This window comes from Streptomyces sp. NPDC012827 (assembly GCF_042900905.1).
In the GTDB taxonomy this organism is placed as follows: domain Bacteria; phylum Actinomycetota; class Actinomycetes; order Streptomycetales; family Streptomycetaceae; genus Streptomyces; species Streptomyces gulbargensis.
On record NZ_JBIBBY010000005.1, the window covers coordinates 1 to 47,490 of the forward strand.

45 protein-coding genes and 2 pseudogenes are annotated in these 47,490 nt (G+C 71.7%); 14 read left to right on the plus strand and 33 right to left on the minus strand.

Annotation, left to right across the window (positions count from 1 at the left end):
- A pseudogene (locus tag ACFY60_RS12325) lies at positions 1–1,551 on the plus strand (AfsR family transcriptional regulator); the annotation flags it as partial.
- Between the two features lie 18 nt (positions 1,552–1,569).
- Here ACFY60_RS12325 and ACFY60_RS12330 read toward each other — a convergent pair.
- The 3 genes from ACFY60_RS12330 to panB form a co-directional block, all read right to left on the minus strand.
- Positions 1,570–2,424: an ABC transporter permease gene (locus tag ACFY60_RS12330; RefSeq protein WP_388611058.1), complete on the minus strand. Its 855-nt coding sequence runs from the start codon at positions 2,422–2,424 to the stop codon at positions 1,570–1,572.
- The gene (locus ACFY60_RS12335; RefSeq protein ID WP_388611060.1) at positions 2,421–3,422 is read right to left on the minus strand and encodes an ATP-binding cassette domain-containing protein; all 1,002 of its coding nucleotides are present in this window, start codon (positions 3,420–3,422) and stop codon (positions 2,421–2,423) included. Before ACFY60_RS12335 ends, ACFY60_RS12330 begins: the two co-directional genes overlap by 4 nt.
- 132 nt (positions 3,423–3,554) lie before the next feature.
- Positions 3,555–4,418 carry a 3-methyl-2-oxobutanoate hydroxymethyltransferase gene (gene panB, locus ACFY60_RS12340; protein WP_388611062.1) on the minus strand — a complete coding sequence of 288 codons (864 nt, stop codon included), beginning with the start codon at positions 4,416–4,418 and terminating at the stop codon, positions 3,555–3,557.
- A 371-nt stretch (positions 4,419–4,789) separates the two neighbouring features.
- On the opposite strand from panB, the gene ACFY60_RS12345 reads away from it, so the two are divergent.
- Positions 4,790–5,830, plus strand: a complete 1,041-nt coding sequence (locus ACFY60_RS12345; RefSeq protein ID WP_388611063.1) for an endonuclease/exonuclease/phosphatase family protein — start codon at positions 4,790–4,792, stop codon at positions 5,828–5,830.
- A 164-nt stretch (positions 5,831–5,994) separates the two neighbouring features.
- Positions 5,995–7,242 (plus strand): MFS transporter, encoded by a 1,248-nt coding sequence (locus ACFY60_RS12350; protein WP_388611065.1) that lies wholly within the window; start codon positions 5,995–5,997, stop codon positions 7,240–7,242.
- Positions 7,243–7,299: 57 nt separating this feature from the next.
- On the opposite strand, the gene ACFY60_RS12355 is transcribed toward ACFY60_RS12350, so the two are convergent.
- On the minus strand, positions 7,300–9,135 hold the full coding sequence (locus ACFY60_RS12355; RefSeq protein WP_388611067.1) for an NAD+ synthase: 1,836 nt from the start codon (positions 9,133–9,135) through the stop codon (positions 7,300–7,302).
- Between the two features lie 559 nt (positions 9,136–9,694).
- On the opposite strand from ACFY60_RS12355, the gene ACFY60_RS12360 reads away from it, so the two are divergent.
- Both ACFY60_RS12360 and ACFY60_RS12365 read left to right on the plus strand, forming a co-directional pair.
- Entirely contained in the window at positions 9,695–10,435 is a 741-nt protein-coding gene (locus ACFY60_RS12360; protein WP_388611069.1) for a DUF998 domain-containing protein, read from the plus strand.
- Positions 10,432–11,241 (plus strand): alpha/beta fold hydrolase, encoded by an 810-nt coding sequence (locus ACFY60_RS12365; protein ID WP_388611071.1) that lies wholly within the window; start codon positions 10,432–10,434, stop codon positions 11,239–11,241. Before ACFY60_RS12360 ends, ACFY60_RS12365 begins: the two co-directional genes overlap by 4 nt.
- A 15-nt stretch (positions 11,242–11,256) precedes the next feature.
- Here ACFY60_RS12365 and ACFY60_RS12370 read toward each other — a convergent pair whose 3' ends face one another.
- The 4 genes from ACFY60_RS12370 to ACFY60_RS12385 all read right to left on the minus strand — a co-directional run bounded on the left by ACFY60_RS12370 (position 11,257) and on the right by ACFY60_RS12385 (position 13,596).
- Complete coding sequence (locus ACFY60_RS12370; protein ID WP_309051394.1) at positions 11,257–11,679, minus strand: CBS domain-containing protein; 423 nt, start codon at positions 11,677–11,679, stop codon at positions 11,257–11,259.
- Positions 11,680–11,804: 125 nt separating this feature from the next.
- A complete protein-coding gene (locus tag ACFY60_RS12375) occupies positions 11,805–12,434 on the minus strand; it encodes a DUF305 domain-containing protein (protein ID WP_388611073.1) in 630 nt (209 codons plus the stop codon).
- Positions 12,431–13,105 (minus strand): DUF3105 domain-containing protein, encoded by a 675-nt coding sequence (locus tag ACFY60_RS12380; RefSeq protein ID WP_388611074.1) that lies wholly within the window; start codon positions 13,103–13,105, stop codon positions 12,431–12,433. Before ACFY60_RS12380 ends, ACFY60_RS12375 begins: the two co-directional genes overlap by 4 nt.
- A 116-nt stretch (positions 13,106–13,221) precedes the next feature.
- Complete coding sequence (locus tag ACFY60_RS12385; RefSeq protein WP_309055225.1) at positions 13,222–13,596, minus strand: hypothetical protein; 375 nt, start codon at positions 13,594–13,596, stop codon at positions 13,222–13,224.
- Between the two features lie 247 nt (positions 13,597–13,843).
- On the opposite strand from ACFY60_RS12385, the gene ACFY60_RS12390 reads away from it, so the two are divergent.
- Positions 13,844–15,205, plus strand: a complete 1,362-nt coding sequence (locus tag ACFY60_RS12390) for a glutamine synthetase family protein (RefSeq protein WP_388611075.1) — start codon at positions 13,844–13,846, stop codon at positions 15,203–15,205.
- A 75-nt stretch (positions 15,206–15,280) separates the two neighbouring features.
- On the opposite strand, the gene ACFY60_RS12395 is transcribed toward ACFY60_RS12390, so the two are convergent.
- The 18 genes from ACFY60_RS12395 to ACFY60_RS12480 all read right to left on the minus strand — a co-directional run bounded on the left by ACFY60_RS12395 (position 15,281) and on the right by ACFY60_RS12480 (position 27,735).
- Positions 15,281–16,546: a tyrosine-type recombinase/integrase gene (locus tag ACFY60_RS12395; RefSeq protein WP_388611076.1), complete on the minus strand. Its 1,266-nt coding sequence runs from the start codon at positions 16,544–16,546 to the stop codon at positions 15,281–15,283.
- Positions 16,547–16,628: 82 nt separating this feature from the next.
- On the minus strand, positions 16,629–16,853 hold the full coding sequence (locus ACFY60_RS12400) for a helix-turn-helix domain-containing protein (RefSeq protein ID WP_388611078.1): 225 nt from the start codon (positions 16,851–16,853) through the stop codon (positions 16,629–16,631).
- A gap of 310 nt (positions 16,854–17,163) precedes the next feature.
- The gene (locus tag ACFY60_RS12405; RefSeq protein WP_388611080.1) at positions 17,164–18,705 is read right to left on the minus strand and encodes a YfjI family protein; all 1,542 of its coding nucleotides are present in this window, start codon (positions 18,703–18,705) and stop codon (positions 17,164–17,166) included.
- The gene (locus ACFY60_RS12410) at positions 18,702–18,914 is read right to left on the minus strand and encodes a hypothetical protein (protein WP_388611082.1); all 213 of its coding nucleotides are present in this window, start codon (positions 18,912–18,914) and stop codon (positions 18,702–18,704) included. Before ACFY60_RS12410 ends, ACFY60_RS12405 begins: the two co-directional genes overlap by 4 nt.
- 125 nt (positions 18,915–19,039) lie before the next feature.
- Entirely contained in the window at positions 19,040–19,942 is a 903-nt protein-coding gene (locus ACFY60_RS12415; protein ID WP_388611084.1) for a bifunctional DNA primase/polymerase, read from the minus strand.
- A gap of 120 nt (positions 19,943–20,062) precedes the next feature.
- Positions 20,063–20,389 carry a hypothetical protein gene (locus tag ACFY60_RS12420; protein ID WP_388611086.1) on the minus strand — a complete coding sequence of 109 codons (327 nt, stop codon included), beginning with the start codon at positions 20,387–20,389 and terminating at the stop codon, positions 20,063–20,065.
- Between the two features lie 10 nt (positions 20,390–20,399).
- On the minus strand, positions 20,400–20,588 hold the full coding sequence (locus ACFY60_RS12425) for a hypothetical protein (RefSeq protein WP_388611088.1): 189 nt from the start codon (positions 20,586–20,588) through the stop codon (positions 20,400–20,402).
- A 33-nt stretch (positions 20,589–20,621) separates the two neighbouring features.
- Positions 20,622–20,978, minus strand: coding sequence for a hypothetical protein (locus ACFY60_RS12430; protein ID WP_388611089.1), 357 nt, complete (start codon positions 20,976–20,978; stop codon positions 20,622–20,624).
- Positions 20,975–21,970, minus strand: coding sequence for a DNA cytosine methyltransferase (locus ACFY60_RS12435; protein ID WP_389458133.1), 996 nt, complete (start codon positions 21,968–21,970; stop codon positions 20,975–20,977). The genes ACFY60_RS12430 and ACFY60_RS12435 overlap by 4 nt, the downstream gene beginning before the upstream one ends.
- A 90-nt stretch (positions 21,971–22,060) precedes the next feature.
- Positions 22,061–22,252 carry a hypothetical protein gene (locus ACFY60_RS12440; RefSeq protein WP_388611091.1) on the minus strand — a complete coding sequence of 64 codons (192 nt, stop codon included), beginning with the start codon at positions 22,250–22,252 and terminating at the stop codon, positions 22,061–22,063.
- A 15-nt stretch (positions 22,253–22,267) separates the two neighbouring features.
- The gene (locus ACFY60_RS12445) at positions 22,268–22,411 is read right to left on the minus strand and encodes a hypothetical protein (RefSeq protein ID WP_388611093.1); all 144 of its coding nucleotides are present in this window, start codon (positions 22,409–22,411) and stop codon (positions 22,268–22,270) included.
- A gap of 12 nt (positions 22,412–22,423) precedes the next feature.
- Complete coding sequence (locus ACFY60_RS12450; protein WP_388611095.1) at positions 22,424–23,023, minus strand: hypothetical protein; 600 nt, start codon at positions 23,021–23,023, stop codon at positions 22,424–22,426.
- Between the two features lie 228 nt (positions 23,024–23,251).
- On the minus strand, positions 23,252–25,516 hold the full coding sequence (locus ACFY60_RS12455) for an FtsK/SpoIIIE domain-containing protein (RefSeq protein WP_388611097.1): 2,265 nt from the start codon (positions 25,514–25,516) through the stop codon (positions 23,252–23,254).
- 100 nt (positions 25,517–25,616) lie between these two features.
- Complete coding sequence (locus ACFY60_RS12460; protein WP_388611098.1) at positions 25,617–25,823, minus strand: hypothetical protein; 207 nt, start codon at positions 25,821–25,823, stop codon at positions 25,617–25,619.
- 40 nt (positions 25,824–25,863) lie between these two features.
- A complete protein-coding gene (locus tag ACFY60_RS12465) occupies positions 25,864–27,060 on the minus strand; it encodes a hypothetical protein (RefSeq protein WP_388611100.1) in 1,197 nt (398 codons plus the stop codon).
- Positions 27,057–27,296, minus strand: a complete 240-nt coding sequence (locus ACFY60_RS12470) for a hypothetical protein (protein ID WP_062756227.1) — start codon at positions 27,294–27,296, stop codon at positions 27,057–27,059. The genes ACFY60_RS12465 and ACFY60_RS12470 overlap by 4 nt, the downstream gene beginning before the upstream one ends.
- The gene (locus tag ACFY60_RS12475) at positions 27,293–27,469 is read right to left on the minus strand and encodes a hypothetical protein (RefSeq protein WP_388611102.1); all 177 of its coding nucleotides are present in this window, start codon (positions 27,467–27,469) and stop codon (positions 27,293–27,295) included. The genes ACFY60_RS12470 and ACFY60_RS12475 overlap by 4 nt, the downstream gene beginning before the upstream one ends.
- On the minus strand, positions 27,466–27,735 hold the full coding sequence (locus tag ACFY60_RS12480) for a hypothetical protein (RefSeq protein WP_388611103.1): 270 nt from the start codon (positions 27,733–27,735) through the stop codon (positions 27,466–27,468). Before ACFY60_RS12480 ends, ACFY60_RS12475 begins: the two co-directional genes overlap by 4 nt.
- Before the next feature lie 679 nt (positions 27,736–28,414).
- On the opposite strand from ACFY60_RS12480, the gene ACFY60_RS12485 reads away from it, so the two are divergent.
- On the plus strand, positions 28,415–29,485 hold the full coding sequence (locus ACFY60_RS12485; RefSeq protein WP_388611104.1) for an XRE family transcriptional regulator: 1,071 nt from the start codon (positions 28,415–28,417) through the stop codon (positions 29,483–29,485).
- Here ACFY60_RS12485 and ACFY60_RS12490 read toward each other — a convergent pair.
- Positions 29,469–30,245 (minus strand): NUDIX domain-containing protein, encoded by a 777-nt coding sequence (locus ACFY60_RS12490; protein ID WP_388611106.1) that lies wholly within the window; start codon positions 30,243–30,245, stop codon positions 29,469–29,471. The two genes, ACFY60_RS12485 and ACFY60_RS12490, sit on opposite strands and share 17 nt — an antisense overlap.
- A 133-nt stretch (positions 30,246–30,378) precedes the next feature.
- Positions 30,379–31,665: a hypothetical protein gene (locus ACFY60_RS12495; RefSeq protein ID WP_388611108.1), complete on the minus strand. Its 1,287-nt coding sequence runs from the start codon at positions 31,663–31,665 to the stop codon at positions 30,379–30,381.
- Between the two features lie 581 nt (positions 31,666–32,246).
- Here ACFY60_RS12495 and ACFY60_RS12500 point away from each other — a divergent pair.
- Positions 32,247–32,333 (plus strand): annotated as a pseudogene (locus ACFY60_RS12500) (glutamine synthetase); the annotation flags it as partial.
- 240 nt (positions 32,334–32,573) lie between these two features.
- Positions 32,574–33,068 (plus strand): GNAT family N-acetyltransferase, encoded by a 495-nt coding sequence (locus ACFY60_RS12505; RefSeq protein ID WP_388611110.1) that lies wholly within the window; start codon positions 32,574–32,576, stop codon positions 33,066–33,068.
- 39 nt (positions 33,069–33,107) lie between these two features.
- Here ACFY60_RS12505 and ACFY60_RS12510 read toward each other — a convergent pair whose 3' ends face one another.
- A complete protein-coding gene (locus tag ACFY60_RS12510; RefSeq protein ID WP_388611111.1) occupies positions 33,108–33,539 on the minus strand; it encodes a VOC family protein in 432 nt (143 codons plus the stop codon).
- A gap of 114 nt (positions 33,540–33,653) precedes the next feature.
- On the minus strand, positions 33,654–35,783 hold the full coding sequence (locus ACFY60_RS12515; RefSeq protein WP_388611113.1) for a PIG-L family deacetylase: 2,130 nt from the start codon (positions 35,781–35,783) through the stop codon (positions 33,654–33,656).
- A gap of 282 nt (positions 35,784–36,065) precedes the next feature.
- Here ACFY60_RS12515 and ACFY60_RS12520 point away from each other — a divergent pair, with 282 nt between their 5' ends.
- The gene (locus ACFY60_RS12520; RefSeq protein WP_388611115.1) at positions 36,066–39,053 is read left to right on the plus strand and encodes a bifunctional [glutamine synthetase] adenylyltransferase/[glutamine synthetase]-adenylyl-L-tyrosine phosphorylase; all 2,988 of its coding nucleotides are present in this window, start codon (positions 36,066–36,068) and stop codon (positions 39,051–39,053) included.
- Here the strand turns inward: ACFY60_RS12520 and ACFY60_RS12525 are convergent.
- From ACFY60_RS12525 to ACFY60_RS12535, 3 genes are all read right to left on the minus strand, one after another.
- On the minus strand, positions 39,041–39,730 hold the full coding sequence (locus ACFY60_RS12525; protein WP_388611116.1) for a TetR/AcrR family transcriptional regulator: 690 nt from the start codon (positions 39,728–39,730) through the stop codon (positions 39,041–39,043). The genes ACFY60_RS12520 and ACFY60_RS12525 overlap by 13 nt on opposite strands.
- Before the next feature lie 280 nt (positions 39,731–40,010).
- Positions 40,011–40,955: a phosphatase PAP2 family protein gene (locus ACFY60_RS12530; RefSeq protein WP_388611118.1), complete on the minus strand. Its 945-nt coding sequence runs from the start codon at positions 40,953–40,955 to the stop codon at positions 40,011–40,013.
- Between the two features lie 136 nt (positions 40,956–41,091).
- Positions 41,092–42,117, minus strand: coding sequence for a LacI family DNA-binding transcriptional regulator (locus ACFY60_RS12535; RefSeq protein ID WP_388611120.1), 1,026 nt, complete (start codon positions 42,115–42,117; stop codon positions 41,092–41,094).
- Between the two features lie 337 nt (positions 42,118–42,454).
- Between ACFY60_RS12535 and ACFY60_RS12540 the strand changes: the two genes are divergently transcribed.
- Genes ACFY60_RS12540 through ACFY60_RS12555 form a run of 4 tightly spaced genes read left to right on the plus strand, consistent with a single transcriptional unit; the run spans position 42,455 to position 47,359 of the window.
- Positions 42,455–43,732, plus strand: a complete 1,278-nt coding sequence (locus tag ACFY60_RS12540; RefSeq protein ID WP_388611121.1) for an extracellular solute-binding protein — start codon at positions 42,455–42,457, stop codon at positions 43,730–43,732.
- Between the two features lie 19 nt (positions 43,733–43,751).
- Positions 43,752–44,771 (plus strand): carbohydrate ABC transporter permease, encoded by a 1,020-nt coding sequence (locus ACFY60_RS12545; RefSeq protein ID WP_388611122.1) that lies wholly within the window; start codon positions 43,752–43,754, stop codon positions 44,769–44,771.
- The gene (locus tag ACFY60_RS12550; protein ID WP_388611715.1) at positions 44,765–45,637 is read left to right on the plus strand and encodes a sugar ABC transporter permease; all 873 of its coding nucleotides are present in this window, start codon (positions 44,765–44,767) and stop codon (positions 45,635–45,637) included. The genes ACFY60_RS12545 and ACFY60_RS12550 overlap by 7 nt, the downstream gene beginning before the upstream one ends.
- A gap of 48 nt (positions 45,638–45,685) precedes the next feature.
- Positions 45,686–47,359 carry a glycoside hydrolase family 13 protein gene (locus ACFY60_RS12555; protein WP_388611124.1) on the plus strand — a complete coding sequence of 558 codons (1,674 nt, stop codon included), beginning with the start codon at positions 45,686–45,688 and terminating at the stop codon, positions 47,357–47,359.
- Positions 47,360–47,490: the final 131 nt, after the last annotated feature.

Genomic DNA, 47,490 nt, shown 5'->3' on the forward strand with positions numbered 1-47,490 from the left:
GAGTACGCGGGGGAGCGGCTGGACGAGGCGGGGGAGCGGTCCGCGACGGAGCGGCGTCACCTGACGTACTACCGGGAACTCGCCCGCACCACCGACCCCCGGCTCCGCGGCCACGGCCAGGTCGAGGCCATGACCCGTTTCGACACCGAGTACGGCAACCTGCGCACCGCCCTGCGCCGCGCCGTCGACGCCCGTGAGGAGGACGAGGCCCTGGTGCTCGTCCACTCCCTCCTCTGGTACTGGCAGATGCGCGACCTGCGCACCGACGCCCTGCACGGGGCGCGGGCCGCCGCCGCGCTCGGACCCGACCCGTTCACGCCGCCCGCCGCCCCCGTCGTACCGCTGCACGAGCCGTGCACGGCAGCGCCGCCCCCGCTGTCCGGGGAACAGCGCTGGGAGGCCCGGCGCGGGGTGCGGCTCGTGGAACTGCTCAACATGGACCACGACACCGGCCGCTGGACCACCCCCGAGGGCGTGCGCAGGCTCCGCGAGATGACCGCCGTCTACCGGCCGGGCCTGCCGCAGACCTGCCGCCTCCCCGGTTCCTTCGCCGTCTTCGCGGTGCTCCTCATCGGCGAGGCCGGCCGGCTGCGCGAGATCCTCGACGCGACCGTCGAGGCCTGCCGCCGCCACGGCTACGCGTGGGAGCTGGCCAACGCCCTCCAGCAGCGGGCCAACATGTTCGCCAACCGGGCCGACCTGGCGGCCGAGGCGAGCGCCGACGCCGACGAGAGCCTGGAGATCTTCGAACGCCTCGGGGACGCCTGGGGCGCCGCGGAGGCGCTGTCCTCCCGCGCCGAGGCCCACGAGCGCCTGCTCCGCTTCGAAGAGGCCGGCGCGGACTTCGCCGCCGCCATCGGCCACGCGGCGAAGCTCGGCGCCCAGTCCCAGATGGCGCTGCTGCGCGCCCGCTACGCCGACATCCTCATCGAGACCGGCCGGACGGCGGAGGGCGAGGCGATCCTGCGCGAGATCCTGGCCGGCGCGCACGGCCGCGGCCACGAACCCATGCTGGGCGCCCGCCTGTTCCTGGCCCTCGCCCTCGGCCGCACCGGACGGTACGCGGAGGCCCGCGAGCATCTCAACGCCCTGCGGGCCGAGTTCGGCTCCGCGACCCTCTCCCTCTTCGAGGGCTTCACCCTCGGCTGCCTGAGCTGGCTGGACAACCTGGAAGGGCGGTACGGTTCCGCGCTCGACCTGGCCGTGGAGGCGTACGGGCGCTCCCTGGACGCCCTGTCGATGATGGTCGCCCCGCAGATGCCCGCCGCCCACACGGTCTCCGCCGCCTGGGCGCTCGCCGGCCTCGGCGGCCCGGAGGCCCGGCTGGGGGCGGTGCTCCTCGGCGCCCGCGCCGGCTTCCTGCCCGACGGCCACCGGTCGCCCTCCCTGGAGCGGGAGAACGTGGAGAAGGCCACGGAGCTGAGCCGGAGCGTCCTCGGCGAGGCCGTCTTCGAGGCCGCGTACGCCGAGGGCGACGGCCTCTCCATGGAAGAGGCCGCCGCCCTGCTCGGACGCGCCGCCGACGCGATCAGAGCACGCGCCGAGTCCTGAAGCCCCCGGGGCCCGCCGTCAGGTCTTCCTGCGGAACTTGGACACCGCGAGCGGCGCCGTGACGAGGGTGATGACCAGCGCCCAGCCGAGCGTCATCCACACCGCGTGGGCGACGGGACCGCCGTTGATCAGGTTGCGGGCCGCGTCGGCCAGGTTCGACAGCGGGTTGTAGTCCGTGAAGGTCTCCAGCCAGCCCGGCATCGAGGTCGTCGGCGCGAAGATGGACGAGCCGAACTGGAGCGGCATGAGGACCAGCATGGCCATGCCCTGGACCGCCTGGGCCGTCTTCAGGGTGAGCCCGAGGAGGATGAAGATCCACATCAGCGAGGCGCCGAAGACCATCGACAGTCCGATCGCGGCCAGCAGGTGCAGGAACGAGGTGTGGATCTCCAGACCGAGCAGGAAGCCCATGCCGAGCAGGATCGCGGTGGCGATCAGCATCCGGCCGGCCTCCACGACGATCTTGGCGATCAGGACGGAGGACCGGGCGATCGGCATCGTCCGGAACCGGTCCATGACCCCCTTTTTGAAGTCGTCGTTGATGCCGACGCCCACGGCCATGGCGATGTTCATGCCCATCATCGCCATCAGGCCCGGCGTCACGTAGTTCACGTAGACGTCGTTGTTGCCCTTGCCGGCGATGGCGCCGCCGAAGACGTACACGAACAGCAGGATGAAGATGATGGGCATCATCACGGCGTCGAACATCGACTCCGGGTCCTGCTTGATCTGGAGGGCGTTGCGCCGGGCCAGGGCCGCGACGTGGCGGATGTTGGCCCGCAGGCCGATGCGGCCCTCGTCGTCGGCGGCGGACCGGGCCGGCGTACGGACCGGGGCGCCGGCGGGGGACTTGGTGACGGTGGTCGTGCTCATGCGGCGACCTCCTCGCTGATCGTGTCGGACGAGGCGGTGGCGGAGGTCCGCCGGCCCGTGATGGCCAGGAACACCTCGTCGAGGCTGGGCAGATGGGTGCCGATGTGGGCGATGCCGAAGCCGCGCGCGCCGAGCAGGGCGACGACGGCGGTCAGCTGCTGGTCGGTGAGGATGGGCACGTGGAGCGCGCCCTCGTCCGGTACGACGGTGGCGCCGGCGACCCCGTCGAGCCCGGTCTCGCGGAGCGCGGCGGCCATCGCGGGCACCTGGTCCGGGTCGGTCGGCCGGATCATCAGGGTGCGGCCGCCGACCTTCGCCTTCAGCTCGTCCACACCGCCGTTGGCGACGACCTTGCCGCGGTCGACCACGGTCAGCTCGCTCGCGAGCTGTTCCGCCTCCTCCATGTACTGGGTGGTCAGCAGCACGGTCACGCCCTCCGCGACCATCTGCCGGACCTCGTCCCAGACCTCGTTGCGGGTGCGGGGGTCGAGACCGGTGGTCGGCTCGTCCAGGTACAGGACGGCGGGCCGGCCGATCATCGAGGCGGCCAGGTCGAGACGGCGCCGCATGCCGCCGGAGTAGGTCATCGCGGGCCGCTTGGCGGCCTCCGTGAGCGAGAAGCGCTCCAGCATCCCGTCGGCCCGGCGGCGGGCGTCGGCGCGCGAGAGGTCGAGCAGGCGCCCGATCATGTACAGGTTCTCCCAGCCGGACAGCTTCTCGTCGACCGAGGCGTACTGGCCGGTCAGTCCGATGGTGCGGCGCAGCTGTCGGGGCTGGCGCACCACGTCGTACCCGGCGACGGTCGCCGTCCCGGCGTCCGGGACGAGGAGCGTGGACAGGCAGCGGACCAGGGTGGTCTTCCCGGCGCCGTTCGGCCCGAGGACCCCGAGGACGGTGCCCTCCCGCACGTCCAGGTCGACCCCGTCGAGGGCCTTCGTCGCGCCGAAGTGCTTCACGAGGCCCCGGACCTCGACGGCGTTGGTGTGTGATCGCGTCATGCCCTCAGGAAACAGGCACCCACCGACAGGCCCCCGACAAACGACCGACAGCACCCCCACACCGTCCGACACCCCGCCCACAAGGCCGACAGCCCGCCGGCGAGGGGCCGGCGGGCTGTCGGGGGAGGCGGATCAGTGGAAGGTGTGCTCCTCGGCGGGGAACGCCCCGCCGGTGACGTCCTCGGCGAAGGCACGGGCCGCGTCCCCGAGCGTCGCCCGCAGATCGGCGTACTGCTTGGTGAACCGCGGCACCTTGCCGCCGGTCAGACCCGCCATGTCGGTCCAGACGAGGACCTGCGCGTCGGTGCCGGCACCGGCGCCGATGCCGATGGTCGGGATGTGCAGCGAACGCGTGACCTCGGCGGCCAGCTCGGCCGGGACCAGCTCCAGGACCACCGCGAACGCGCCGGCGTCCTGGGCCGCCTTGGCGTCGCGGAGCAGCTGGTGCGCGGCTTCGTCGGAGCGGCCCTGGACCCGGTAGCCCATGGTGTTCACGGACTGCGGGGTGAGGCCCAGGTGGGACATGACCGGGATGCCGGCCTGTACGAGCAGTTCGGTCTGCGGCAGCGAACGCTCGCCGCCCTCCAGCTTGATCGCGCCGACGCCGCTCTCCTTGACCAGCCGCGTGGCGTTGCGCAGGGCCTGGACGGGCCCTTCCTGGTACGAGCCGAAGGGGAGGTCGCCGACGACGAGGGCGCGCCTGGTGCCCCGGACGACGGCGGCGGACAGCAGGGCCATCTCGTCCATCGTGACGGGCACGGTGGTGTCGTAGCCGAGGTGACAGTTGCCCATGGAGTCACCGACGAGGATCACCGGGATGCCGGCCTCGTCGAAGACGGAGGCGGTCATCGCGTCGTAGGCGGTGAGCATGGGCCACTTCTCGCCGCGGACCTTGGCGGCGGCGATGTCGTGGACGGTGATACGGCGGGTGCCCTTCCCCCCGTACAGCGCCTTGCTGCTGTCGGCGGGCGGTTTCTGGGCAGCCTGAAGCGTCATGGTGCACGGCTCCTTGTGTCATCTCGAGGCGCCCTGACGGCGTCCCCGGACCACGTCCATGGTGGCACTTGGTCGGCCGGGCGGGAAAGTGGGCCGGAGTGGCGCTGTTCACACCCGTGACACACCGTGTCCGCGCCGGCGGCCGGCCGCGGCCGACGGGGCAGGGGGGACGGAGGGGTACGAATGTGCGGGTTCTGTCACAGCCGCCCGGACCGCGCCACCTGCAGGAACCCCGGCACGGGGGTGTGTCGTCCCTGGGGGAGTACGGCGGTCCCGGAGATCCCCTAGGGTCGACGTCGGGCACGGAGTACGACGCAGTAGGCAGTACGACGCCGCCGGCACGGCCGGTGGCTAGGCAGTGAGGACGGGCGATGGCGCGGGTGGACATGACGGGGACCGACGGACGCGGCGGAGGAAGCGGGCACCCCGGCTTCCGGGCCGGCTCCGGGACCCGCTCACGGGCCCTCCTGGACCGTCTGCGCCACGACCGCGGGATCTGGCGCCGCGGCGTCCTCCTGGCCCTCACCGCGCTCGTGCTGACCCTCCTGATGGTCTTCCACGCCGAGATCCCCAACCGGGTCGGCAACCTCGGCAGCCTCACCGAGACGTTCCTGCCCTGGCTCGGCCTCTTCCTGCCGGTCCTCCTCGTCCTCGCGCTGCTGCGCCGCTCCGCCACCGCGCTGATCGCGCTGCTGCTCCCCGTGGTGGTCTGGCTGAATCTCTTCGGCGGTCTCGTCGCCGACAAGTCGGCCGGGGGCGGTGACCTCACCGTCGCCACCCACAACGTGAACGCCGACAACCCGGACCCCGAGGGCACCGCCCGCCGGCTCGCCGCCTCGGGCGCCGACGTGCTGGCCTTGGAGGAGCTGAAGGGCGACATGGTCCCGGTCTACGAGCGGGAGCTCGCCGAGGCCTACCCGCACCACTCCGTGCAGGGCACGGTCGGCCTGTGGAGCAAGCTGCCGCTGCGCGGCGCCGAGCCGGTCGACATCCACATGGGCTGGACCCGGGCCATGCGGGCCGAGGTCATGACCTCCAAGGGGGCGGTCCGGGTGTACGTCGCCCACCTCCCCTCCGTACGGGTCAAGCTGAACGCCGGCTTCACCGCCAACCAGCGCGACACCAGTGCCAACGCCCTCGGCGAGGCCATCGCGGCCGACCGCAACGCGCGGGTCGTCCTCCTCGGAGACCTCAACGGCACCATGAACGACCGGGCGCTCAACGCGGTCACCTCGCAGATGCGGTCCACGCAGGGCGCGGCCGGCGACGGCTTCGGCTTCAGCTGGCCGGCCTCGTTCCCGATGGCCCGGATCGACCAGATCATGGTGCGGGGCGGTGAGCCGATGGCCTCCTGGACGCTGCCGGAGACGATGAGCGACCACCTCCCGGTCGCCGCGCGCATCGGTTTCTGACGCCGGGGGGCGGCCGAACCGGTCCGGGTCCTCGGGGGAGGGGAGCGGGACGGGCGCCCCCGGTCCGAAACCTCCCCTTCATCCCCCGGAAGCCGGCGGGAACATTTCTCCTGCGAGACTTTGTTCCGTCGAAGAACTTACTTCCGGAAAGGCCCCCTCCCCTCATGCCCCTGGCCCTGCTCGCGCTCGCCGTCTCCGCCTTCGGCATCGGCACCACCGAGTTCGTGATGATGGGCCTCCTGCCCCATGTCGCCGACGACCTCGGCACCTCCGTCCCCACCGCGGGCCACCTCGTCTCGGCCTACGCCCTCGGCGTCGTCGCCGGCGCCCCGCTGCTCACCGCCCTCGGCTCCCGCGTCCCCCGCAAGCGGATGCTCCTGCTCCTGATGGCGCTGTTCACCGTCGGCAACCTCGCCTCCGCCCTCGCCCCCGGCTTCGGCTGGCTCGTCGCCGGCCGGGTCCTCGCCGGGCTCCCGCACGGCGCCTTCTTCGGCGTCGGCGCCGTCGTCGCCGCCCGGCTCGTCCGCGAGGACCGGCAGGCGCGGGCGGTCGCCACGATGTTCCTCGGCCTGACCGTCGCCAACATCCTCGGCGTACCGGCCGCCACCCTCCTCGGACAGCACCTCGGCTGGCGGGCCACCTTCCTCGTCGTCACCGTGATCGGCCTGGTCGCCCTCGCCGCGCTCGCCCGCCTCGTGCCGTACGTGCCCGTCGACGAGCGCCAGAGCCTCGGCCGCGAGCTGCGCGCCCTGCGCCGCCCGCAGGTGCTGCTGGGGCTGCTCACCGCGGTCTTCGGCTTCGCCGGGGTCTTCGCGGTCTACTCGTACCTCGCCTCGATGACGACCGAGGTCATGGGCTTCGGCGAGTCCACCGTCACGGTCGTCCTCGCCCTCTTCGGCATCGGCATGACCGGCGGGGCGCTCGCCGCCGGTACGCTCACCGACCGGGCACTGCGCCCGACGCTCTACGGCTCGCTCGCCGCCCTCGCGCTCACCCTGGTCGCCTTCCGCTTCACCGTGCACGTGCCCTGGCTGGCCCTGGTGACCGTGGTCGTCCTCGGCGCGGTCGGGTTCATGACCACCACCCCGCTCCAGATGCTGGTCATGAACAAGGCCAAGGACGCCCCGACCCTCGCCTCGGCCTCCAACCACTCCGCCTTCAACCTCGCCAACGCGGGCGGCGCCTGGGCCGGCGGCGCCGCGATCGCCGCCGGCTGGGGCTGGACCTCCCCGGCCCTCGTCGGCGCGGTCCTCGCCGCCGTGGGCCTCGCGATCGCGGTCCTCGCGGGGGTGCTCGACCGCAGGCCCTCCGCGTCGGGTACGGAGAGGGAGGCGTCCCGCGTCGTCACGGGAAGCCGGCTCGCCGACGCCGAACCGGAGGCGGCCGCGACCCCGTCGCCGTCCCGGGCGTAGGCCGGCGAGGGGCCGGCCGTCCGGGCGCGGGGTCGATCCGGCCGTCCGTCCCCTGCCCTACCCGGCGGTCCGGTCGGGCCCCGTCACCGGCTCCGAGCCGGGGGAGGACCCCACGCCCGTCCCCGGCCGGGAGGGCGTCTCGTGCCAGCGGTTCGTGATCGGCAGGCGCCGGTCCTTGCCGAAGCCCTTCGCCGAAATCTTGGTGCCCGGCGGGTACTGGCGCCGCTTGTACTCCGCGGTGTCGACCATCCGCAGCGTCCGCGCGACCAGCTCCTCGTCGAAACCGGCCGCCACGATCGCGTCCTTGCCCCGGTCGCCGTCCACGTACAGGGCGAGGATCCGGTCGAGGATCTCGTAGTCCGGCAGCGAGTCCGTGTCGACCTGCCCCGGGCGCAGCTCCGCGCTCGGCGGCTTCGTGATCGAGTTCTCCGGGATCGGCGGGACCTGGCCGCGCTCCTCGGCCGCCCGGTTGCGCCAGCGCGCGAGGCGGAAGACGTCCGACTTGTACACGTCCTTGATCGGCCCGTAGGCGCCGACGGCGTCCCCGTAGAGCGTGGAGTAGCCGACGGCCAGCTCCGACTTGTTGCCGGGCGCGAGGACGAGGTGCCCCTCCTGGTTGGAGATCGCCATCAGGGTCGTGCCGCGCAACCGCGCCTGGAGGTTCTCCTCGGCGAGTCCGGTCAGGCCCAGCGATTCCATGAAGGCGTCGAACATCGGCGCGATCGGCACGGTGCGGAAGTTCAGCCCGGTGCGCCGGGCGAGTTCCGCCGCGTCGGCGCGCGAGTGCTCCGAGGAGTACGCGGACGGCATCGAGACCCCGTACACGTGCCGGGCCCCGAGCGCGTCACAGGCGATCGCCGCGACGAGCGAGGAGTCGATGCCCCCGGAGAGGCCGACCAGCACCGAGCGGAAACCGTTCTTCGCCACGTACGCGCGCAGCCCGATGACGAGCGCCGAGTAGACCTCCTCGTCGTCGTCCAGGCGGTGCGCGTAGCCGCCGGTCAGCTCCGGCTCGTACGGGGGCAGCGGTTCCCCGGCCGGCCCCGCCAGGACCACCCGGTCGATCCGCAGCCCGTCGTCGACCGTTCCCTCCCGGGCCCGGGGATCCGCCGCCGGCAGCTCCAGGTCGAGGATCACGCTCCCCTCGACGAACTGCGGGGCCCGCGCGATCACCTCGCCCGCCGCGTCCACGACGAGGGAGTCCCCGTCGAAGACCAGCTCGTCCTGACCGCCCGTCGACGCCAGATAGGCCGTCGTGCACCCGGCCTCCCGGGCCCGCCGGCGGACCAGTTCCAGCCGCGTGTCGTCCTTGTTCCGCTCGTACGGGGAGGCGTTCACCGACAGGAGCAGCCCGGCCCCCGCGCTGCGCGCGGCCGGGACCCTGCCCCCGTCCTGCCACAGGTCCTCGCAGATGGCGAGGGCCACGTCGACGCCGTGGACGCGGAGGACCGGCAGCGTGTCGCCCCGCACGAAGTAGCGGTACTCGTCGAAGACGCCGTAGTTGGGCAGGTGGTGCTTGGCGAAGCGCAGCACCACCTCGCCGCGGTGGAGCACGGCGGCGGCGTTCTCCGGCGACCCGGCCGGCCTGCCGAGCCGGGGCTCGGCCCGCTCGGAACGGTCCAGGTAGCCGACGACGACCGGCAGCTCCCCGAACCCCTCCTCCGCGAGCCGCCGGGCGAGCCCGGCGAGGGCCGCGCGGGACGCCTCCACGAAGGAGGGACGCAGGGCCAGGTCCTCGACGGGGTAACCGGTCAGCGCCATCTCGGGGAACGCGACGAGATGCGCGCCCTGCCCGGCGGCGTGCCGGGTCCAGTGCAGGACCGCCTCGGCGTTCCCGGCGATGTCTCCGACGGTCGAGTCGATCTGATTCAGGGCGAGGCGTAGTTGCGGCACGCGGCCCAGTCTAATCGTCAATTCGACGCTATGTCCTGCGGACGGCTGCGGGGAGGGGGGCGGCGGGCTCTTGGGCGGGGCCCGTCGGGGGCCGGGCGGGCAGCCCGAGGACGAGCAACCGGTGCGTAAGGGCCCCATGACGGCCGGAGACATTCGGGCGCGGGGCGGCCGGGCTGGGGCCCCGGCGACGGTACCGGTCACGGCCCCGGTCCCGGTCCTCGCCCGGTGAGGACCTCGGCCCGCCCCGGTGATGGTCCCGGCCCTGGTCCCGGCCCGGTGAGGACCTCGGCCGCCCCGGTGACGGTCCCGGCCCGGCGATGGTCCCGCCCCCGTGACGACCCTGGCCTCGCCCCCGTGGTGGTCGCGGCCCAACCCCGTGACGGTCCCGGTCCCGGCCCCGTACCGACCCCCGGCCCCGGCCCCGGGGCAACCCCCGACCACGTCCCCGTGGCGCCCCTGCCCCGGTCCCCGTGACGATCCCCGGTCCCAGGGCCGGGGCGGCCGTCCGGCCCCGGGACCGCAGGGGAACCTTTCCGGGAGGCCGGGCGTCTGTCCCACCATGCCCGGGAATGTCACGCGCACCGCCGCCGTCGCCCTGTCCCTCGGCGCGCTCGCGTACACCGCCTGGGTTCTCGACATCGTCCTCGGCAGCGGTCCGGACCCCGTCCGCGGCTACGTCTCCGAGCTCGCCGCAGAGGATCAGCCCTTCGGCGGCTTCTTCCGCGCCGCCGACCGGACGGCCGGGTTCCTGGTCCTCGCGGGCGCGCTCGCCGGGCTTCTCGCCACCCTGCGCCGCCGCACCGCCCCGCCGCCCCCGGCGGGCGTCCCGTCCTGGGCGCGGCGCCCCGACCGCGCCTCCGGGACGGCCTGGTCCGTCGCCGGCTGGGCCGCCCTCGCGGTCTTCGGAGCCGCCACCGTCGCCGACTCCTGGCTGCCGCTGAGCTGCGCGCCCACCACCGACCCGGCGTGCGCCGCACGCGAGGCCGCCGGGGCCGTGCCCGCCACCCACGCGGCCCACGCCGTCAGTTCGGGCCTGGCCACGACCGGGGCGGTCGTCGCGATGATCCTGCTGACGGCCGCCGCCCGCCGCCACGGCCGGTGGGGCACCCTCGCCCGTACCGGTGCGGTCGTCCTGGCCCTGGAACTCGCCGTCACCGCCTGGACCCTGGCCGCCGTCACCGCCCACGAGGCCGGAACCGGGAACTGGGCCCTCGGCCTCGCCCAGCGCCTCCAGGTCCTCCTGGTGGCCCTGTGGCTCGCCGTCCTCGCCCGCGCGCTCCACCGGGAGCGGCGGCCATGACCTTCGTACGCCTCCACGGAGTGGCCCACCACGTGGCCGTCGACGGCGCCGGGCCGGTGTGCGTCCTCTCCGCCGGACTGGGCATGAGCTGGTTCGACTGGGACCCGGTCGTGGAACTCCTCGCCCCGCACCGTACGGTCGTACGCTTCGACCGCCCCGGCCACGGCCTCTCGCAGGCGGCCACCGCGCCGCCCACGCTCGCGGGCGAGGCGGACCGGATCGCCGCGCTCCTCGACGCCCTCGGTCTGCCCGGGCCCGCCACGGCCGTCGGCCACTCGATCGCCGGCTTCCACGCCGAGGCCTTCGCCCGCCTGCACCCCGGCCGGGCCGCCGGGCTCGTCCTGCTCGACTCCTCCGTGGAGGAACGTCCCCGGCCGTCCCGCTGGGCCGGCGCCGCGCGCCCGCTCGGCGCGGTCCTCGCCGCCGCAGGCCTCCCGGCCGCGCTCGGTCCCGCCGTCCGCCGCCTCGCCGTACGCCACGACCCGGCACCGCCCGCGCTCCTGCGGCGCGTCTACCGCACCTCGCGGGTGCTGCGCGGCACCCTCCTGGAGAACGCCCGCTACGGGGCCGTCGCCGCCGAACTCCTGGCCCTGCGCGAGGCCCGGCCGCTACCGCCCGGCCTGCCCGTCACCGTCCTCGCCGCCCCCGACGGCTCCGCCCGCTGGGAACGGCGCCAGCGCGCGCTGGCCCGGCGGCTCGGCGCCCGCTACGAGGCGGCCGAACCGTCGGGCCATCTGGTCATGCTCGACGCCCCGGACGCGGTGGCCCGGGCGATCCTCGGCACCCCCTGGCTCCAGGAGCCCTGAGGAGGGCAGGAGCGGTCAGGAGGAGGCGGCGTACACGCTCGCGCAGAACGCCTTGATCTGGTCGTCCGAGAGCTGCCGTGCCAGGTCGGCCTCGCTGATCATCCCGACGAGCCGCTTGTTCTCGATGACGGGCAGCCGGCGGATCTGGTGGCCCTGCATCTCGTCCAGGACCTCCTCCACGTCCGCGCCCGCGTCGATCCAGCGCGGGGTGCCCTTCGCCATCTCCCCACAGGTCACCTTGGACGGATCGTGGCCCATGGCCACACAGCCCACCACGATGTCGCGGTCCGTGAGGATGCCGCAGAGGCGCTCGTTCTCGTCGGCGATGGGGAGCGCGCCCACGTTCAGGTCCCGCATCCGCTGCGCCGCCCGGTCGAGCGTCTCGTGTGCCGGGATCCACTCGGCCCCGGGGTGCATGATGTCCTTCGCCGTGGTCATGGGGTGCGTGCCTTTCGTCGAACGTCGTCGTACGTACGTCCCCGAGCCCCCTCATTGTGGGCGCGCGCCACGGCCCCCGCGACCGCAGCGGGTCACGGGGGCCGTCGTCCGAACGGCGGCGCGCGCTACGCCCCGCGCTTCCTCAGCATGTCGGCCATCAGCCTGATCTCGGACTCCTGGGCGTCGACCATGCCCTGGGCGAGATTCCGCTCGACCTCCACCGTGCACGCGCGCACACAGCCCTGGGCCATGTGCACGCCGCCCTTGTGGTGGGCGGTCATCAGCTTCAGATAGAGGATCTCCGCCTCCCGGCCGGACGCCCGCCGCAACTCCTCCAGTTGCGTCTTCGTCGCCATGCCGGGCATGTACGCCCCGTCCTTCGGGCCGCTGTCGCCGTGCCCGCCCATGCCCATCCAGGTCATCGGCTCGACACCCGACTCCACCTTCGGCAGCCCCCACAGGTCGAGCCAGCCGAGCATCATGCCCCGCTGGTTGGCCTGCGTGTTGGCGATGTCGTACGCGAGCCGGCGGACCGCCTCGTCGCGGGTGCGGTCCCGGACGATGAACGACATCTCGACGGCCTGCTGGTGGTGCACCGACATGTCCCGGGCGAACCCGGCGTCGGCCGAGGCCGACGCCGGGGTGCGCGGGGCGTCCTCCTCCTCGCCCGAGGCGACCGTCACGGCGCCCCCCGCGAAGAGGAGCGCCGCGGCCACGGCGGCGACCGAGGCCAGCTGCGTACGGTTCGGCCTCACTGGCCCATCCCCGCGCCGGCCGCCCCGTCGGCGCCCACCCCGCCGGTGCAGGCGGCGCCCGGCTCGGGCGTCTGCGGGCCCTTCACGTACTTGGTGAAGAAGGCGTCGACCCGCGGGTCGTCCGCGCCGTCCACGGTCACCTGCTTGCCCCAGGCGGACAGCATGATCGCGCCCGGCTGGTCGTCGACCGGGCTCATCAGCGTGTACGTGGTGCCGTCGACCTTCTTCTCCAGCTTCTCCACGTCGGCGGCGGAAGCCTTCTTGCTGTAGGTCACCCAGACGGCGCCGTGCTCCAGCGAGTGCACGGCGTTGGTCTCCGGGATCGGCTTCTTGTAGACGTCGCCGTCGCAGTTCATCCAGACCGGGTGGTGGTCCCCGCCGACCGGCGGCTTGGTGTCGTACTTCACCGGGGTCTCGACGTGGTTGCGGCCCAGCTTCTTCGGGTCCCAGGACTTCTCGGCCGCGATGGGGGCCTTCGCCGCGGCTTCCTTCGCGGCGTCCTCGTCGGCCTTCTTCTTCAGCACGACGGTTCCGAAGCCGACGAGGCCGAGGACCACGACGGAGGCGATGCCGATGGTGAGGATGCGGTTGCGGCGCTCGCGGGCCTGCTCGGCGCGGCGCATCTCCTCTATTCGGGCGCGGCGGTCGGCGTTGGAGCGGTTGGCGGCCATGGTGGTGTCGTCCTTCTTCGCATGTGGGGTGGTGTTCGGGGGTGAACCTGTCGGGGGCGTGCCCCTGGGGTGCCGTGTCGACCCGGCCGGAGCCCGGCAGGATCGGCGTGACACCCCTAGGTCCGGAGAACCTGAAGGACGTGCAGGTCCGGCGCGCGGGGCGGGGGCCCCGGACTCCGGGACGTTCCGGCACCGGCCGGCTCGCCGGCGCGCGGCAGCCGGTCCTCCGCGTGCTGCGGCGGATCCAGCGGGGGCGCGCTCAGCACCGCCGGGCTGGGGGAGGGGAAGAGGGAGCAGTCGCCCCGGTCGTACGGACAGACGTACGCCGGAGGTTCCGGCGACACCGTGGCGACACCGGGCACGGCCGTGACCGCCCGGACGGCGGAGACCCGCTCGGCGGTGTGACCGGCGTGCCCGCCCGGGACCGCGCCCGCGCCCAGACAGACGAAGAGCGCGGCGAGGAGCGTCGCCACGGCACTCGCCAGTGCCATGGGACGCGCGTACCGGGACAGGCGTTCGAGCCGTGGGGCCCCCATGGGCGCAGATCGTAGTGGGCGCGGGCCCTGTGTGGGCCGAACGGGGTACGACTTCCGCCTCCCCTCCGTTACCTCGGTCACAGCCGAGCGGGCAGTATGGGGGTGCAACGTGCGCGAAACCATGTGGTGGGATGCTCAGGTGCCCCCGGTGTGCCCGAGACGGTGGGAGCAGGCGGCCTGACCAGCGAGGATGGGTGTGGAAATGGACAAGCAGCAGGAATTTGTGCTCCGTACGCTCGAGGAGCGCGACATCCGGTTCGTGCGCCTGTGGTTCACCGACGTGCTCGGCTTCCTGAAGTCGGTCGCCGTCGCCCCCGCCGAGCTCGAGCAGGCCTTCGACGAGGGCATCGGCTTCGACGGCTCCGCGATCGAGGGCTTCGCCCGCGTCTACGAGTCCGACATGATCGCCAAGCCGGACCCGGGCACCTTCCAGATCCTGCCCTGGCGCGCCGAGGCGCCCGGCACCGCCCGCATGTTCTGCGACATCCTCATGCCCGACGGCTCGCCGTCCTTCGCCGACCCCCGCTACGTCCTCAAGCGGGCCCTCGCGAAGACCTCCGACCTGGGCTTCACCTTCTACACCCACCCCGAGATCGAGTTCTTCCTGCTGAAGGACAAGCCGCTCGACGGCAGCCGGCCCACCCCGGCCGACAACTCGGGCTACTTCGACCACACCCCGCAGAACGTGGGCATGGACTTCCGCCGCCAGGCCATCACGATGCTCGAATCGATGGGCATCTCGGTGGAGTTCTCCCACCACGAGGGCGCCCCGGGCCAGCAGGAGATCGACCTGCGCTACGCTGACGCGCTCTCCACGGCCGACAACATCATGACCTTCCGCCTCGTCATGAAGCAGGTGGCGCTGGAGCAGGGCGTGCAGGCCACGTTCATGCCGAAACCGTTCTCCGAGTACCCGGGCTCGGGCATGCACACCCACCTCTCCCTCTTCGAGGGCGACCGCAACGCCTTCTACGAGTCGGGCGCCGAATACCAGCTCTCCAAGGTCGGCCGCTCCTTCATCGCCGGCCTCCTCCGCCACGCCGGCGAGATCTCCGCCGTCACCAACCAGTGGGTCAACTCCTACAAGCGCATCTGGGGCGGCTCCTCCCGCACCGCCGGCTCGGGCGGCGAGGCCCCCTCGTACATCTGCTGGGGCCACAACAACCGCTCCGCCCTCATCCGCGTCCCCATGTACAAGCCGGGCAAGACGGGCTCCTCCCGCGTCGAGGTCCGCTCCATCGACTCCGGCGCCAACCCCTACCTGACCTACGCCGTCCTCCTCGCCGCCGGCCTCAAGGGCATCGAGGAGGGCTACGAACTCCCGGCGGGCGCCGACGACGACGTCTGGGCCCTCTCCGACTCCGAACGCCGCGCCATGGGCATCGAACCCCTCCCGCAGAACCTCGGCGAGGCCATCGCCCTGATGGAGCGCAGCGAACTGGTCGCGGAGACCCTGGGGGAGCACGTCTTCGACTTCTTCCTCCGCAACAAGAAGCAGGAGTGGGAGGAGTACCGCTCCGAGGTCACGGCCTTCGAGCTCCGGAAGAACCTGCCGGTGCTGTAGCCGCAGGTCGGAGCAGGTAGAGCCCGGAACTGAGGCTGAGGGCCGACGGTGACGAACCGTCGGCCCTCAGCCGCCTCACCGGGCCTGGGCCGTCCCTGGGCCGTCCGGCGTCGAACCGGGGCCCTCGTAGAGCCCGTCCACGGCCCGGCGGGCCCTCCCGTCGCTGCTCGGCATCAGGTGCGTGTAGACCCGGAGCGTGAACCCGGGGTCGCCGTGACCGAGGTACGAGCTGAGCGCCTTGATGTTCTCGCCGGCGTCGAGGAGGACGGACGCGTAGAAGTGCCGCAGCGCGTGCATTCCGTGCTCGCGGGCCGCCTGATGCCGCTCGCCTTCCTCGGGTTCCGGAATGACGCCGGCCTGGACGAGGGCGGGCTTCCACACGCGGGTGTTGAAGTCGGTCCGGCGCACGGCGCCGCCGCCCGTGAGCGAGAAGTACAGCCGCTTCGGGACGAGCGGCCCGTCCGGCTTCAGCCACGGCAAGTGGACGTCAACGGGCGGGAATTCCTCAGCGTGCTCACGGAGAACGCGGGCGACTTGGCGGGGGAGCGGGACGTCCCGCTCCTTTCCGCGCTTCGGCGGTCCGAAGACGAGATGCCCGTTGACGACCTTCACCTGATTCGCGATGTGGAGCCATCCGGTGTCGAACCTGACGTGTTCCTCGGCCAGGCCGAAGATTTCGCCCTGTCGGAGACCGCAGCCGCCGCCGATGTCGACCATCGCCTGATAGCGCTTCGGGAGCGCCGAGCGAACAGCGAACACCCGCTCCGATGTCCACGGCCTCACCCGCGGCTCGACGGGCGCCGGCGGCCGGACCGAACGGGACTTGCATGGGTTCTTGGCGAGCAGCTCGTCATCCACGGCCGCGGCGAGCACGGCGGAGACGCTGGCGAAGATGACCCGGCGGTATGAGGAGACAGGCAGGGGTTTCTCCAGCGCCGCGAGCCACTCGCGGATGTGCTCAGGCCGGAACGAGTCGATGGGCCGCGCCCCGAGGTACGGGAACGCGTGCAGGCGGAGGTGGACGCCGACCGTCGTGCGGGTCGTCGGATCCGTCGTCTGGGAGGCGAGCCACTTCTCGCCGTACTGCCGGAACGTGATCCGGCCAGCGGACGGGTCGATGTACTGCCCCCGGGACATGTCGGCCTCGATGGTGGAGAGCCACTTCTCCGCGAGCCGCTTCTGCTTGTCCGGGAAGCTCTTGGACTTCTCCGTACCGTCGGGGCCGACGTAGCGGGCCCGGTAGCGCAGGCCGGTGCCATAGCGGTCGGACTTGACTCGACGCTCCTTGCCGTCGGCGTCGGTCTCGGTCTTGTACCAGCGGTCCTGGACGTGGCCGGCCATAGGTGGCTGTGGTTCCTTTCGAGGTACGGGAAAGGCCCGTGCCGCCCCACGACGGGGTCGGCACGGGCCTGTGAGCGGGTGGTCAGGCGGCGGCGTCGAGCTCGCTCTGCTCGGCGACCCACGCCTGGACGGCGACGGGGTCGTACCGGACGTGCCGGCCAACGCGGAATCCGGGCGGGCCGGTGCGCTGCTTGCGCCAGTGGTAGACGGTCTCCAGGGGGACTTCGAAGAGAGCGGCGATGTCCTCAGGGGTGAGGTACCGGGCGGGGAGGTTGGTGATGGGCTGGGGCGTCCTGGCGGTGGCCATCAGGCTCCTTCGGCTCGGTCCGGGGTGCTGGAAACCCCGGGAAGTGCTGACAGAACTGACAGAACCTCTCCGTGTTGCCTCTGACCTGCCGCTTTGGCCACTTCGGCCGCTGTGACAAAACCTCAAAAAACTCTGACAGAACCTCGAAAACCTAGGTTCTGTCAGGCCGGGCCGCCTGCCCGGCGGGGAGGTTTTTTGAGTTCTGTCAGAGTTTCCGGAGGTTTTGTCACAGCCCCGGAAACCCTTGTTTCCGCAGCTCAGGTGGCTAGTCGGGAGGTTCTGTCAGTTCTGTCAACGGTTTCGGGGGTTCTCAGGCGGCGGAGGTGATGCGGGGGTGGGTCTCGTAGCGGGGCGAGGGTGGCCGGCCACCGCGCGTGCTGCGGGGCGGCGGGGGCTGCTGACGGAGCCAGCCGTGTTCCTCCAGGAGCTCCAGGGCCGGGTCGAGGTCGCCCATGGCGGCGAACTCACTGCGGGGCATCGCGCGGAATAGGTCGCGCTTGGTGAAGGTCGCGGTGCGGGTCTCGCTCAGGTGGGTCAGCACCGTGTGGGCGGCTTCCTGCGCGGGGTCGGCCTTCATCGCGTTGAACACGTCGAGGGCGTGGGCGGTGAAGTAGTCGCCGAGGCGGGTGGCGGCGGCCATCGTTTCGGTGGCGATGGGCCGGTGCCAGGCGTCCTCGGGGTGGGTGGCGAGGTGGAGGAGCCCGGCGATGCGGGCGACGGCTCCGTCGCGCTTGCTGGCCCAGTTGATGATGGGCGCGAGCGGGCCGTCCTTGCGCAGGCGGGCCTCGGTGACGCGCTGGTAGGCGAGGAGGACGGCGTCGGCCTCGGGGGTGAGGGTGAGGGCGACGGGTTCGGTCCAGGCCGCGAGGGTCAGGGCGAGGTGCCCGAGCTTCTGGGCGTAGGTGGCGGCGGTCTCGGGGGCGAGGAGTTCGGGGGTGAGGTTGCGGTAGCCGACGAGGGATTCAGGCTTGGAGTAGAGGAAGCGGGCGAGCAGGCCGCGTCCGTCGGCGCCCTTGATCTGTCCGATGGCGTCCAGGACGTCCGGCTGCACAGCCAGGCCCATGGTGATGGCGGGGGTCTCGATGTACTGGGCTTCGCGGACCTGGCGGTTCACGCGGGCCATGTCGCCGGCGTGCCCTTTGAGGAAGATGCCCATGTTCGGGGCGCCGGAGTAGCGGCCCGCGATGATCTCGAAGATCTCCCCCTCGGGGGACAGGATCGAGATGCGGCCGTCCTGTTGGGCGAGGAGCGTGGTCAGGCTTTCGGCGGTGACGTCGTCGGCGACGAGCTGCGGCTCGGCCGGGACGACGGCTCGCTCGGCGGCCTCGGCCAGGGCGACGGCCTGGGCGGTCAGCTCGGCCAGCTTCTCGGGCTCGGCGTTGGCGGCCAGCTTCTCGGCCCTCTCCGCCGCGGCCTTCGAGATCCGCGCCGCTGCGGCGGCCTCGGCCCGCTGGGGCGCGGTCAGCTCGATGAGGGCCTTCTCGGCGGCGAGGAGGGGCTTGGTCATGAGCCCGAACACGGCACTCTTGCGGTTGCCGGGCGGGAGGGCGACGGCGGTGTAGAGGTTGACCGGCTCGCTCCACTGCCCGCGCACGGACACGGTCAGGCGCCCGCCGGCGGCCGTGCCGACGACGGCTAGGGCGAGGCACCCGGCGAGGTCGACGGGCGTCTGCGTCTCCTCGGCGACGCCCGCGGTCATGGCGGCGAGCCAGTCGGGCAGCGCGTCGACGGGGAAGGCGGGGAGCTTGCCGCGGGGGTTGAGCGGGATGGGCTCGTCCCAGACGGGTCCGGCGATGTCCTCGGCGGTCATCTCCTCGAACCCGGCCCACAGCTCGGGGTCGTGCGGGCTCATGCGGCTTCCTTTCCCTGGGTGAGTAGCGGGCAGGTGGTGCGGTGGTGGGCGTGGTCGTCGGTGAGCCGGGTGACCTGCTGGTGTCCGAACGCCTTCAGGTCCCGGCCGCAGGAGCACCACGAGTGCGCGGTGGGCATCGCGTTGCGGCCGGCCGCGCCGATGTGGAGCACCGCGAGGATCCTCGGGCCGGAGGGCGGGTGCGGGTCCAAGCCAGAAGGGACGCCTTCGGCGACGCCTTTCCGGGCGCCCACGGCCCGCAGGCGCACCGGCTGCTCGGCGGCAGCGGGCCGGTCGGTGGCGGGAGGGCATTCCAAGGGGGAGGGATTTCGGGGGCTCATGCCGCCTCCCGGGGCCGGGCCTTGCGGATGGAGCTGTCCAGGGCGCTGCGGATCGTGGCGCGGCACTCGGCCGCGGTCAGTCCCCTCGCCTCCCCCGCCGCTTGGAATGCCTCCTCCACCACCGCGCGGCCGAGGTCGCCCCACGCGACGAACCGCCCCACGAGGAACGCGGACCGATTGAGCGTGTTGTTCGCCTGCTTCGCCGGCGCGGCCTGGACGTTGGCGCACTCCCGCTCCAGCGCCGCACGGGCCGCACGGCTCCCGCTGACCCTCGGCACGGCCGGAACAGCCGCGCGGGGCCGTGCGGGCTCCTGACGGGCCGTGAGCGCCTCCAGGAGCCAGCCGGGCAGCGGAAGGACCGGGACGTCGTCCAGGACCGTGTACGCCCCGCTGGGCGTCACACTGCCGGGCGCGACGACGTACCCGCCCCACGCCCGCGTGTCTACCAACGGCCCAAGCAGACCTGCGGAGTTGCCGAGACGCGGGCCGCTCGGGGCGGTGAAGTAGAGGTGCTGGCCACCGGACGCCGTCCCGGCCCGGAAGGTGGTCGGGAACGGCTGGCCGGCTCGCTCGCACAGGGCCGCGAAGACCTCGGCGCCGGTGGGGCTGGCGGCGCCGTCCTTGGGCATGTCGAGGTCGACGACGACGAGCCCGGACGGTCCGGTCGCCAGGCCGATGTTGAACGGGGCCTGCGTCCACGCGCGGGTGATCCGCTCGGGGTCGGTGGTGGCCCTTTCCTCCCACTTCACGTGACCGCCCGCGCAGGCCCCGGTGCGGGGGCAGCGGGCGTCGCCGTGCAGGGCGGGGCGCTTCGTGCCGGGTCGGAGCGGGAAGACCGCCCACCCCCGGGCCGCGGCGTCGAGCGCCGCCTGAAGGGTGCCAGGAGCAGACGTCAGCACGCGGCCTCCTGCCGCGACACGTTCGGATAGGTCATGCTGGGTGTCTCCAGTTCTCTAGAAGGTGCTGGTGGACGAGGGCGGCCCCGGACTTTGGCGAGACGGGGGCCGCCCTCGGCGCAGCTAGGAGTGGGCGGACCAGCAGGCGTACTGCTGGCGGACGTAGAAGCGCGGGTCGCAAATGACCGCGGTGCCGTCATGGTCCATGAGCTGGCGGGCGGCGACGATGGCGTCCTTGGCGGCCTTGTCGTCGTCGAGGGCGATGCGGTCCAGGAGCGCGGCCTTGCGGAGCCAGAACTCGCGGCTGGCCTCGGTGCCGAAGGGGCGGTCGGCGGCGGTCTGGGCCACCCAGCCGATCTCCCGGATGATGCTCGGCGCCTGGGCGTACGCCTGCTCCGGCGTCGGCCAGTCGGGCTCCGGCGCGGGGCTGCGGCCGGTGGCGGGGTTCATGGGTGGCTCCTCAGAGGTTGGAGAGGGCGTCGATGACGCTGTTGGTGAGCTGGTTGATGGGGGTGGCGGCGCCGGTGGAGGCGAGGAAGAAGCCGAAGCCGGCGGCGGTGAACGCGGAGCCGTAGCCGAGGTTTCCGGCGCGGAGGAGGAAGAACAGGACGAGCGCGAAGAGGGCGACGAGCGAGACGGTTATGGCCACGGCGGTTCTCCTTTCGCGGGGCGGTGTGTGTGGTCAGCGGTGCTTGAGGCGGACCAGGTCGCGGCAGGTGCCGGGCAGGTCGGCGACCTGGTCCCAGTCGTCGAGCGTGAGCCCGTACTTGGCGCTGGCCGTGAGGAGCAGGACGAGCAGGTCGTGCGCGGCGTCGAGCTCGGCGGCGGTGGGCGGCGTGCCGCCCCGGCGCACGGCGGTGATGCGCTGGGCGAGGGTGCGGCCCTTGGCGTCGGTCATGCCGCGCACGGCCGTGTCGACGGCGTGGCGGGTCTCGGCCTCGGTGAGGAGCTCGTCGATGACCCGGTCGGCCCACTCGTGGGTGCGGTGCTCGGACTCGGACTCGGCGCGGATCTGGCGGATGCGGTCACGGAAAATCACGGATGGGCCTCCTGGTGGGTGGCACGGTCGAGGAGCATGCGGAGGGCGGCTTCGGCCTGCTGGGGCACGACGCCGTTGCCGAGGGCCTTGAGCTGCTGGGTGCGGGTGAGGCCGGAGACATCAGTGACGTGGCCGGGTGCCAGGCCCATGAGCCATTCGACGAACGCGGGGTTCAGGCGACGTCGAGCGTCAGTTGCCCCGGGAGCGGGCCGTCCGAGGACGGACTCCCAGCGGGCGATCGCAGGGGCGAAACGGCCCCAGTCAGCGTCGGGTTGCCCCGGCCGAACATGGGACTCGTCCGTTCCCCGTCCGCGCGGGTCGGTGTCGGCAGGAGGTTGACCACCACTTCGTTGAGCGGCCTGGCGTTCGTCCCGATGAGGTTCGACTCGCCGGACTTCCAGTCCCTCGCCGCCGGGGTGGGCAGGAGCGAGACGGTGTGGCGCAGGTTCATCCCGCGCTGCGCCGCGTGCCCGGCGCCCGTCGCCTCCGAGGCGGTCGGGGTCGGCAGCAACGGCGAGGAGGAAGAGGCGCTGGCGGTGGTGGGGAGCGCCGATCTCCGATGCGCGTACAAGGCACCACTCCGCATCGAACCCGAGGCGGGCAAGGTCGGCGAGGACGGTGTCGAATCCCAGTCGAAGGTGCCCTGCGACGTTCTCAAAGACCGCGTAGCGGGGTCGTAGTACGCGAAGGGCGTGCGCGATCGACGGCCAGATGTGGCGGGCATCGGCGGTTCCTTTCCGCTTGCCGGCGGTGGAGAAGGGCTGGCAGGGATACCCGCCGCACACGACGTCGACGGGCTCGATGCCGGTCCAGTCGACGGCGGTCAGGTCGCCGAGGTTCGGGACCTGGGGGTGGTGGTGGGCGAGGATCCGGGAGGCGCCGGGGTCGATGTCGGAGACCCAGGCGAGCGTGCCGCCGAGGACGGCCTGGACGGCCATGTCCAGGCCGCCGTATCCGGTGCACAGCGAGCCGATCCGCAGTCCGCCGCTCACCGCGGGTCGGCCTGGCGGGTGCGGGCGGTGGCGTTGTGGGTCTCGGCCTCGGCGTGGATCTGGATGGGGCAGTGGGAGATCATGTGGCGGTCAGCCGATCTTGCGGATCTCGTGGGCGTGGACCAGGACCGGGGCGATCCAGATGCTGATCCGGTCGACGGTCCAGCGGCCGTCGGTGAGCGGCCCCGGGGGGACCTCGTCGAGGACGCGGCCGGTCTTGCCGACGGCGCGCGGGTCGTCCTCGCACGCGACGATCAGGACCTTGTCTCCAGCGTTGAACATGTCTGTCTCCTCAGGTCAGGAAGCCTTGGGGCCGTGGGGCTTGCGGGTGGTGTCGGGGTGCTCGCGGCCCTTGGCGTTGTTGCCGAGTCGGGCGGTGCCGGCGGACGGCTTGTCTCCGGCGCAGCCGTCGCTCCTCGGGCCGGGAGGGCGCTTCTTCATCTGGTCGGCGTCCTAGGCGGTGGTGGTGCGGCGGGCGTGGGTGGCGGCGGTGCGGACGAGGGCGAGGGCCTCGGTGCGGGTGCGGCCGGTGGCGTCGTTCCAGCGGTGGTAGGGCTCGGTGATGCCGCGGGCGGTGAGGACGGCCTGGAGGCGGTGGCTGGCGGCGATGGCGGTCGTCTCGTCGCCGTAGCCGAGGCGGAACAGGACAGCCTGGGCGCCGAGGATGCAGCGGCGGCCGGAGGTCGAGCGGAGTGCACCGCGGTGCCAGCCGTAGCGCTCGATGACGAGCGCGGTGAGCTCCAGGTGTTCGGCGACGCTGATCTGCCGTTCGGCTCCGTGGAGTTGGCGCAGGAGCGGGAAGGCGAGGACCCATTCGGGCAGGAGTCGCAGCGCGCGGGCGGGCGGGGCGAGGACCGGGGCCGGCACGGCCGCCGGGGCGGGGGTGCCGAGGGCCTCTGCGATGAGTTCGGCGGTGGTCTTGGTGACGAGGGGGTGGGCGGTGGTGCGGACGCGGGCGGTGAGGTACTGCTCGATCTCACGGACCAGGAGCGCCGCCTCGTCGGCGTACTCCGGGGCCGGGACGGCGGGGGCGGTGAGGGTCTGGGCGTTCACAGTGCCTGACTCCTTATGTACCGGTTTGGGCTAGGACGGAGACCTGGACGCGGCCCGGACGGCTCCGCGTTTGCGCAGGTCAGAGAGGTGAGCGACCTGGACGGATGCGGGCCCGACCTGGACGCGGGCGTCCAGGTCGGGGTGCCCGGCGTCCAGGTCGGAGCCCGGTCCGCCCGGGGGCATTCCCGGTCGAATCGGGCACTCGTCCGGGTGGTGTCCGGGTCGGAATCAGGCGGTAAGTCCGAATCGGGCGGTGGCGGCGGCCTCGACACGGGCGAGCGGGTAGCCCGCGAGGCGGGAGCCCTTCTCACCCCACGGGCGCTTGGCCTTCTCCTCGTCCGTGCGCTGGACGAGGGCGCCGAGCTTCTCGGCGGTGACCGTGTGGCCGGCCGTCTTGAGCTCGTCGAGGAGGAGTTGGCCGGGCAGCCACTCGGCCGGGCCGTCCTCGGTGGCGTGGGCGGCGAAGACGTCGAGGACTGCGGCCAGGAGCAGTGCCTCGTCGTCGCCCTGGGCGCGGAGCTGGTCGGGAAGGGAGACGGGCCCGCTGGGCAGGGTTCCGGCCGCGCGGCGCCATTCGGTGGCGCGCTCGATCAGGGCGGTAACTTGCTCGTCGGTGTAGTAGTCGGCGCGGACCATGGTCGGGTTGGTGCCCTCGGCCCACAGCAGACCGGCGCCCCGCATCTCCGACTGGATCGTCTTCGCCGAGTAGCCGGACGCGGCGGCGCCCTTGCCGAGGATCGTGTCGGACGCCTCGGGGGTGGTGCAGCGCAGCGCCCACCGGATGGACAGCAGGTCACGCAGGGACGTGTCGACGACGTCGGAGCCGGGCTTCTGGGTGGCGCAGAAGGTGATGATCCCGGCCGCCCGCCCCCGGGAGACGAGGTTGCGGAGCTTGCGGGTGATCTTCTTCCCGTACTCGTCGTCGGTCGTGTAGAGCATCAGCTCGTCGACCCACAGCAGGAGCTGGCGCAGCTCGGGGTACTTGTCGGCGAGCTCCTCGGTGACCTTGCGCTTGCCCAACTTCTTCAGCAGCGCGTACCGGTCCTTCATGACCTTCAACAGCTCGTCGAGCATCTTGTCGAACGCCTCGGGGTCGGCGTCGCCCTCGTAGCGCTCGCAGAGGTGCTCGAACGGCTCCAAGTCGCCACCGCCCTTGCCGTCCGCGAGCCAGAGAATGACCCGCGGGTCGAGCGCGGCCGCGAGCAGGATCGTGTTGCCCGACGCGGACTTGCCCGCGCCCGGCTCACCGCCGATCAGGCCCGAACGCTCGACGACGGAGATGGACTGGTGGATGCCGCGCACGTCCGGGCCGATGGAGATGCGGCCCCAGAAGTCGGCGGCCGACTCCAGGGCGAGCAGCGGGCCGGGGGCGGCCTTGTCGGTGAACGGCAGGTCGCGAGCGACGTAGAGCTCGATGCGGCCGGCACGGCCGCGCTTGGCGACGGAGACCTGGGCCTCCTCCACGCCGAACGCGGCCGCCAGCTCGTCGGTCGCCCGGATCGCCTTCTTCGCCGGAACCCCCGGCGGCAGATCGAGCACGGCCGTCCAGGCGCCGCGGGCGTCCAGCATCGGCATCTGCACGACGCCGAGGGACTCCTCGGAGCCGATGACCTTCGCCGCACGGAAGGTCTGGTCGAGCATGGGGGCGGTCATCCGGTCTCCGTCACCGAGCGAGCGCCAGTCGCTCGTCCAGTCCGCCTCCTCGTCATACGGGGTGCGGCCGACGAACGCGCCCCCGGCGAACGTCGACAGCAGCCCGGCGGCCAGGCCCAGACCGCCGGCCATGGCGTACCCGCCGCAGATCGCGGTCAGCGGCGGGCCGTAGACGACTCCGGCGCGCAGGTTGCGGGCTCGGTTGCGGTCCTTCTTCGCCTTCTTGTGCAGCAGCACGGCCTCCTCGGCTGCCTTCGTCGCCTTTTCCGCTGCCTTCATCGCCAGCTCCTTCTTCGTGCCGAGGATGCGCGGGGTGAAACGGGCGTGGCGGGCGGCGAGCTTGGCCTCCCTCGTGAGGACGTGGGCGGTGTGGGCGGCGGACTGCACCCGCACACCTTCGAAGCCGACGACCCACTCGTGCGAGCGCCGCACTCCGCGGCCGAACTGGCGGATGTGACCGCGCTGGGTGGGCTGACGGCGCACCCAGCGGCGGAAGTCCCGGCGCCGGGCCCGGTAGAAGACGCCGGCCCACGCGGCCCATCCCTCCGGGGAGTACATCCACGCGGGGATGAGCGGGGCGTCGGCGTCGAAGTCGTCCAGGTCGACCTTTTCAACCCGCCCCACCACCGGCGCCGGCGTGGGAGCGGTGGGCTTGTCGAGGATGATCCGGGCGGTCTCCAGGACCACCGTGCGGTCGTCCCGGCCGACCGTCGGCGCTTCGGCCGGCATCGGCGGGACGGTCGCCGGGGTGGGGCGGAGGAAGGTGACGGTCGCCATCGGCTCCGGGCCGGAGTCGGGCACCGAGTCGGCGGGGGTGTGTTCGGTGAGGTGCTCGGTCATGCTTGCTGTGCCTCCTGGTGAGGTAGCGGGCCCGGCCGGTGCTGCCAGGCGAGGGCCGGGCCCCGCGTACGAGAGGTGAAGGTCAGGCGCCGAGTGGTCCTCAGCCGTGGTCGCGAAGCTGGCTGAGGACGTCGTCCAGCAGCTCGCTGGGCAGCAGTCCCTTGTCGACGGCGGCGAGTGCGGTGAACGCCTTGGCGATCCGCTCGCGCCCCTCCATCAGGGGGAGGGTGTACTGCGCGTGCCTGGTCTCGTTCGTGGCGGCGGCCTTCCGCAGAAGGTCGGCGGCCTCTTCGAGGTAGCGGCTCATCGGTCAGTCCTCCGGTTGGCAGTTCGGGGTTTGGGGTGGTTCAGGCGACGTGCAGGCGGCGCTGTTCGATGACGCGGTTGCGCAGAACGGCGGCGTCGACGCGGCGGATCTGGAGCTTCTTTGCCAGGCCGTGGGCGGAGATCTGACGGCCCTCGGCGACGAGCTCGGCGGCGGCCGCGAGGGCGTCCGGCAGGAGCGCTTCGAGCTCCTCCTCGGACTTGCCCTCAGGCCCGTCCGCGCGGCCTGCCGGGACAGGAGTCGAAGAGGCGTTCTCCCCAAGTCCCGCCTGAGATGTGGGGGTCTGGGTGAGTTCGGCGAAGGGGTTGAGTCGGGCGGCCTTGAAGCCGGTCTCCAGGAGTTCCTCGCGGACGTTGTCGCCGAGCTCGAACGCGGCCCCGAGCTGAAGGACGGCCTCGGTCGCGGTGGCGTAGAGCTGAGCCGAGAGACCCGGCTCGGCGCCGGTGTGGATCCGCCACGCGGCGGCGAACGCGGCCTCGTCGTCGAGCACCCCGAACGGCAGGGCGGCCTGGAGCTTCACGGCCTGCTCGACGATCTGCGGGTGGTGCTTCCGGCGCGCGGCCACGTGCGCCTTGCGGGCCCTCTCGGCCTTCTTCTCGGCCTTGGTCTTGCCGTGGGAGCCGTGGGTCTTCAGGTCCCAGATGTAGATCGCGAACAGGCTGCTGGCGCCGAGGACGAACGCGACCCACGGGTGCTCGCCGTACGCCTCCAGGCCGTGCCAGAAGTTCACCGCCGCCGCGACAGTGGCGACGGCCCAGGTGCCGATCCGGTACTTCCTCGGTTCGCGGCCGGCGTCCTCGGCCTGCTTGCCCATGAACGTGATCGCCCAGGCTCCGCCCTCCAGCATCGCCGCGAGCAGGCCGGCCATCGGCGCCGCCACGCTCGCGCCGGTCAGGGCGCCGATCTGGGACAGGATCGCCGGGACGATCGAGGCGACCATCACAAAGCCGACGAACAGCGTCGCAGGGTTCGTCTTCAGCCAGCGGACCAGCTTGGCCCGCTGGGCGGCTGCGGCTGCCTTCTTCGCCTGCTTCTCGGCGAGCTTGGCCTTGCGGTCGGCCTGCTCCTGGCGGCGCTTGGCTTCGGCGTCCTTGCGCCGCTCCTCGGCCTTGATCTGCTCGCGCTGGGCGGCGGCCTCCAGCTCCAGGCGGCGGTCCTCGCGGTCCTGGGCCCGCTCGGCGGCCCGGTCGGCCCGGCGGTCTTCACGGTACGAGCTCATCGGGAACCTCCGGCAGGGGTCGCGATTCCATACAGGACGTCGGCGAGCTCCTTGCGGAGCTTGGGGGAGACGCGGGCGAGGCGGAACCGCCGGGCGAAGCGCTCGTCGACGGCCGTCGCGGCCCGCGCGATCGTCTCGGTGACCAGACTCAGCAGCGCGACCGTCCCGGCCACCAGACCGAGCGCGAGCTCCAGGACGGTCAGCACGAACAGCAGGATCTGAGCGGCGGTCCTCACAGCCCCTCACCCGCCTCGTGGCGGTCGGCGCGGAGCAGGAGGCGGTGGACGGCGACCACGCCGAGCCCGGCGAAGAAACCCGTGAGGGTGAGGTCCCGAACGCCGGCGGCCTGGCCCCAGATCTCGACGCCGACGCACAAGGCGATCAGGGCCCAGTAGGTGAGGCGGTTCATGCGGCACCCCGCTCGAAGCCGAGGGCGGAGCGGCGGGGGAAGGCGAGCACGCGGGCGCCGAGCAGGCTGCGGTAGTAGGCGAGGTCCTCGGCGTCGACGTCGGTGTCGGCCTCGGTCTCCAGGACGGCGAGGATGTCGCGCAGCGCATCCTGGCCGGCCGCCGAGTCGAACTCCAGCGCCTCGGCCGAGTCGGCGTCGAAGCCGAGCGCGGCCTCGATCAGCTCGGCCCGAGTAACGATCCTCTGACCAGCAACGATCACGTTCATGGGTCGTACTTCCTCTCGCAGGGTTGGAACGGCCCGAACCGAGGCCCCGGAGTTGCACCTCCGGGGCCTCTCGCCGTTTGGAGTCGTGGGTACTTCCGGCTCCCCGCCACCCCGCCCGTACGAGACGGGCGGAGGAGGCAACCGGCCGCAGCCGAGGCTGCGGAAGTCGTGGGGTGATGCGTCGGACCTCCGACTCGCGTGGTGCCGCTGACCCCGGGGAGGTCCGTTTCCCGGAGCGCGTCGCGGCGTCAATGTCAGCCACGCGGTTCTTTAGAGCCGACTGCGTGTCCCCCATGCGGGGTGTGGGGCCCGGTTGTGACACGGGCCCGGTCTCGATCGGCTGGTCTCCACTCGCCTCGGCCGGCGTTCTCGCGGCCGTGTTGCTGCGGTGGATCACGCTGTTCAGTTGAGGCACACCGAACTCGGGCTCCTCAGCCCATCTGGTGCGCACCAGTAGGTTCGCATCTGGTGCGCACCAGATGCAACCCCTTGGTTCGGGCCGCGTGTCGGTGTGCTCTTCTAGAGAAGGGCTCAAGGCGCATGTGCCGGTAGCCAACTGCGGTTAACCTCAAGGGTGTTAACCAACTCTCACCTGCGGCTTTACGGAGGCGGCGTGGCTAAGGGGTTAAAGGCGAGCCGGACCGCGCGAGGATGGTCGCAGGACCGACTGATTCACGAGATGCGGCGGTTCGCGGAGCAGCGGCTCCTCGACATCGCTTCGGCGGGCAGCCTCAAGACCTACGTGTCGGAGTGGGAGAACGGCCGCCGCACCATCACAGATCGCTATGCCGCGATCCTGCGGCCGCTCCTGGGTGTCACGGACGCCGAGCTGCGGGGTGAGGACGAGACCCCCGAGCCTCAGGCGGACGGCTACGCGGACCTGCTGAGCCGGATCGATGCGGCCGGCAGTCTGAGTCAGTCGATGGTCCCGGCGTTCCTGGCCCAGACCGAGCTGCTGCGCACCATGGACCGACAGATGGGCGCGACTGGCCTCGTCGACCAGATGAATGGCCATTTGGCGGCGATGGAGGAAGCGTTGACCTTCGCCGTGTTGCCGGGAGCGCGGCGGCCCATCGCGACCGCCCTCGCGGGAGCATCCACCCTCGCGGCATGGCAGGCGTTGGACGCCGGCGCAGTGGATCGGGCATGGCGGCGGTACGAGCTTGCCAAGAAGGCGGCCCAGGACGCCGAATCCCCGCTGTACCTGGCGCACGCAATGGGTGAGCAGGCGTACGTACTCGCGGATGCCGGTCGGCCTCAGCTGGCGGTCGAGCTGGTGCGGGACGCGCAGCGCACCTACCCCGAACGCCAGTCACCCCGCCTGAGGGCATGGCTGGCAGCGGCCGAGGCGGAGCTGTGTGCCGCCGTCGGCGGCCCGGAGATGGAGTCGGCCGCGAGGGCGGCGCTTGAGCGAGCGACCGCGCTTCTTCCGGACGACGGGGAGGTGCGCGACGCCGACATGCTGAGCATCTTCCTCAACACCGGTCACCTGTCGAGATGGCGGGGAAACGTCCTGGCCAAGCTCGGAGATACCTCAGCGATGGAGGAGCTGTACGCGTCGCTCCGAAGCGCCGATGAGACCTTCGTGCGCGCGAACTCCGGCATCCACTGCGACCTCACCCAGGCGCATCTTGCCCGCGGCGAACTGGACGATGCGCGGATCCATCTCCAGAAGGCCCGGTTGCTGGCGAACCGCACGGGCTCCGTGCGGTACCGCCGGCGGGTGGAGCTCCTTACCGGGCGCCTCTAGACCGGGACGCGAGGATGTGCAGCAGGGCCACGAGTGTGCCGGAGCCCATGAGCTTGCCCTCGGTCATCAGACGCGGGATGTCGTCGAGGGGGATCCAAGCGATCTCCCCGGCCTCTTCGGCGTCGGTCGGCTCGCCGACCTTCTCGGCGCCACGGGCCACAAAGATCTCATGCGGCGAGTCGACCATGCCGATCATCGGCTGGTAGCTGACGACGTGCTCCACGGGGCCAGGACGCCATCCCGTTTCCTCCTCGGTCTCTCGGGCCGCCGTTGTGGCCGCGTCCTCGCCTGCGTCCACGATTCCGCCGGGCAGTTCCCACCCCCACTGTTGCGGCACGAAGCGGTACCGCCACAGCATGAGTACGCGGTCTCGGTCATCGATCACGGCAGTGATCGCTACGCGGAAGAGCCGCACAACATGATGCTCGAAGCGGTCGACGCCGGGCGGCTCAACGTCGACCAGGTCCAGGTTCACCCACCGGTTCTCATAGATGTGACGAGAACCGTGGATCTTCCACGGTTCCATCTCCGCTGGCGTCGGAACGCTTTCGCCGCCGAGGACGCGGTAGGAGCTGCGGTCGTGAGCCTTGATGAAGTGCTCATTCGACAGACGAGCGAGCACCTGACGTAGTGCAGTACGGCCGATCTCAAGCTCGACACTCAGCGTCCGCTCGGATGGCAACTTGTCGCCGGGCCTGTAACGGCCCGTCTCGATCCAGGATCGGATCGTCTCGTAGACCCTCTGCGTCTTGGGTCCCATCCTCCGCGCACACCCCCGGATCGTTGGTTGGTCATAAGCAGCGTACAAGGGAAGGAGAGTAGACGACTGTACCTCTCTTCCAGAGCTTGTCCGCTTGGAGCTTATCTAGTGATTTCACTCCCCAATAGGGCAATTAACCTTTTTGGAGGGAAGCGTATGAAACCCATAGTGCCACAAGCGCCACAGCAAGTGAGGCGATTGTGATCCAGAAAACTCTTCCTTGGAGTCGAGCGTTATAAGCGGCATTGGTCAATGCGGCGGCGTTAGAAGAAATATCTCTAAATTCTTGCTCGACCTTTGAGATGCGATCCGCTTCAACTGACTGCCAATCCCTCCATAGTTGCTCCAATGGAACCGGCTGGCGACTGAAGCCAGGTGGGGTTGTCTCCAAGAATTCTGGAAGGTCTCCACTCCATACCCTTTGTTCGGTCGTTACTTCTACCACTTCGCGCACGGCCAAGTTGGCTTCCATCCCGTTTCTAAGGAAATCATCTCGAAGTCGGATAATGCCTCGGAAGGAGCCCCCCCTGAGGGCCTTAGTGATGTTATTCCTGGTTCTGTTGAAACGTTCGCCAGAGCGGGCGACGAGCCTATTTAGTGCCCACTTGGCCGTCATTTCTTCTAGGGCATAGGAGAGCATCTCGAAACGTTCCTCAAGTTCATCGGGGTTAGGGGAGAATGCGTCCCGATTTATGGCTACCTTTAGGGATTCGAATTTGAAGCCCTCGGCGTCGCCGTGTTCGTCGTGCCGCACCCGCACCGCCGGATCCGTACTGCTCACCCAATACGAGTGAAAGCGTGAATCGAGCTGTAGCGCAGAGAGGCGCCGTCCAAGCCCGCCCTGCCCCTCATGACTCCACGCATCGAAACCCCGTGTATAAAGGATCTCGACCGCAGGTAGCCCGATTTTTGAATCTCTTGAGAAGAATCCATTAAAGTGAAGATTAAGCCACTCCTTTGCCTCCTTATGTCGAGCCTCCCTCCACTTCCTTGCGGCTACTTCCTTCTGCCTTGCAACGTCGACGATCGACCATCCGCTTCGGCGGCCGTGGAGCCTTCTCTTTTCCGTTGTGTATCGACCATTTAGAAGCCGCCCGAAGGATCGAGAGAATTCTTCCGCGTAGGTAAATTCCATCACCACGACGGCAATTCCAGACGAGATCGAGAAAAGTGATCCTGATACGTATTCAACTCCAGCGGGAAGGTTGTTGGGGGTGGAGTTTGGGTTCGCCCTCCCGTTCCCCGGGGTGGTGAGTCCGGGCAGTGTGACCCACCCATAGCCTCTGCGTTCGCGGGAACGGTAAAGCCACTCAGAGAGCCCCTCGGGTGCTGATCTAAAGGCGCCTCCCTTTCTGTCGATTTTCCTCAATTGCTGATGAAGTTGTGGAGTGTCTAGCGAAGTGAACACCTCGGCGAGCATGAGTCGGCTGAACCAAACCTCATGTCCGGGCGGGAGTCGCGTAAGGAGGTGATCTGCCGCGTCGCGTTGTCGCGCTCTTTCGATTGCTCTCCGCATCACTAGAGTATTCATGCGCCATTGGATGATCCTTCTTGCGAAGGACGGCAAGCGGCGGTTTCTGTAAAGGCGAAATAGCTGATCGTAATCCAAAGTCGTCAATTTCCCTTCCCTTGTGAAAGTTGAATTATGCCAAGCTCGTAATCAGTGATCTGGCCTGGTTCCACACCAACGTGACCGCAGGATCACCATCCTGGCAGGATGCCATCGCCGCGGCGTGCAGGACTATCAAGTAGCCCACGTCGGTGGGTCAGGAAGGCTTCGTGGATGGCGCCCCACTGTTCCCAGGGAGGCGTGATGGGATCCCCTGTGGCATGAGGGGTGTCAGCCCCCGTCTCTTCCCCGGGAGCGGGCAAGGTCTGGGCCGTCTGTGGGCCGTCCCAGGGCCGCTGTCAGTAGCCACGGATCCCCAACAACCACTACGTAGGAGACGGTCTCAAGTGCTCGTTTCAGCTCGAGCCGAGGTGTCCTCGGTGTCTCGTCACTTCCTCCGCAACAAGAAGCAGGAGTGGGAGGAGTACCGCTCCGAGGTCACGGCCTTCGAACTGCGCAAGAACCTGCCGGTGCTCTGACGCGGACGCGGGACCGGCGCCCCCGGCCTACGAGGCCTTCGAGGCGTGCGGGTGCGGGCGGGAGCCGAAGTTCCGGCCCCGGACGCGGGCGCAGGTGCGGGCGCGGCGGATCGCGGCCGCGCGGGCCGGTGTGCCGCTCGCCGAGACGCTGGGGCGGGTCGAGCCGACGGAGCCGGACGGGGTGGCCGGGCCGCCGGAAAAGCGGTTGGCGGTGGGGCGGCGGGCCCGCAGACTGCGCGGGTGAAGATCTCCTCCGTCGCCACCGCACGGCTTCTCCTGCACCCGATGACCGTCGACGAGGCCGAACGGGTCGTCGCGCGCACGCCCCTCGCCGGGGACGACTGGGCGGAGGGATATCCGGGGGACGGGGACGTCCGGGCGTGCACCGGGTTCCTGCGGGGGGTCGCCGAGCGCGGCGGACCCGGGGTGTTCGGGGTGTACCGGATACGGCTCCTCGACAGCGGGGTCGCCGTCGGCGGCATCGGCTTCCACGGGCCGCCGGACGCGGAGGGCTTCGTCACCGTGGGGTACGGGGTCGTGCCGTCGGTACGGGGGAAGGGGTACGCCACCGAGGCGCTGCGGGCGCTCGTCGGGGTGGCCCGGGAGGCCGGCGCCGCCGGGGTGAAGGGGGACGCCGACCTCGCCAACACGGCCTCGCACCGGGTGATGGAGGGCGCCGGGCTGCGGCCCGGGGGCGGGAGCGGGACGCTCCGCCACTTCCGGCTGGAGTTCTGAGCGACGGACCCGAACCGGGGACCTGGGGTCCGGAAGGAGCTAACGCTCCGACAGCTCCGACGGGGCCTCCTGGACCACCCAGCCGTTGCCGTCGGGGTCCTCGAAGGTCATGAAGGAGTTCCAGGTCTCGCCCTTGCCTTCCTCCCAGCCCGTCGCGCCGACGTGCATGACGGGGGAGACGTCGACGCCCCGGGCGACGAGCTGCTCGCGCGCCGCCTCGATGTCGGTGACGCACAGCTGGAGGCCGTGCAGGGTGCCGGGGGACATCTCCTTCGTGCCCGGCATCGGGGGCATGCCGCCCAGCATCGTGATCGAACAGCGCGAGCCCGGTGGTGTCACCTGCACGACGCGCATGCCGGGGGCGACCTCGTCGTCCAGGTCGATCGTGAAACCGCACTTCTCGCCGTAGAACTCCTTCGACCGGTCGATGTCGGTGACGGGGATCGGTACGACTTCCAGCGTCCAGTTCATGGCCTGCTCCTTCGCGAGGACCCGCCGAGCGCGGGCCCGTACCACCCTCACCCACGGGCCGCCCCCGCGCACGCCGAACCGCCGAACTGCCGTACGGTCACCGCCCGGAGGGGCTCAGCGGACGGCGGGCGTCCAGTGCAGCCGGCCGTCGAGGCCGATCGCCGCCACGCCGTCCGTGCCCGCGTCCGGGGCGCCCGCGAAGAGGAACCGCTCCACGCTCCACACCGGCCGGGTGCCCGACCCGCCGAGCGGCGCGGTCGCCAGGAAACCGGTGCGGGAGCGCACCGCGAGCAGGCCCTCGCCGCCGCCGCTGACCGGACCGAAGCCCGCCACGCCCCCGGCGATCTCCGTGACCGGCGCGACCAGTCCCGTACCGGAGAAGTCGGCCAGGCGCAGGTCGCCGGAGGCCGGCTTGCGGAACCAGAGCCGTACCCCGTCGCCGCCGGGCGCGGCGCTCGCGCTCAGCGCCAGCGTCGTCGCCGGCAGCCCGGTCCGCACCGGGCCGGTCAGCGGCCCGCCGGCGCGCTCGCGCGCCCACGCCAGGACGGTGGTCGGGGTGCTCGCGAAGACGTACGCGCGCCCCCGGGCGTCCGTCACCGCGACCGGGTCGCCGTACACGTCCCCGCCGCCGAGCGCCCGCCACGGGCCCCAGCCGCCGTCGGGGCGCTGCTCGCGGGCGGTCAGACGGTGGGCGCTGTCCCGTACGAGGACGGTGGTCCGGCCGTCGGGCCCCACGGTCACGGCCGGGGCGCTGATGTCCGAGGTGCCGCGCGCGTCGTCCCGCTCAGGCGTGCCCAGGGAGCGCCACGGGCCGAAGGGGCCGCCGGGCGAGGCCTGGACGGTGGTCACCACCTCGCGGCGGTACGTGTCGGGGCCGGGTCCCAGGACGGTGCGGGTCCCGTGGACGGCGATCCGGCCGCCGGGCAGGCGGACCGAGGTGACGCCGCTGTCCAGTCCGGCCCCGGGCAGCAGGACCGGGCCCCGCCAGGAGCCGCCGCCGGCCGGCTTCCGCCAGGTCGCGAGCCTGCCGTCCAGAACGGAGAAGGCGTACAGGCCGCCGTCGGCGGCGCGCTGCACCCAGGAGGTGGAGGTGCCGCGCGCGTACCGGACGGTCTGCGCCCAGCCGCGCCCGGCGGGCCGGGCGGCCACCTTCAGGTCGCCGCAGCCCGCGAGGTCGGCGCAGTCGTTGACCTCGTCCAGCCAGGCGTACGTCTTCAGGGTGCGCAGCTTGGCGTCGGCGGTCTCGGGGTCCAGGGTGTGCGGCAGGGTGCTGGTCGGGTAGCCGAGGTAGTTCTGCACGCCGACGCGGGCGTGACCGGGGGTGTCCGCGTAGCGGGCGAGCGCGGCCTGCGCGAAGCGCGCCCCGTACAGGTGGTCCTGGTGGTCGCGCAGCCGCCCGGTCTCCGGGTACGTGCCGGGGGTCGGGTCCTGCATGCGGACGAAGGTGGGGCGGAAGCGGTCGAGGATGCCGGCGATCGTGGCGACGACCTGCTCCTTCGTGTACGAGAAGTCGGCGCGGACCGGGGTGCCGGAGGAGCGCTGGGTGCCGAGCGCGCCGACGCGTCCGTGCCAGAGGCCGTTGAGGCTGTGCGGCCGGTCGTCGCTGATCGAACCGGCCTCGCGCAGCTGCAACCACACCAGCTTGACCTGCGGCTTCGCCCGGAGGGTGTCGAGTTCGGCCGACCCGCCGCCGGCCGTGGGTATCGCCTCGCGGTCCCAGGCGCTGGTGCGGTCGCCGGTGGCCATCTCGGCGTACGCGGCGCGTATGCCGTTCTGGCGGGCCTCGGCGTAGCGGGCCTTGTCGGGTTCGGTCGCGGCGGCGTCGGCGGGGCGCGCGTTGACGCCGTCGGACTCGCCGGCGGTGAGGTAGACGGAGGTCAGCGGGTGCCCGGAGCGCAGGGACTGGGAGATGTCCGGGTTCATGAAGAACAGGTCGTCGTCGGGGTGCGCCACGATCTGCACCACGGAGGCGGGCGCCCGCCCGGCGGGAGCGGCCGGCGCGGCGGGGGAGGCGGTGGACGGCGCCGCCGGGGCCGGGGACGCGGTGGCCGGTGCGGGGGAGGCGGGGCGGGCCGCCGGCGGTGTCGTCCCGGCCGGCCGCGGCGCGGCCCCCGCCCGTCCCGCCGTGGTCGCCGTCACGGTCAGCAGTCCGCCGAAGGCGCCGCCCACCAGGGCGGTCGCGACCGCCGACCGGAGGAGCCGGCGGCGGGACGGGCGGGCGGGACGGCGGAGGCGGACGGACATCGGTGGAGGCGCGCTTTCGGTGGGGCGACGGGGAGGAGGGGCCCGTCCCGCGCACACGGAACCGGCCCCGCACTCAAGACGGACTTTCAAGAAGTACGGTGCATCCGGTCGGAAAATCACATGATGTGCGAGATGTCACGTGTGATCTGCTTCGATCCGAAGGCATGGGCGCCCGCCCGCACCGCTCCGGATAGGCTCGATCCGCGGGCCGCGCCACGGGTCCGACCCGGGGACGGGGAGGGCCCGGTCCCGGGAGCCGACCTGCCGGAGGGAGCTTGCGGAATGACGGTGCCGGGGCGCAGGAGCAGTACGTTCACCCGGCTGCTGCGGCACGGGTTCACCGATCCCTCCGGGGCCGAACGGCTCCTGGACGTGCCCGAACTCTCGGCCCTGCGCGGCGACCCCGTCCTCCTCGAAGCCCTGGGCGCCACCGCCGACCCCGACCTCGCCCTGCGCGGCCTGGTCCGGCTGGTCGAGGCGCAGTCCGACGTTGAGCGGCCCGCCCTCACCACCACCCTGCTCTCCGCCAAGCCGTTCCGGGACCGGCTCCTCGGGGTGCTCGGCACCTCCGAGGCGCTCGCCGACCACCTGGCCCGGCACCCCGGCGACTGGCGGTCCCTCGTCACGTACGAGGCGGCCGACCTGCGCCCCGGGCTCGCCGACTTCGAGCGGGGCCTCGCCGACGCCGACGACCCGGTCTCGCTCCGCGTCGCCTACCGCCGCTGCCTCCTCGCCATCGCCGCCCGCGACGTCTGCGGGACCAGCGGCGTGGCCCGGACCGCGGCCGAGCTGGCCGACCTGGCGACCGCGACCCTCCGCGCCGCCCTCGCCCTCGCCCGGGCCGCCGCCCCCGAGGACGCCGCCCTGTGCCGGCTCGCCGTCATCGCGATGGGCAAGTGCGGCGGCAACGAGCTGAACTACGTCTCGGACGTGGACGTGATCTTCGTCGGGGAGGCCGCCGACGGCGCCGACGAGGCCAAGGCGGTCCAGGCGGCGACCCGGCTCGCCGCCCACCTCATGCGGATCTGCTCGGAGACCACCGTCGAGGGCTCCATCTGGCCGGTCGACGCCAACCTCCGGCCCGAGGGACGCAACGGCCCGCTCGTCCGCACCCTCGCCTCACACGTCGCCTACTACCAGCGCTGGGCCAAGACGTGGGAGTTCCAGGCGCTCCTCAAGGCCCGCCCGGTCGCCGGCGACGAGGAGCTCGGCGCCCAGTACATCGCCGCCGTCTCCCCGATGGTCTGGCAGGCCGCCGAGCGCGAGAACTTCGTCGCCGACGTGCAGAAGATGCGCCGCCGGGTGGTCGACAACATCCCCGTCGCCCAGGTCGAGCGCGAGCTCAAGCTCGGCCCCGGTGGCCTGCGTGACGTCGAGTTCGCCGTCCAGCTCCTCCAGCTGGTGCACGGCCGCAGCGACGCCACCCTGCACAGCGGCACCACCCTCGACGCGCTCGCCGCCCTCGCCGCCGGCGGCTACGTCGGCCGCGCGGACGCGGCCCAGCTCGACGAGGCGTACCGCTTCCTGCGCGCCATGGAGCACCGCATCCAGCTCCACCGGCTGCGCCGCACCCACCTCGTCCCCGAGGACGAGGCCGACCTGCGCCGCCTCGGCCGCTCCCTCGGACTGCGCACCGACCCGGTCGCGGAGCTCAACCGGGAGTGGAAGCGGCACGCGGCCGTCGTCCGCCGCCTGCACGAGAAACTCTTCTACCGGCCGCTGCTCGACGCCGTCGCCCAGCTCGCCCCCGGCGAGATCCGGCTCAGCCCCAAGGCCGCCGGGCAGCGCCTCGAAGCGCTCGGGTACGCCGACCCGGCCGCCGCCCTGCGCCACCTGGAGGCGCTGGCCTCCGGCGTCTCCCGCAAGGCCGCGATCCAGCGGACGCTGCTGCCCGTGCTGCTCGGCTGGTTCGCCGACTCGGCCGACCCCGACGCCGGACTCCTCGGCTTCCGCAAGGTCTCCGACGCCCTCGGCAAGACGCCCTGGTATCTGCGGCTGCTGCGCGACGAGGGCGCCGCCGCCGAGAACCTCGCCCGGGTGCTCTCGGCCGGCCGGCTCGCCCCCGACCTGCTGCTCCGCGCCCCCGAGGCGGTCGCCCTCCTCGGCGACCCGGAGGGCCTGAAGCCGCGCGACCGGGACCACCTGGAGCAGGAGGTGCTCGCCGCCGTGGGCCGGGCGGACGGTCCCGAGCAGGCCGTGGCGGCGGCCCGCGGGGTACGCCGCCGGGAGCTGTTCCGTACCGCCGCGGCCGATCTCATCGGCTCGTACGGTACGGAGGACAGCCCCCGCGCCACCGAACCGGGCCCCCTGGTCGACCGGGTCGGCGCCGCGATCGCCGACCTCACCGCGGCGACGATCGCGGGCGCGCTGCGGGCCGCCGTGCGGGCCGAGTGGGGCGACCGGCTGCCGACCCGGTTCGCCGTCATCGGCATGGGCCGCTTCGGCGGTCACGAGCTCGGGTACGGCTCCGACGCCGATGTCCTCTTCGTGCACGAGCCGCGCGAGGGAGTGGACGAACAGGAAGCGGCCCGGGCCGCGAACCGGGTGGTCACGGAGATGCGCAGGCTGCTCCAGCTGCCCACCACCGATCCGCCGTTGCTCATCGACGCCGACCTCAGGCCGGAGGGCAGGAGCGGCCCGCTGGTGCGCACCCTGAAGTCGTACGAGGCCTACTACCGCCGCTGGTCGCTCGGCTGGGAGAGCCAGGCCCTGCTGCGGGCCCAGGCCGTCGCGGGGGACGAGGAACTGGGGGAACGATTCCTCGCGCTCGCCGACCCGCTGCGCTACCCGGCCGGCGGTCTCGGCGAGGACGCGGTCCGGGAGATCCGCCGCCTGAAGGCCCGGATGGAGTCCGAGCGGCTGCCGCGCGGCGCCGACCCGACGCTCCACACCAAGCTGGGCCGGGGCGGCCTGAGCGACGTCGAGTGGACGGTCCAGCTGATCCAGATGCGGCACGGCCACGCCCGGCCGGAGCTGCGCACCACCCGCACCCGGCAGGCGCTCGCGGCCGCGTGCGCGGCCGGGCTCATCGCGTCGGACGAGGCGCAGATCCTGGACGAGGCGTGGGTCCTCGCCACCCGGGTCCGCAACGGGGTGATGCTGGTCCGCGGCCGCCCCGGCGACACCTTCCCCGGCGACCCGCGGGAAATGGCCGCCGTGGGACGGTACCTGGGGTACGGCCCCGGTCACGTCGGGGAGGCGGTCGAGGACTACCGCCGGGTCACCCGCCGGGCGCGGGCCGTGGTGGAGGACCTCTTCTACGGGGCGTAGGCCGCGCCCGGCACCTCGGGCGTGCGGGCCGTGACCCGCTCCCGGTCGCCGTCCGCCGGGCCGGCCCGGCGGTCCCTTTCCAGGAGGGCCCGCACATGGGCCAGGTAACCGGTGAGCGCCAGCTCGAAGGCCTGGTCGGCGCGGCCCTCCGGTACGGCTCCGAGGGCGCGGGCCAGGTGCGGAGTGGCCGCCTCGTCCGCGAGCTCCCACACGGCCTCGGGCGCGGCCAGGTCGAGCGCCGAGCCGAGGACCAGGTTCTCCAGGGCGATGATCACCGGCATGACGTCGGGCAGCGCGAACCCCGCTGCGAGGAGCCGGCCGACGGCCCGCTCGTACTGGTCGAGGACCTTCGGCGCCCGGACCGGCGAGGTGGTGAGCAGCGGGATCGTGCGCGGGTGGGCGGCGAAGGCCGCCCGGTAGGACCGGGCCCAGGCCGCCATGCCCCGGTCCCAGGGCTCCAGGTCCAGGGTCTCCGTCTCGATGGCCGAGGCGACCCGTTCGCGCAGCAGCTCCACGATCCCGTCCCGGCCGTCCACGTGGTGGTAGATGGACGCCGTCTGCACCCCGAGCCGCCTGGCGATCTGGGGGACGCTGAACTCCCCCTGTTCGTCGACGATTTCGAGAGCCGTGGTGGTGATCCGCTCCCGGTCGAGGAGGGGTCTGCGCGGCCGGCCCATGAAACGTCACTCCTGTTCAGGTCTTCCCGAATCGTCGGAGGCGAGGCTACCGTGCCGCAACCGAAAGCCTTTAGGTTTTCGGCCTGAAGGCTTCCCGGCCGTCCCCGGGACGGCGCGCCGGTACGTTCGTCCGACGCACCGGTGCGTACGTCACGGACCTCGGGGACGTCCGGTTCCTCGCGGACGGCACTCGTCACGGCCGGCCCGGTGGAGGCCCCGGGCCGACGGGATCGCGGGGACACCGGTCCGCCCGACCGTCACCGGGCGGCCGGCGGCCGGATCACGTACCGGAGCCGACCCGCTCCTCGCGCGCCTCCACGGCGTCCCGGTCCCCGGCGTCCCCGGACACCAGGGCGCCGGAGGCCTGCGGGGTCCCGTCGCCGGACCCCGGCACGGCCGCCGGTTCCACCGGTCCGACCAGCTTCGGCAGGCGGTGCGGCCAGGTCCCGTACCAGAGGAAGGCGACGACGAAACCGAAGCCCAGGCAGACGATGCCGCCGACCGCGTCCAGCCAGAAGTGGTTGGCGGTCGCGACGATCACGACGAGGGTGGCCGTCGGGTAGAGCAGGCCGAGGATCCGCGCCCACGGCGCCCGGGCCAGGAAGAAGATGGTCAGGCCGCACCACAGCGACCAGCCGATGTGCATCGACGGCATGGCCGCGTACTGGTTCGACATCTGCTTCAGGTCGCCCGAGGCCATCGAGCCCCAGGTGTGATGGACCAGGACCGTGTCGACGAAGTTCTGCCCGTTCATCAGCCGGGGCGGCGCGAGCGGGTACAGGTAGTAACCGACCAGAGCCACACCGGTGGTGGCGAACAGGACCGTGCGGAACGCCGCGTAACGGCCCGGCTGCAGCCGGTACAGCCACACCAGCACACCGATCGTGACGACGAAGTGCAGCGTCGCGTAGTAGTAGTTCATCCCCACGATGAGCCACGTCACCGAGTTCACGGCGTGGTTCACCGTGTGCTCGAAGGCGAGCCCGAGGGACTCCTCCGTACGCCAGATCCAGTCGGCGTTCCGCAGCGCCTGCGCCTTCTGCTCCGGCACCGCGTTGCGGATGAGGGAGTACACCCAGTAGCTGACCGCGATGAGCAGGATCTCGAACCAGATCCGGGGACGCCGGGGGCTCCGCGCGCGCAGCCAGGACCGCCCGCCGTCGGCCACGATGGGTGACGACGGGGTCGTCCGGTCGTCCAAACTCTTCACGGTCGTTTCACCCATAGGCAGAGAGTGTGCCAGATCCTCTTCCTCCGACCGATCATCCCTCCGACGGGTTCCGGGCGCACCCGGTCCCCCTCAAGGGGGACACCGGCCCGGGGCGGAGTCAGGGGTGCCGGGAGGCCGGGCGCGGGCCCGCTCAGCCGCGCGGCGGGGGAGCCGAGGCCGTGGAACCGCGCACCACCAGCTCCGGCATGAAGACGAACTCGGAGTGCGGGGCGGGCGTGCCGCCCACCTCCTCCAGGAGGGCGCGGACCGCCGCCTGCCCCATCGCCTGCACGGGCTGGCGGATGGTCGTCAGCGGCGGGTCGGTGAAGGCTATGAGCGGGGAGTCGTCGAAACCGACGACCGAGACGTCCCGGGGCACGCCCAGACCCTGCTGCCGGGCCGCGCGGATCGCGCCGAGCGCCATCATGTCGCTCGCGCAGACGACCGCCGTGCAGCCGGCCGAGATCAGGGCCCCGGCGGCCGCCTGGCCCCCCTCCAGGGTGAAGAGGGAGTGCTGGATCAGCCGCTCCGACTCCTCGGGCTCCAGGCCGAGCCGGTCCCGCATGCCCTTCTGGAAGCCCTCGATCTTGCGGAGCACCGGCACGAACCGCTTGGGGCCGACGGCCAGCCCGATCCGGGTGTGGCCGAGCGCGGCCAGGTGCGTCACCGCCAGCTGCATCGCCGCCCGGTCGTCGGGCGACACGAAGGGTGCCTGGACCTTGGGCGAGAAGCCGTTGAGCAGGACGTAGGGGACGCCCTTGCCGCGCAGCTGGTCGTACCGGGTCATGTCGGCCGTGGTGTCGGCGTGCAGCCCGGAGACGAAGATGATGCCCGCGACCCCGCGCTCCACCAGCATGTCGGTGAGCTCGTCCTCGGTGGACCCGCCGGGGGTCTGCGTGGCGAGGACGGGGGTGTAACCCTGGCGGGTCAGGGCCTGCCCGATGACCTGCGCGAGGGCGGGGAAGATCGGGTTGTCCAGTTCGGGGGTGATGAGCCCGACGAGCCCGGCGCTGCGCTGGCGCAGTCGTACGGGCCGCTCGTACCCGAGCACGTCGAGCGCGGCAAGCACGGATTCACGGGTGGCCGCGGCCACACCGGGCTTGCCGTTGAGCACGCGGCTGACTGTGGCTTCACTGACCCCCGCCTGGGCTGCGATGTCGGCAAGCCGCGCGGTCATGAGAGTGGACTGTACCGGTCACCGCGCGTATTGCCCACCGCGCGGGTGCCGCAAGCCGCTCCGCAAGCTCTTGCAGGAATTGCGGGGGCGCGTACGGGTCGAGTGGGGGCGTGGAGGCGTGCGAAAGGCGCCTGTGGCCTGGTGTCAAGCGACCCATCGGCAACCTTCGGGACACGTGGATGTAACGATCCCCGGTCCTTGCAGAAATTTCTCGCAAGGTCTTTCGGCTCGTTTTCATCCCTGTTACGTTCCTGGCAACCCGGAGCGCCGCGAGGGAGCGGTCGCAATGAGGAAGGTTCCAGCCCCTCGTCCCCCGGGATCAGTTGAAGGAGTTCACATGCGGCGTGGCATAGCGGCGACCGCGCTGGTCGCGGCCCTGGGCGTGACCCTGGCGGCGTGCGGCAGCGACAGCGATTCCAACGGCGGCGGAACCCAGGGCTCGGGCGAGCTCTCCGGCACCGTGACCTGGTGGGACACCTCGACGGTCGGTTCCGAGGACAAGGTCTTCAAGAAGATCGCCGAGGGCTTCACCAAGAAGCACCCCAAGGTGACCGTCAAGTACGTGAACGTGCCGTTCGGCGAGGCGCAGAACAAGTTCAAGAACGCGGCCCAGTCCGGTTCCGGCGCCCCCGACGTGATCCGCTCCGAGGTCGCCTGGACCCCCGAGTTCGCGGACCTCGGCTACCTGGCCCCGCTCGACGGCACCGCGGCGCTGAAGGACAAGGACGACTTCCTCAAGCAGGCCGCCGCCTCCACCCAGTACAACGGCAAGACCTACGCCGTGCCGCAGGTCATCGACTCCATGGGCATCTTCTACAACAAGAAGATCTTCAAGGACGCCGGTGTCCAGGTCCCCAAGAACATCGACGAGCTCAAGACCGTCTCCGCCACCATCAAGCAGAAGACCGGCAAGACCGGCCTGTACCTGCGCGGCGACGACGCCTACTGGTTCCTCTCCTTCCTGTACGGCGAGGGCGGCAACCTGGTCGACGCCGAGCAGAAGAAGATCACCATCGGTGACGAGTCCGGTGTGAAGGCGTTCAAGACCGTCAAGGACCTGGTCGACTCGAAGGCCGCGATCACCGACGCGACCAACGGCTGGGACAACATGCAGGCCGCCTTCAAGGACGGCAAGGTCGCGATGATGATCAACGGCCCGTGGGCCGTCGCCGACACCCTCGCGGGCAAGGAGTTCGCCGACAAGGCCAACCTGGGCATCGCCCCGGTCCCGGCCGGATCGGCCGGCCAGGGCGCCCCGCAGGGCGGTCACAACCTCGCCGTCTACGCGGGCTCCAAGAACCTCGACGCCTCCTACGCCTTCGCCGAGTACATGACCTCGGCCGAGACGCAGCGCCAGGTCGCCAAGGAGCTCAGCCTGCTCCCGACCCGCCAGTCCGTCTTCATCAAGCCGGACGTCGCGAGCAACGAGATGATCACCTTCTTCAAGCCGGTCGTCGACAAGGCCGTCGAGCGCCCGTGGATCCCCGAGGGCGGCAGCCTCTTCGAGCCGGTCAAGGTCGAGTACACCAAGGTCCTCACCGGCCAGACCACCCCGGACGCCGGCGCCAAGGCGGTCGCCGACGCCTACCGCAAGCTCCTGAAGGACTGGAAGTAAGAGGAAGGCAGGCCGGCTGATGGCTGTGGACACCCCCAGCCAGTCGGTGGCGAAGGCCGCGGGCGACAGCGTCGCCCGCGGCCGGGGCCGCGGAACTGGCACGGGCAAGCCGAGGGGCGCCTCGAAGCGCTCCCTCTCGACCCACTGGTACGCCTGGGCGCTCGTCGCGCCCGTCGTCGTCGTGATCGCCGTGATCATCGGCTATCCGCTCATCCGCGGCATCTACCTGTCGCTGACCAACGCCAACGAGCGGAACGTCGCGCGGTCGATCGGTGTCAACAACATCCCGGCCACCTACGAGTTCGTCGGCCTGGACAACTACACCGAGGCGATCTCCGGGAACCAGTTCCTCGGCACCCTCGGCTGGACGATCGTCTGGACCGTGTCCTGCGTGGCGCTCACCTTCGGCCTCGGCCTGGCCCTCGCCAACATCCTCAACCGCAGGATCGCCGGCCGCTCCCTTTACCGGATGCTGCTGATCCTGCCCTGGGCCGTCCCCGGCTTCGTGTCGGTCTTCGCCTGGCGCTTCCTGTACGACGAGCGCCGCGGCATCCTCAACCAGATCCTGGCGGGCGGCGGCATCGACGCCGTCCCGTGGCTCAACGACCCCACCTGGGCCAAGTTCTCGGTCATCGCCGTCAACGTCTGGCTCGGTGTCCCGTTCATGATGGTCGCCCTCCTCGGCGGGCTCCAGTCCATCCCCGGCGAGCTCTACGAGGCCGCCGAGATGGACGGGGCCAACGCCTGGCAGCGCTTCCGGCACATCACCATGCCCGGACTGCGCTCCGTCAGCACCACGGTGATCCTGCTCTCCACCATCTGGACCTTCAACATGTTCCCGGTGATCTTCCTGCTCACCCGGGGCGGGCCCGGCGAGGCCACCCAGATCCTCGTCACCCAGGCCTACAAGTTCTCCTTCGAGATCAGCCCGCGCGACTTCGCCCAGTCGTCCACGTGGGGCGTCCTCATCCTGGTCCTCCTGATGGTCTTCGCCGCGTTCTACCAGCGAGTCCTCCGCAAGCAGGGAGAAGTCTGGTGACCACCACGACCCCCACCGCCCGGCCCGTGAACGCCCCGGTCCGCGGCCGCCGCTCGCCGCTGGCCTCGGCCGGCCTGCACCTCACCCTGATCGTCGCCTCCGCGATCGCCGTCTTCCCGGTGCTGTGGGTCCTGCTGACCTCGCTCAAGCCCGCGAAGTACGCGACCACCACGGACTTCGTGAAGGAGACGACGCTCGAGAACTACACGAACCTGCTGAACGACACCCCGTTCCTCAGCTGGTTCTGGAACTCGCTGCTCGTCGCCGGCCTCACCACCGTCGTCGGCGTCTTCATCTCCGCCACCACCGGCTACGCCGTCAGCCGCTTCCGGTTCCCCGGCAAGCGCGGCCTGATGTGGACCCTGCTCATCACGCAGATGTTCCCGGTCGCCGTCCTCATCGTGCCGATCTACAACATCATGTCGTCGATGGGGCTGCTCAACGAGCCGGCCGGCCTGGTCATCACCTACCTGACCATCGCCGTCCCGTTCTGCGCCTGGATGATGAAGGGCTTCTTCGACACCATCCCGCGCGAGATCGACGAGTCGGGATACGTCGACGGCCTCACGCCCTTCGGCACCTTCTGGCGGCTGATCCTGCCGCTCGCCAAGCCGGGCATCGCGGTCACCGCCTTCTACTCCTTCATCACCGCCTGGGGCGAGGTCGCCTACGCCTCCGCCTTCATGGTCGGCGACGAGAACCTGACGCTGGCCGGCGGACTGCAGAAGTTCGTCAACCAGTACGGCGCCCAGTGGGGCCCGATGGCCGCGGCCTCCGTCCTCATCGCCGTCCCCGCCGCCCTGGTGTTCCTCTTCGCCCAGCGTCACCTCGTCACCGGCATGTCCGCCGGTGCCGTCAAGGGCTGACCGTTGGGCGCCCCGCCTGTACGCCCCTCCTTACCTCCCAGGGAAGACATGACCCAGCATCTCGCCACCCCGGCCGACGCCTCCACCACCGGCACGCACACGGGCTGGTGGAGAGACGCGGTGATCTACCAGGTGTACCCGCGCAGCTTCGCCGACGGCAACGGCGACGGCATGGGTGACCTGGAGGGCGTCCGCAGCCGGCTGCCGTACCTCAAGGAGCTCGGGGTGGACGCCGTGTGGCTCTCCCCGTTCTACGCCTCCCCGCAGGCCGACGCCGGCTACGACGTCGCCGACTACCGGGCCATCGACCCCATGTTCGGCTCGCTCCACGACGCCGACGCCCTGATCCGCGAGGCGCACGCCCTGGACCTGCGCGTCATCGTCGACCTGGTGCCCAACCACTCCTCCGACCAGCACGAGTGGTTCCAGCGGGCGCTGCGCGAGGGCCCCGGCTCCCCGCTGCGCGAGCGCTACCACTTCCGGCCCGGCAAGGGCGTGAGCGGCGAACTGCCGCCGAACGACTGGGAGTCCATCTTCGGCGGCCCCGCCTGGACCCGCACGGAGAACCCGGACGGCACCCCCGGCGAGTGGTACCTGCACCTCTTCGCCCCGGAGCAGCCCGACTTCAACTGGGAGCACCCGGCGGTACGGGACGAGTTCCGTTCCATCCTGCGCTTCTGGCTCGACATGGGCGTCGACGGTTTCCGCGTGGACGTCGCCCACGGTCTGGTCAAGGCGGACGGCCTGCCCGACATCGGCGCCCACGACCAGCTGAAGCTGCTCGGCAACGACGTCATGCCCTTCTTCGACCAGGACGGTGTCCACGAGATCTACCGTTCCTGGCGGAAGGTCCTCGCCGAGTACGACGGCGAGCGCATCCTCGTCGCCGAGGCCTGGACCCCGACCGTCGACCGCACCGCCAACTACGTGCGCCCCGACGAGATGCACCAGGCGTTCAACTTCCAGTACCTCGGCACCCACTGGGACGCGGTCGAGCTGCGGACCGTCATCGACGCCTCGCTCGCCGCGATGGGCCCGGTCGGCGCCCCCACCACCTGGGTGCTCTCCAACCACGACGTCACCCGCCACGCCACCCGCTTCGCCAACCCGGCGGGCCTCGGCACCCAGCTGCGCACCCCGGGCGACCGGGAGCTGGGCCTGCGCCGGGCCCGGGCGGCGACCCTGCTCATGCTGGCCCTGCCCGGTTCCGCCTACGTCTACCAGGGCGAGGAGCTCGGCCTGCCGGACGTCACCGACCTGCCCGACGAGGTCCGTCAGGACCCCTCGTTCTGGCGGGCCAGCGGCCAGGACGGCTTCCGCGACGGCTGCCGGGTGCCGATCCCGTGGACCGTCGAGGGCTCCTCGTACGGCTTCGGCGACGGCGGCTCCTGGCTGCCGCAGCCGGCCACCTGGGGGAGCCTGAGCGTCGAGGCGCAGACCGGCGACCCGGGCTCCACCCTGGAGCTGTACCGCAGCGCGCTCGCCGTCCGGCGTCAGCGCCCCGAGCTCGGTGCGGGCGACTTCGTCGAGTGGCTGGAGGCACCCGAGGGTGTGCTCTCCTTCCGCCGCGGCGGATTCGTCTGCACCGCCAACACCACCGGCCGGGCCATCTCCGTCCCGCTGCCCGGCCGGTATCTCCTCTCCAGCGAGGACGTCAGGATCGACACCGCCGGCGGCACCGCCGAGGTGCCCGCCGACACCACCGTCTGGTGGGCGGCGTGACGATCCCCCAGCCGCGGGGGGGCGGGGCCCGGCCCCCCCCCCCCCCGGGCCCCCCGGCCCCCGCCCGCGGCGGCGGGGGCCCCCGCACCCCCCGCCGCCACCGCAACGCGGGGGGGGGCGGGGCGCCCCCG

What these genes read in the sequence shown, in the direction of transcription:
- ACFY60_RS12530 (WP_388611118.1), bottom strand. Translation starts at nt 40,955, where the DNA reads ATGGGTGAAACGACCGTGAAGAGTTTGGACGACCGGACGACCCCGTCG.
- ACFY60_RS12495 (WP_388611108.1), bottom strand. Translation starts at nt 31,665, where the DNA reads ATGCTCGCCGAGGTGTTCACTTCGCTAGACACTCCACAACTTCATCAG.
- ACFY60_RS12535 (WP_388611120.1), bottom strand. Translation starts at nt 42,117, where the DNA reads ATGACCGCGCGGCTTGCCGACATCGCAGCCCAGGCGGGGGTCAGTGAA.
- ACFY60_RS12360 (WP_388611069.1), top strand. Translation starts at nt 9,695, where the DNA reads ATGCCCGGGAATGTCACGCGCACCGCCGCCGTCGCCCTGTCCCTCGGC.
- ACFY60_RS12510 (WP_388611111.1), bottom strand. Translation starts at nt 33,539, where the DNA reads ATGAACTGGACGCTGGAAGTCGTACCGATCCCCGTCACCGACATCGAC.
- ACFY60_RS12385 (WP_309055225.1), bottom strand. Translation starts at nt 13,596, where the DNA reads ATGGCACTGGCGAGTGCCGTGGCGACGCTCCTCGCCGCGCTCTTCGTC.
- ACFY60_RS12330 (WP_388611058.1), bottom strand. Translation starts at nt 2,424, where the DNA reads ATGAGCACGACCACCGTCACCAAGTCCCCCGCCGGCGCCCCGGTCCGT.
- ACFY60_RS12515 (WP_388611113.1), bottom strand. Translation starts at nt 35,783, where the DNA reads ATGTCCGTCCGCCTCCGCCGTCCCGCCCGCCCGTCCCGCCGCCGGCTC.
- ACFY60_RS12370 (WP_309051394.1), bottom strand. Translation starts at nt 11,679, where the DNA reads ATGACCACGGCGAAGGACATCATGCACCCCGGGGCCGAGTGGATCCCG.
- ACFY60_RS12485 (WP_388611104.1), top strand. Translation starts at nt 28,415, where the DNA reads ATGCGGCGGTTCGCGGAGCAGCGGCTCCTCGACATCGCTTCGGCGGGC.
- ACFY60_RS12555 (WP_388611124.1), top strand. Translation starts at nt 45,686, where the DNA reads ATGACCCAGCATCTCGCCACCCCGGCCGACGCCTCCACCACCGGCACG.
- ACFY60_RS12455 (WP_388611097.1), bottom strand. Translation starts at nt 25,516, where the DNA reads ATGACCGAGCACCTCACCGAACACACCCCCGCCGACTCGGTGCCCGAC.
- panB (WP_388611062.1), bottom strand. Translation starts at nt 4,418, where the DNA reads ATGACGCTTCAGGCTGCCCAGAAACCGCCCGCCGACAGCAGCAAGGCG.
- ACFY60_RS12365 (WP_388611071.1), top strand. Translation starts at nt 10,432, where the DNA reads ATGACCTTCGTACGCCTCCACGGAGTGGCCCACCACGTGGCCGTCGAC.
- ACFY60_RS12445 (WP_388611093.1), bottom strand. Translation starts at nt 22,411, where the DNA reads ATGAAGAAGCGCCCTCCCGGCCCGAGGAGCGACGGCTGCGCCGGAGAC.
- ACFY60_RS12400 (WP_388611078.1), bottom strand. Translation starts at nt 16,853, where the DNA reads ATGGCCACCGCCAGGACGCCCCAGCCCATCACCAACCTCCCCGCCCGG.
- ACFY60_RS12335 (WP_388611060.1), bottom strand. Translation starts at nt 3,422, where the DNA reads ATGACGCGATCACACACCAACGCCGTCGAGGTCCGGGGCCTCGTGAAG.
- ACFY60_RS12520 (WP_388611115.1), top strand. Translation starts at nt 36,066, where the DNA reads ATGACGGTGCCGGGGCGCAGGAGCAGTACGTTCACCCGGCTGCTGCGG.
- ACFY60_RS12465 (WP_388611100.1), bottom strand. Translation starts at nt 27,060, where the DNA reads ATGAGCTCGTACCGTGAAGACCGCCGGGCCGACCGGGCCGCCGAGCGG.
- ACFY60_RS12420 (WP_388611086.1), bottom strand. Translation starts at nt 20,389, where the DNA reads ATGAACCCCGCCACCGGCCGCAGCCCCGCGCCGGAGCCCGACTGGCCG.
- ACFY60_RS12390 (WP_388611075.1), top strand. Translation starts at nt 13,844, where the DNA reads ATGGACAAGCAGCAGGAATTTGTGCTCCGTACGCTCGAGGAGCGCGAC.
- ACFY60_RS12540 (WP_388611121.1), top strand. Translation starts at nt 42,455, where the DNA reads ATGCGGCGTGGCATAGCGGCGACCGCGCTGGTCGCGGCCCTGGGCGTG.
- ACFY60_RS12525 (WP_388611116.1), bottom strand. Translation starts at nt 39,730, where the DNA reads ATGGGCCGGCCGCGCAGACCCCTCCTCGACCGGGAGCGGATCACCACC.
- ACFY60_RS12480 (WP_388611103.1), bottom strand. Translation starts at nt 27,735, where the DNA reads ATGAACGTGATCGTTGCTGGTCAGAGGATCGTTACTCGGGCCGAGCTG.
- ACFY60_RS12405 (WP_388611080.1), bottom strand. Translation starts at nt 18,705, where the DNA reads ATGAGCCCGCACGACCCCGAGCTGTGGGCCGGGTTCGAGGAGATGACC.
- ACFY60_RS12490 (WP_388611106.1), bottom strand. Translation starts at nt 30,245, where the DNA reads ATGGGACCCAAGACGCAGAGGGTCTACGAGACGATCCGATCCTGGATC.
- ACFY60_RS12475 (WP_388611102.1), bottom strand. Translation starts at nt 27,469, where the DNA reads ATGAACCGCCTCACCTACTGGGCCCTGATCGCCTTGTGCGTCGGCGTC.
- ACFY60_RS12345 (WP_388611063.1), top strand. Translation starts at nt 4,790, where the DNA reads ATGGCGCGGGTGGACATGACGGGGACCGACGGACGCGGCGGAGGAAGC.
- ACFY60_RS12440 (WP_388611091.1), bottom strand. Translation starts at nt 22,252, where the DNA reads ATGTTCAACGCTGGAGACAAGGTCCTGATCGTCGCGTGCGAGGACGAC.
- ACFY60_RS12545 (WP_388611122.1), top strand. Translation starts at nt 43,752, where the DNA reads ATGGCTGTGGACACCCCCAGCCAGTCGGTGGCGAAGGCCGCGGGCGAC.
- ACFY60_RS12350 (WP_388611065.1), top strand. Translation starts at nt 5,995, where the DNA reads ATGCCCCTGGCCCTGCTCGCGCTCGCCGTCTCCGCCTTCGGCATCGGC.
- ACFY60_RS12380 (WP_388611074.1), bottom strand. Translation starts at nt 13,105, where the DNA reads ATGGCCGCCAACCGCTCCAACGCCGACCGCCGCGCCCGAATAGAGGAG.
- ACFY60_RS12395 (WP_388611076.1), bottom strand. Translation starts at nt 16,546, where the DNA reads ATGGCCGGCCACGTCCAGGACCGCTGGTACAAGACCGAGACCGACGCC.
- ACFY60_RS12460 (WP_388611098.1), bottom strand. Translation starts at nt 25,823, where the DNA reads ATGAGCCGCTACCTCGAAGAGGCCGCCGACCTTCTGCGGAAGGCCGCC.